Consider the following 56,296-nt stretch of genomic DNA (forward strand, 5'->3'; position numbering starts at 1 on the left):
TGTGCGTCCGGCCGTCGAAGCCGGTGTAGCGGCCGTCCACGTCGCCGGCCAGGTTCGGGTGCAGCTGGGCGTGGTAGAGCGCGGTGTAGAAGGCGCTCTGCCGGTCCCGGGTGCCACCGCCGATCCGCACCGAGTCCAGCTGCCGCTCCCAGGTGTCGCGCAGCTTCGCCCGCGTGGCGTCGAAGTCGTAACTGTCGCCGGTCTCCGCCGCCAGGTTCTTCCGGGCGCCGTCCAGGCCGGTGTACGACAGGCCGACCTTGACCACGACGTCCCGGTCGGCGGTCGCGTCGAAGGTGGCCCAGGCGCCGTTGCCGCCCTCCCCGGCCGCCTCCCGGGAACCGGTGGTGGCGGTGGTGCCGCGCCAGGTGCCGTACGAGGCGAAGGGCCGGTCGAAGGTGGCGGTGAAGTAGACGGTGTGCTCGTCCTTGCCCGCGCAGAAGTTCCCCGCGCGCACCCGTCCCTCGACGGTGCGGTCGCCGACCACGCGCACCTCGGAGTCGAACACCTTCTGGTTGGCCTTGCCGGTGTTGAACAGGATGTTGGCCGCGCCGGTGGCGGGGAAGGTGTAGCGCTGCCAGCCGGTGCGCTCGGTGGCGGTCAGCTCGGCGTCGACGCCGTAGCTGGTGAGCCCCACCCGGTAGTAGCCCGGCGTGGCCTCCTCGTCGTCGTGGGAGTAGCCGGAGCGGTAGTGCTCGGGGTTCACGTCGGTGACCGGGCCGGTGGTGGGCATCAGTGGCAGCTCTCCCGCCACGCCGCAGCCGACGCCGGACAGATGGGTCTGGCTGAAGCCGTAGATGGTGTTCTGCGCGTAGTCGTAGCCGCCCTGACCGCCGGTGTCCGGGCTGACCTGGACCATGCCGAAGGGCGCGCTCGCGCCGGGGAAGGTGTTGCCGAAGTTCTGCGTGCCCACGAACGGGTTCACGAGTGAGGCGGGCTCGGCCGCCGGGGCCGCGGCCGCGCCCGGCGGGCCGAGCAGCCCGCCGAGGAGCAGCACGGCCGCCGCCACCGAGGTGACCGCTCTCGCCGCGCGGGTACGCATCCGACCGACCAGTGGTCTCAAGGGGGACCTCCGTTGACAACGTTGTCCGGCCAGGGTCGCCAGGACCCTAGCACGGGCGCCGCGCCCAGGGGAGTACGGCGAAGTCCCTTGCCAGGAAAGCGCGTTGCCGCGAAGGAGGTGACCGGCGGACCTTGACGCCTGCGGGCAGGGGAAGGATCGGCCGGACACCACCCGGGTCCGCGGTTCAGCGGTTGTGCCGTTGGCCCTCCGACAGCTGACGTGCCGTCCGGTCGGCCCCCGCCCCGCGCTGCGCCACCGCCGCCAGGCTCGGGAAGAGCCCGCCGAGTGCGCTGCCCAGGCGCAGTTCGAGCGGGGCGATGTTCACCTCGGCGCGGTCCCGCTCGACGGCGCGCAGGGTGGCCACCGCCACCTGGCGGGCCGAGACCGTACGGACGCCGGGCGGCGTGGTGGCGCCGGAGTCCGCGAACATCCCGGTGTCGCGCACGAATCCCGGCTGCACCACGGAGACCCCCACCCCGGTGCCGTGCAGATCCTGGCGCAGCCCGAGCGCGAAGCCGCGCAGCCCGAACTTGGTGGCGTTGTAGAGCGCCGCCCCGGGGGAGGCGGTACGGCCCGACAGCGAGCCGATCATCACGATATGACCGGAACCCGCCGCCACCATCCGCGGGGCCAGCGCCCTGGCCAGCTGGAGCGGGGCGTGCAGATTGACCTCCAGGGCCCGGTCGAGCTGCTCGGGGGCGTATCCGAGCACCTTGCCGCTGGACTGGAGGGCCGCGTTGGCGATGAGGATGTCGGTCTCCGCGGCCTCGTCGATGAGCCGCTCCAGCTGGTCCCGTTCGGCCAGGTCGGCGACGACGGCACGGGCGCCCAGCCGGTCGGCCAGTGGCCGCAGCACGTCCTCGCGGCGGCCGGTGAGCAGCAGCTTTGCGCCCCTGGCAGCGAAGGCTCGGGCCAGTGACTGCCCGAGGCCTCCGGTCGCTCCGGTGAGCAGGACGGTCGCGCCGGCGATCCGCATGCGTTTCTCCTCCGCGTAGTGGCTGGTCCAGGTGGTGGCCGTACGGCCGGTCCGTACCGGACGAACGGTACTGCCCAGCCGCGTGCGGCTCGTGTCACGATCGCCCGGGGTCCATGCCGCTCACCCGCGCGATGGCCTCCACCTCCAGCCGGTCGCGCTCCCGCTCGGCCCCGAAGTCCACGACCAGCCGCAGGCCGTGCGGCCCGAGCAGGCTGGTCAGCTCGGCGAGCTCCTGTCCGAAGGCGGGGGTGAACCGGTCCTGGTCCCGAGGGGAGAACGGCACCTCTATGCCGTCGGTGCGGTGCAGGATGGCGTCGTTGATGCCCCGGAGGATGCGCAGGAGGAGGTCGTACGAGTCGGGGTCCAGACGGTTCCGGAGCTCGGCCAGCCGGTAGGCGAACTGCTTGGCGCGCTCCAGGAAGTGCTCTTCGTCCATGGCTCCATCGTGGCGAAAAGCGGCGCCGGGCGCGCTGGTGACAGATGATTTTCCGGCCGACTCTAGGTATCGCCGGTGATCGTGTTGTTCAGGCAGTAGACTCGGCGGGCGTTGTCCGCGGCCACCAGGGCCGCCACCCGCTCCGCGTCCGCGGCGCCCCAGGCGCCGTCGCGGACCCAGCGGGCGAGCAGTCCGTCCAGGGCTTCCTGAAAGAGCCGCGCCCCGACCACATACAGCTCGGGCAGCCCGTAGGCGTCGGTGGAGAAGAGCACCTTGCCGAAGGGCGCCACCTCGAGCACCTCGGCCAGCACGGCCCCGGCCCGCGCCCCGGTGTGCGTCAGGGCCAGCCCCACATCGGCGTAGACATGCGGGAAGACCGCGGCCAGATAGGCGGCGCCCCGGTGGTACGGATAGCCGTGCAGCAGGATCAGCGCACATCCGGTGGGGCGCACGGCGCGGATGAAGTCGGTGAGCAGCAGCGGGTCGCAGCGGTCCAGCCGCAGATCGGGGTCGCCGAACCCGGTGTGCAGCTGTAGCGGCAGCGCGGTGTGCGCCGCCGACCACAGCAGATGCCGCAGCAGCACCGGGTCCGCGACCCGCGCGGCGGCCGGGTCGCCCGAGGCGCGGGCGGCCAGCCAGCGGTCCGCCGCCGCGCGCAGCGGGGCGGGGGCGGGCGGCGTGGGGTCGAGGTCCAGCCCGTAGCGGTAGCCGGCCACCGACTTGAACCCGGCGGCGGTGCGCGCGGCCGCGCGCACCGCGTCGCCGAGCGCGGCGAGGAAGGAGTCGGCGGTCCGTGAGGTGTCCGCGACCCGCTCGGCCAGGTGTTCCAGCCGTACGATCTCGCGGGCCGCGCCCCCGGCGGCCTCGGCCAGCTCCTGAGGGCTCGTCAGATCGCCGGGCAGCCCGGTGTCCACCAGGAACTCGGTGACACCGGCGGCGCGCAGCAGCCGCCGGGTGGCCTCCGCCGCGCCGAGCTCCCGCCGCCGGGCGAGATAGCGCTCGGGCGGGCAGTGGGGCGCGAGGCCCAGCAGCGGCGGGCACCAGCGGCGCACCGCGAACCCCAGCTGGGTGTCGAAGTAGCTGGTGCCGGGCGCGGCGGGCGCGTCCGACTCGGTGAGATACGCCTCGAACGCCGCGCTGTCCAGTTCGCCGCGCACCACACCGTGGCAGTGGTGGTCCACCAGCGGCGGCCGGGGCCGCGCCGCGCGGTCGGCGGCCATGGCTCAGTACCTCCGGCGGGTGGCCGCGGTGATGTCCTGCGCGCTCGCCCCCTGGAACAGCTCGCTCTCGGCGCGGCGCACGGCGGCGACGGACTCGAAGAGCGGGTCGCCCAGCGCCTCCCGGAGCGTGTCCGAGGCGTCGAAGTGTTCCAGGGCGGCGGACAGCGAGGTCGGCAGCCGCCGCTCGTGGCCCTGGCGCGCCGGGTCGCCGGCCACCGGCGGGGGCAGGCTCAGCCCGGCGTCGAGCCCGGCGAGCCCGGCGGCGATGACCGCGCCCGTCACCAGATACGGATTGGCTGCCTGGTCGAAACACTTGACCTCGGCGTTGGCCCCGCCGGGGTCCCCCGGTGCGCCGGTGACGAAGCGCAGCGCGGCTTCGCGGTTCTCCGGCCCCCAGCACTGGTACGCCCCGGCCCAGCGGGAGGGCTCCAGCCGCAGATAGCTCGCCGGTGACGGGGCGCCGACGGCCAGCAGGGCGGGCAGCGCGCGCAACACCCCGGCCAGGAAGGCCTCGCTCGTCGCCGTCATGCCGCACGGCCCGTCCCCGCCCCGGCACAGATCGCGGTCGCCCTGCCACAGGCTGAGATGCAGATGGCCGCCGTTGCCCACGGCGCCGGGGGTGACCGCGGGGGCGAAGGACGGCTCCAGGCCGTGCTGTGCGCTGACCCCACGGATGGTCTGGCGCACCAGCACGGCCAGGTCGGCCGCGCCGACCGGGTCGGCGGGCGCCACGGACACCTCGAACTGCCCCGCCGCGTACTCGGGGTGCAGCTGGCGGACCTCAAGCCCCTGGGCCTGGAGCGCGTCGAGCAGGTCGGCGAGGTAGTCGGAGAGGTCCACCAGACGGGTCATCCCGTAGGCGGGGCCCGCGGTGGGGTAGCGCAACGCCGACTCCGGCGCGTCAGCGGTGGTGACGACCCACTCGGTCTCGAAGCCCATCAGCACATCGAAGCCGCGCTCCCGGGCGCGCTCGGTCATGCGGTGGGCGAACCGGCGCTGGCACACGGGGTGTTCCCGCCCGCTCACGTCGTACCGGTCGACCGGGGCCCAGGCCCAGCGGGGCTGGGCGGCCAGCGGGGTGAGCCGGTCGAGGTCGGGGAACAGCCGCAGATCGCCGTCGGGTCCGCCGACGTGCCGGCTGGTGGTCATGGAGTCGTCGACGAGGTAGACGTCGAACACGGGGGACATGCCGACGCCCCACTCGGCGGCGTGTTCGAGCCGCGCGGTGGGCACGGCCTTGACGCGGGTGAGGCCCGCGTTGTCCACCCAGGTCAGGGCCGCGCCGACGATCCCCTGGGCGGCCAGCCGCCCGGCCTCCTCGCGCGCCCGCGCCCGGGCCTGTGCGCGGTGTTCGGTGTCCACGGGCGGCTCCTGTCGCAGGGTGCGCTCATCCGGTGTGCGTGCGGGTCTCCGATGCCTAACGCGGGTGGGTCCACGAGCGTTACTGGGGTGGCTGAGGTCCGATCTCTCGATGAGAATCGTGCCCTCAGATCTGTCTCATTTCCTGGCAATTGACCCATTGCTGCATCCAAATATCAGATCTATTCTTGGCGTGCTCAGAACAATCACCTGGCGCGAACACGGATACCGGACACCGAACACCGGACACTCGGGAGAAGACCAGTGATCAGACGCAGGACCGTACTCGCGAGCACCCTGGGCATCACCGGCGGCCTCCTCCTCGGGGCGACCGCGGAGGCGGCCCCGGCCGACTGGTCCCGGGCCGTGGTGGACTCCACCATCGCCCGCAACCCGGACCCGAAGTCGCTGGGCGGCTGGGGCTACACGCGCGGGCTGTTCCTCTACGGCACCTACGGGGTGTACCAGCGGGTCAAGGAGCCGTCCTACCTCGCGTACATCAAGCGGTGGGTGGACTATTACGTGGACGCGGACGGCCACATCAACCACAGCTTCGACAACCTGGACGCCATGCAGTCCGGCAACCTGCTGCTGATCCTCCACAAGGAGACCGGCGATCCGCGGTACCGCACCGCCGCCGACCAGATCCGCACCCGCATCACGACCTATCCGCGCACCACCGACGGCGGCATGTGGCACGCCACCGGCAAGACCAACGAGCTGTGGGCGGACGGCGTCTTCATGGCCCAGCCGTTCCTGCTGCGCTACGGGCTCGCGTACGGGGACGAGACCTACGCCTACGACGAGGTCACCCGCAACCTGGCCGTGTACTTCAGCCACCTCAAGGCGTCGAACGGGCTGCTCTACCACGCGTACGACGCCGACGGCGATGCCCCCTGGTCGCCCGACCCCGCCACCGGCACCTCCGCCTACCACTGGGCCCGGGCCATCGGCTGGACCGCGATGACCCATATCGAGGTGCTGGAGCTGCTGCCCGCGAACCACCCCCGGCGGGCCCAGCTCATCGCCAACGTCAGACACCTGGCGAAGGGGTTCGTCCGCTATCAGGACCCGGGCACCGGCCGCTGGTTCCAGGTCGTGGACAAGGGGAGCGAGGCGGGCAACTGGACCGAGACCTCCGCCTCCAGCATGTACACCCTGATGCTGCACGCGGCCCTGCGGCGCGGATACATCGCCGGCGGCGCGTATGTGTCCGCCGCGCGCCGCGGCTACCAGGGCGTCCTGGAGAAGGTGAGCGTCAACGCGGACGGGCTGACCGACATCGCCGACATCAGCGAGGGCACCAACGTCGGCGATCTGGCCTACTACTTCGGCCGCAAGCGCAACACCAACGACCTCCACGGCCTGGGCGCCTTCCTCCTCATGAACGAGCGCCTCGCACACTGACCACCCGCACGGTCGCGCTCCGCGGCGGACCGCGGAGCGCGACCGGGACGGCGCCCCAGCACCGGTGGCGGAGGCTACTTCAGCTCCACCTGGAACACCTTGTCCGCGCCGTCCGGCTCGCCGCCGTTGTTGTCGGCGTTGGTCGTGGACAGCCACAGGGTGTTCTTGCCCGGGACCGTCTCGACCGTGCGCTGCCGTCCGTACTCACTGACGTAGTACGCCTGCGGGGTGCCCGCGGACGTGCCGTCGACCGGTATCCGCCACAGCCGCTCGCCCCTCAGCGCCGCCATGTAGAGCGCGCCGTCGGCGTAGGTGACACCGCTGGGCGAGGCCTCACCGGTCGACCACTGGCGCTTGGGGTTGGTCATCCCGGAGGTGGAGCAGGTGCCCTCGCAGGTGGGCCAGCCGTAGTTCTTGCCCGGCTCGATCAGATTGAGCTCGTCGTACGTGCTGTTGCCGAGCTCGGCCTCCCACAGCCGCCCTTGCGCGTCCCAGGTGAGGCCCTGCGGGTTGCGGTGGCCGTAGGAGTAGACGAGGGTGCCGAACGGGTTGCCGGGGGCCGGCTTGCCGTCCGTGGTCATCCGAAGGATCTTGCCGTTGAGCGAGTTCTTGTCCTGGGCGAGGTCGGACGTCTGCGCGTCCCCGGCCGTGGCGTACAGATAGCCGTCCGGGCCGAACTTGAGCCGTCCGCCGTTGTGGTACTTGTTCTTCTTGATGCCGCTGACCAGCGTGGTGTATCCGCTCAGCGAGGAGCCGTCGAAGGTCATCCGGGCGATCCGGTTGCCCTCGGAGGCGGTGTGCATGAGGTAGACGTAGTGGTCCGTGTTCCAGTTGGGGGACACCGCGATCCCCAGTAACCCGCCCTCGCCGCTGGTGGTCACGACGTTGGGCACCGAGCCGACCTGGGTCCTGGTGCCCGACTGGGTGAGTTTGAAGACCTTGAACGAGTCGCGCTCGGTGATCAGCGCCGACCCGTCGGGCAGCCAGCTGAGCCCCCAGGGGATCGACCAGCCGGACGAGACGGTCTTGATGCTCGACGGCACCGAGTCGGCTCTGTCGGACGAGGCGTTGCCCGTCCCGGCCGTTCCGACCAGCAGCCCGGCGGCGAGTGCGGCGGCGGTGGCCGCCACCACGAGTTTCCGATGGCTCTTCATCGAGCGTCTCCTCCTACTGGAGCTTGTACGCCTTGAAGTTGCGGGTGAGCAGGTAAGTCGTCTGGAGGCCACCGCTGTTGAGGCTGCGATAGATGCCCCACTTGGGCCGCAGATAGTTCTTACCGCGCCACATGTCAAGACCGGTGCGCTTGTGCTTCGCGACCGTCTTCCCGTCGGTGACGACCGACCAGTCGACGTATGCCCCGGAGTCCGACGCCTTCACCTCGACCGACACATCGCTCCACGCGCCCTGGATCGGCGACATGCCGGCGGCTCCGGCCTCCGTCAGGTTCTCGGCGTCGTCCGAGGTGCGCATCTCGACCTTCGGGCCGTCGTCGTGCTGGTGGAGTGACATGGTGAACAGCGGCGCGGCCACGTCGCCCACCTTGATCTGCATGATGTGGGTGAAGCCGGTGGTCGCGTCCAGCGTGTCCGGCACATACATCTGGTACTGGATCCGCCAGGTCTCGTCCTTGAGGATCTTCACTGCGGCGCCGTTCTGCCGCATGCCCCGGACCTCGTTGCGCTGGCGGTCGGTGCTGGTGTCCACGTCCTTGGGGTAGTGCATGTCGGTGCGGAACCCGCCGCCGTTCGGGTAGATGTGGGTGACCCCGGGGTGGGAGTCGGCGCGGTCGTCCTCGGAGCCCTCGAAGGAGTCGGCGACACTGGCCCCCGAGGCGGGGCTCCACTTGAGGCTCCAGGCGGCGGGTGCGTTCGGCGATCGTTCCGCGCCGTGGGCGGCGACCGCGGGGAGGAGCAGCGCGCCTGCTGCCGCCAGGGCCACCGCGGCGCGGCGGCCTCCGAGCGGATTGCGCTCCATCAGTGATTCTCCTGTCTGACCTTTGGTCATATCCATGAACTTGCCGGACATGGAAAGGCCGCGGTGGGGGAGTGGCGCATGAGGTGAATCGCTGTTGAGGGGGACTGTAAAGAAAGGTTCCTATTCCGTCAACAGCTCTGCCATGGTTGGAGCGGGGGGTGTTGGCGTATCGCGGAAGGTAGGAGGTGTGTCCTGTTGAGTCAAGCATTGGTGCAGACTTAAGGGGCGTGGGAGATGTTCGAGACCCCGAATTGCCGCAACTGCCTGCGGGTTTGGGTTACTTGATGTGTGATGCATCGTCAGGTGGAGCGGTAGAGATCGGAGGACTTTTTGCGTACGCCCCATTGACCAGGCCCTGACACCTCGCAACTCTGCAACAGAACACCATGCTCACCCCACGCCCCTCATCGCCCGGCATCGACAGCTCGGGGAAGGAACCCCATGGGCCGCAGACCGCGCGGACGTCTTCGCGCCTGGCTGACCGCCTTACTGCTCGCCGTCGGCACCCTCGTCATGGCCGGTCCCGCGCCCGCGCGGGCCGAGGTCACGCACGCGCGCCAGCAGTGGCTGCGCGACTCCCAGGCAGGGCTCTTCCTGCACTGGGGCATGCGCACCTCGCCGGGCTACACCAGCTGCTCCGCCTGGGAGAAGGCGGTGACCGACGGCGGCTGGAGCGCCGGATACTGGGTCGGCGAGGCCAAGAAGCTGCACGCCAAATACCTGGTGCTGGCCTCGTTCCACAGCCGCCTGGGGTACGCGCGCGCCTGGCCGTCCGACATCCCCGGCAGCTGCTCCACCAAGCGGGACTTCCTGGGCGAGCTGATCAGCGCCGCCGACGCCCAGGGGCTGAAGGTCCTGCTCTATATGACCGACGACCCGCAGTGGCACGACGAGGGCGGCCATGAATGGCTGGATTCGGCCGGCTACTCCGCCTACAAGGGCCGCGATGTCGACCTGACCACCCGCGACGGGTTCGGCGAGTACAGCTATGACAACTTCGTCGAGGTCATGCGGAAGTACCCCAAGCTGTCCGGCTTCTGGATCGACAACGACAACGACTACTGGATCGACCACGGCCTCTACGAGAAGGTCCGCGCGGACCGCCCGGGCTGGCTGCTGAGCAACAACAACGAAGACACGCCGATCATGGACACGGTCAGCAACGAGCAGAAGACCGGCATGACCCCGGCCTACGACTACCCGCAGGCGATCTGGAGCCCCCAGCCCCGGCTGACCGAGGCCTGCTTCAAGCTCCCGAGCAGCGGCGCCTGGTGGTACAGCGGCACCGACTCCTCGGTGGACCAGGGGCTCACCCTCGGCCGGCTGATCGCCAACTCCGGGTCCTCCGTCAAATCGCTCATGGCCGAGACCGCGCAGGTGAACGGCAGATTCCCGAGTAAACAGGAAGCCTTCAACAACTTCGCCAAGACCTATCTGGACGCCATCTGGGGCTCTCTGAACGGCACCGAGGGCGGCGGCTACAGCTACGGCGGCCTCGCCCCCGGGGCCTGGAACGACGGGGCCCGCGGGGTGACCACGGTCTCCAAGGCGGACCCGGACCAGCACTTCGTACACGTCCTGACCAAGCCCTCCGGCTCCACGCTGACCCTGCGGGACAACGGCTACCGGGCCCAGCAGGTCACCGACTTCCGCACCGGCAAGCAGCTGAATTTCAGCCAGGGCGGCGGCAAGATCACCATCACCGGCATCGCCGACTGGGACCCCTACGACACGGTCCTCAAGGTCGAGACCGACGGCAGGCAGGGGCTGATCGCCGCCGACTCCATGACCGCGAGCGCGAGCGCCGCGGCGAGCGGACACCCGGCCTCCGCCGTCCTCGACGCCAACCCCCAGACCTACTGGGACAACAACACCAAGCTCCCGGTCTCGCTCACCCTCGATCTGCGCTCCGCCAAGAGCATGCGGTATCTGGCCGTCAACCAGCGGGAATGGTCGGTGAGTTACGCCCGCTCGGACACCGAGCAGTCCGCCCGCATCCGCGACTACCAGGTCCAGGTGTCCAGCGACGGCACCGACTGGGGGAGCGCCGTCAAGACCGGCACCCTCCCCAGCGCCCGCGGTGTGCAGTTCATCGACCTCCCCGCCACCACCAAGCGGTACGTCCGGCTCACCGTGAACAGCACCTGGGCCGCCGCCACCGACACCAAGCGCTACCAGAAGCTGCTCATCGACGAGGTGCGGGTCGGCTCCGGCTATGCGGGAAAGAGCTCCTGAGGCCCGTGAACACCTCGTCCATCACCCTCCGTGCGGATCCACGGGAATCCGTCCCGTGGATCACCCCCCAACACACAGGAAGGCAGGTACGGACATGAACGAAACCGTGCAGCGGACCGAACCCCAGTCGAGGCGGACGGCGGAGCAGACCCGCCCCCGCCCCGAGGAAACGGCCTGGCAGACCCCCGACTACGCGGTCGTGGACACCGCGTTGGAGGTCACCGCCTACTCGCTGACCAACCGCTGACGGCGCCGCCATGCTGCTGCGCGTGCTCGGCACCGCGGCGGGCGGCGGACTGCCCCAGTGGAACTGCGCGTGCCCCGGTTGCTCCGGGGCACGCGCCCACCCCGGCCGGCGCCGCCGCCACGCCTCCCTCGCCGTACGGGCCGCCGAGGGCCGCTGGTACCTCGTCAACGCCACCCCCGACCTCGGCGACCAGATCGAGGACTGCCCCGACCTGCACCCCGGGCCGCGGCGCCGCCACACCCCGCTGGCCGGAGTGGTCCTCACCGACGCGGAACTCGACCACACCCTCGGCATCGCCCGGCTCCGCGAGGCGGCCGACGGCGTGGATGTGCTCGCCACCGCCCCCGTGCGCCGGGCGCTGCTCGACGGCCTCCACCTCGGCGACGTCCTGGGCCCGTACACCACCCTGCGGTGGCGCCGGCTCGACACCGCTCCGGTGCCCCTCGCCGAGGGCTCGACCCTGACCGTCGGCGCCGTGCCGGTCTCCGCCAAACGCCCGCGCTACGCGGCCGGTATGGCGGCCGACGCGGCGGGGGACGACGCGTGGGTGGTGGCGCTGCGCCTGGCCGACCGGGACACCGGCCGGTCCCTCCTCTACGCCCCCGCCCTCGCCGTCTGGTCCGACACCTTCCAGCGGGCGGCCGCCGAGGCCGACTGCGTGATCGTCGACGGCACGTTCTGGGACGACGAGGAGCCCCGGCGCGCCGGGTTCTCCACCCGCACCGCCACCGGCATGGGACATCTGCCCATCGACGGCCCCGGCGGCACCGCCAAGCGGCTCGCCGAACTCCCGGCCCGCTGCCTCTACACCCATCTGAACAACACGAACCCCCTCGCCGACCCGGCGGCACCCCAGCACCAGGAGCTGGCCGCCATGGGCCTCGAGGTGGCAGCCGACGGGATGGTGATCGAGCTGTGAGCGACACACCTGCGTTCGAGGAGCGGCTGCGGACCGTGGCGCGCGAGCGCTACCACGACCGCCACCCCTTCAACATCCGTATGCACCAAGGGGAGTTGACCCCCGACGAGCTCCGCCGGTGGATCGCCAACCGCTTCCACTACCAGCGCCACATCCCCGTCAAGGACGCCCTGATCACCGCCAAGCTGGACACCCCGGCGCTGCGCCGGATGTGGCTGCGGCGCATCCAGGACCACGACGGCACGGTCGAGGGCGAGGGCGGGATCGAGCGGTGGCTCAGGCTCGGCGAGGCCGCGGGCCTGGACCGCTCCCGGCTGCTGGCGGGCCATGACGTGCTGCCGGGGGTGCGGCTCGCCGTCGACGGCTACGTCAACTTCTGCCGGCTGCGCCCCCCGCTGGAGGCGGTCGCCGCCTCGCTCACCGAGCTGTCGGCCCCGGACATCATGCGCACCCGCGTCGGCGCCTTCGAGCGCCACTACCGGTGGATCGACGGCGACGGGCTCGCCTACTTCCGCACCCGCGAGACCCAGGGGCGCCGGGACAGCCGGGAGGCCCTGGAGCTGGTGCTGTCGTGGGCGCGCACCGAGGAGGACCGGGAGCGGGCCGTGGCGGCGCTGTCCTTCAAATGCGAGGTGCTGTGGTCGCTGCTGGACGCGGTGGACCACGCCGACCCCAAGGAGGGGCCGTGACCGCCGACACGGCCAGGGAAGCCGGTACCACGACGGCCGCCACGCCCCCGTGGCGGCCCGCGCTCGCGCCGGTGGCCCACCTCCGCCACGACCGGGTGCGCGGGGTGGACCTGCTGGTGGTGCCCGAGCGGGTGGTCGTGCTGCACGGCACCGCGGGCGAGATCCTGCGGCTGTGCGACGGCGCTCGCGACCTCGACGCGATCGTCGCGGAACTGGCCGGGCGCTTCCCCGGCGCCCCCGTGGCCACCGAGGTCCCCGCCTTCCTCGACCGCCTCCGGCGGGAGGGCTGGCTGCGATGACCGACGCGCCGCCCCCCTGGGCCCTGCTGGCCGAGCTCACCCACGGCTGCCCGCTGCACTGCCCGTACTGCTCCAACCCGCTGGAGCTGGTCCGCCGCTCCCGGGAGCTGACCGGCGCGGAGTGGGCGGAGGTGATGCGCCAGGCCGGGGAGCTGGGCGTGGTGCACACCCATCTGTCGGGCGGCGAGCCGCTGCTGCGCGCCGACCTGGAGACGATCACCGCCGCCGCCGAGTCCGCCGGGATCTACACCCAGCTGGTCACCAGCGGCGTCGGGCTGACCGCGGCCCGGCTGGCGGCGCTGGTGGACGCCGGGCTGCGCGGCGTCCAGCTGTCCGTCCAGCACGCCGACCCGGGCGCCTCGGACCGCATCGCCGGGCGCCGGTCCTTCGCCGACAAGGAGCGGGCCGCCGCTCTGGTCCGTGAGACGGGGCTGCCGCTGGGCCTCAACATCGTGCTGCACCGCGACAACCTCGACGCGCTCGACGACCTGGTGGAGCTCGGGGTGTCCTGGGGCGCCCAGCGGATCGAGCTGGCCAACACCCAGTTCTACGGCTGGGCGCTGCGCAACCGCTCCGCGCTGCTGCCCACCCGGGAACAGCTGGAGCGGGCCCGTGAGGCCGTCGAGCGGTGGCGGGAGCGCCTGGGCGGCGGGACGGACCTGGTGTGGGTGGTCCCCGACTACTTCGACGGGGTCGCCAAGCCCTGCATGGGCGGCTGGGGAGCGGTCTCGCTCACCGTGGCGCCCGACGGCACCGCGCTGCCCTGCCCGGCGGCGGCCGCGCTCCCCGGTCTTGACCCGCCGAACGTACGCGACCACCCGCTGGACTGGATCTGGAACCACTCCGGCGCGTTCGCCCGCTACCGCGGCGAGAGCTGGATGAAGGAGCCGTGCCGGGGCTGCGCCCACCGCGCCGAGGACTTCGGCGGCTGCCGCTGCCAGGCGTACGCGCTGACCGGCGACGCGGCCGCCACGGACCCGGCCTGCGCGCTCTCCCCGGACCACGGCCTGATCCGCGCGCTCACCGGAGCCGCCCCGGCGGGTGCCGCCCGCTACGTCTACCGCAAGCCCGAGCGGGGGTGAGCCCGCTCCGGGTTTGGCGACGCCGCCCCCGCTTCCGTAAAGTTTCGCCGTTACCCACCCCACCACCACCTAGGGCTCCGCCCTGGAACGGGCGAAGCAGAAAGTGGCAGCGGCGAATGACGGTGACTGAAGACGGCCTGGCCGAGCAGGCGGGCATCGACCCGGAGCGCCTGGCGACCTGCCTGAGCGTGCTCGAGGAGCTCGACGAGCTGCCGGTGGACCACCCCGACGCCATCGCGGTGCGCCGCGCCACCTCCGGTATCTACCGGACGGTCAAGCAGCGCAGGCGCCAGGAGCGCCGGGCCGCGAAGACGGCCCACGACAAGGCGGTCACCGAGGCCACGGCCACCGGCGCCGCCGACCGCATCGACGACGAGACGCTGGGCCTGGCCCTGACCAGCTCGGTGACCACCCCGATCGCGGGCATCCTCCAGCGGCCCCGGTCCTGCTACACCTGCAAGACCCGCTATGTCGAGGTCGACGCCTTCTACCACCAGCTCTGCCAGGACTGCGCCACGAAGAACCGGGACCGGCGCGACGCGCGCACCGATCTCAGCGGGCGCCGGGCGCTGCTCACCGGCGGCCGGGCGAAGATCGGCATGTATATCGCGCTGCGGCTGCTGCGCGACGGCGCGCACACCACCATCACCACGCGCTTCCCGAACGACGCGATCCGGCGCTTCAAGGCCATGCCGGACAGCGGGGAGTGGCTGCACCGGCTGAAGGTCGTCGGCATCGATCTGCGGGACCCGGCCCAGGTGATCGCGCTGACCGACTCGGTGAGCGCGGCGGGTCCGCTGGACATCCTGATCAACAACGCGGCGCAGACCGTGCGCCGCACGCCCGCCGCGTACGCGGAGCTCATAGCGGGCGAATCGGCCGCGCTGCCCGCCGGGGAGCTGCCCGAGTCCGTCGTCCTGGGCGCGTTCGGCAGCGGCGCCCAGGCGGCTCTGCCGGGGCCGGCGGCCTCGCGCGAGGGCGCGCTGAGCGCGCAGGACCTCACCGCCCTCGCCCTGACCAGCGGCTCCGCCTCGCCCGCGCGGATCGAGGCGGGCACCGCGATCGACGCGGGCGGGCTGGTCCCCGACCTGGACTCCTCCAACACCTGGATCCAGCGGGTGGACGAGGTCGACCCGGTCGAGCTGCTCGAAGTGCAGCTGTGCAATGAGACGGCGCCGTTCATCCTGGTCAGCCGGTTGCGCCCGACGATGGCGGCCTCGCCCGCGCGGCGGAAGTACGTGGTGAACGTGTCCGCCATGGAGGGCAAGTTCAGCCGCGGCTACAAGGGCGCGGGCCATCCGCACACCAACATGGCCAAGGCCGCCCTCAACATGCTGACCCGCACCAGCGCCCGCGAGATGTTCGAGTCCGACGCCATCCTGATGACCAGCGTCGACACCGGATGGATCACCGACGAGCGCCCGCACCCCGACAAGATGCGGCTGGCGGCCGAGGGCTTCCACGCCCCGCTCGACCTCGTCGACGGCGCGGCCCGCGTCTATGACCCGATCGTGCGGGGCGAGGGCGGCGAGGACGTCTTCGGCTGCTTCCTGAAGGACTACGCCCCCACGGACTGGTAGGCGGTCAGTCGGCGCCCTCGACGATGCGGAAGTCCCGGTCCGCGCCGTCGCCCAGCACGGTCAGCGCCTTCTGGTAGTCCTCGCTGTCATGCGTGGCGACGGCCAGCTCGAAGCTGTCGAACTCGATGACGACCGTTCGCTCCGCCACCCCGGCCTCGTGGGCGACGACCTGTCCTCCGAGGGTGAGAAACCGCCCCTTGGCCTTCTCGACGACCGGGACGGCCAGCTTCACGTAGGCGGCCGACTTCGCGGGATCGGAGATCGAGCGGTAGGCGACGACCCAGTAGCCCTTGGACATGAGCGGACTCCTTCGGCTCGGCGGGAGGGGACGGCCGAGAGGCAACACAGGAGCAGCGGAACGGGAGTGGTCACGCGGGCTGGAGGGCGCCCCGGACCTTCACAATTTACCGCTGCCCCGGCCGCTCGGCGCGTCCGGAGACCGCGGAGACGTACACGCTCAGGCCGCCCGTGCCGGGCAGGGTGTGCCGCGTCCAGCCGCGGTCGCGCAGCGACGGCAGGCCGTGCCCGGGGGCGTGGCCGAACACCGCGGTCGGCTCGTGGGCGGCCCGGCGCAGCAGCGCGGACGCCGTGGTCGAGGTGTTGTTGCCGCGCACCTCGGCGGAGGCGCAGCCCGCCGCGTAGCCGATCGGCAGCGCGCGCGGTCCGGCCACCAGACACGGCGGCCGCAGCCCCAGCGCCCGCAGCCCGGCCGCCGCCCGCTGGTATCGCTCGGCGGTGGCGGCGGCCTGGTGCGTGGTGTCCGCGAGGACGGCGTACTGGCTCCCCAGCTGGAGCGCCAGCACGACCCCGAGGGCGGCCGCGACCGGCACCGGCGAGCGCCCGGCCCGCACCGCGCGCGCCGCGAGGGCGGCCAGGGGCAGGGCGAGCAGCGCGTAGGCGGGCAGCAGGAAGCGGGGCGCCGAGTAGTCGATGAGCAGCAGATACGGCACGGCCATCGAGGCGGCGCACACCACCGGCAGCACGGTCGCGGGCAGCGCCCGGCCGTGCCCGGCGCGATGGTCACGTACGGCCACGGCGAGCGCGGCGGCCGCCAGCAGCGGCAGGGCGAGCCACCACAGCGTCAGCTCCGGGTGGCGCAGCGGCACCTGGCACGGGCGGCACAGCAGCGGGCCGTCGAGGCTGCGCAGCGCGGTGCCCACGTTGAGCTGCGGCACCATCCCGCCCTCCGTGGCGCTGGAGGCCCGCAGCCGCGCCCCGACGCCGCCGAACCGCGCGTACGCCTCGGCGACCCAGGGCGCCGCGCCCAGCGCGAGCCCGCCCAGCAGCGCGGGCAGCGCGGGCCGCCACCGGCGTACGCACACCGCGGCCGCCAGCAGCGGCAGCCCGAGCCAGCCGCCGTCCGGCATCCGCAGCAGCGTGACCCCGGCCACGGCGGCGGCCAGCCACCAGCGGGCGCGCGGCTCGGCCGGGGCCCGCAGAAACCAGCCGACGGCGGCCACCGCGCCCAGCGCCACCCACAGGTTCGGCATCACCTGCGACCCGCAGATCTGGGTGATCCACAGCCCGGAGAACAACAGCGCGGCCAGTGCGGCGGTGCCCCGCCCCACCAGCGGCCCCCACACGCGGAAGACGGCGTACAGCGCGGCCGCCGACAGCAGGGCCAGCACCACCCGCAGCGCCACGACCGAGGAGGTCGCGGCGACCACGGGCGCGACGAGATAGCTGATGCCACGGGACCGCGGGGCGCTGAAGAAGGCCGCGGGACGGTGCGGATCCACCTGGGAGGCGTAGACGCTCTCGTCCCACAGCAGCCCACCGCCCATATGCGGCACGACCATGGCCAGCTGCACCACGGCGTACACCGCCGCGACGACCGCGAGCCACGGCACCTCCCGGCGCGCCCGCGCCGGGCTCTGCGCGGCGACGGGCCGCCCCACCACCGTCGCGGTCACGGCTCGCCCCGCCCGTCGGCTTCCCGCCGGGGTGCGGCGGCGTAAGCGGCCGCCGCCGACGCGCCGCGTCGCGCACGGGCCACCATCGGGACGCGGCCGCCGTCCGCCGCCGGGCGAGCGGCGCTCCGCCCGCGCCCGGGCATGGGCGGGGTGGTCCGGCCGCCGGAACCGCCGCTCACGGGCGCCTGGCGGGGACCGCTCATGGGCGCTTCGCGCCCGTCGCGGGGGCCGCGGGGAGCGGGCGGTCGGGGCGGGTCGCGCGGCGGACGGCGGTGAGCCAGCGGCGCGCCACGCCGCCCGCGCGCCGACGCGCCCGGGCCCGGCCGCGCTGCCAGCCGCGGGAGAGGCGGCTCGCCGCCAGGTCCTCGAAGAGGCGCTCGTAGCGCAGGGCGATCGGCGCGGGGTCGTAGGCCCACGCGCTCTCCAGCGCCGCCGCGCCCATCGCCCGCCGGGCCGGGGCGTCGTCGATGAGGTCCAGCAGCGCGCCGGCCAGGGCGTCCTTGTCGCCGGTCGGGACGAGCCGGCCGGTCACCCCGTCCTGGATGATCTCCGCCGGGCCGAGCGGGCAGTCCGTGCTGACCACGGGGACCCCGCAGCGCATCGCCTCGACGATCGTCATGCCGAAGGACTCGGCGTCCGAGGCGACCGCCACCAGCGACGCCTTGGCGAACTCCGCCTCGATCGGCGAGTGCGGCCCCATCAGCCGAGCGCTCTCCGCCAGGCCGAGCCGCTCGATGAGGGCCTGGAGCCGCTCCTCCTCGGCGCCCCCGCCGTAGATCCGCAGCCGCCACTCGGGGTGCTTGTCCGCGACCGCCGAGAACGCCTCGATCAGCAGGTCGAAGCGCTTGCCGCGGACCAGCCGCCCGGCCGCGGCGATGACCGGGGCGGTGCCGTCCGAGGGGCTGACCGGGGGCGCCGGCACGCTGTTGGGCACGGCGAGGGTCCGTACGCCCGGCAGGGGCATCTTCGCCCGGTAGACCGCCGCGTCCGCCTCCGTCGTGGTGACGACGGCGTCGAGGGTCCGGTAGTGGCGGGCGAGCTCGGCCCGCAGCGCCTTGCTGTGCGCGTCGTGCCGCAGATGCTCCTGGCCGATGCGCAGCGCGTGGCGCGGGGCGAACCGGGCTATGTAGACATTGGCGCCGGGGCGGGTGCCGATGATCACATCGGCGTCGCTGGCGCGCAGATACTCCGCGACCCGCTCGTCGTGCAGCCGGGTGTACTGGCGATGCCGCTTCTCGGCGGCGGGAAAGTCCCGGGCGGGCTCGCCGAACCGCGGGTCTTGCGCGTCGAGGCCGCTCGGACGCGTGTCAACCAGCGGGACGAGCCGCACCCGGGGGTCCACGGTGAAACGGGGCGTCTCACGGTGCCGCTGCATCGAGGCGATCTCCACATCGTGCCGCTCCGCCAGGGCCGCCGCCAGGTTCAGCGTGGTCCTGATCGTCCCGCCGATCGCGTAGACGTTGTGGAGCAGGAAGGCGATCTTCATATGGTGTCTCTCCGACGGTGACGGCACCGGGGACCGAAACCCCCGGATCGTTGTGAACACCATGGCCGGGCACGGTAAGCCGGCCGCCAGAACGAGGTGAGAGCAGGGTAAGAAGCCAGGCCACCGGGGTGCCCGGCGGCGCCCGCACCCCGCCGGGCTTGGCAGACTCGGGGTGTGACGACGTACAACACCGTGCTGCTCGCCGAGGACGACCGGGCCATCCGGCAGGCGCTCGAGCGCGCCCTGGCGCTGGAGGGCTACCAGGTCACCGCCGTCCCCGACGGCATCGAGGCGCTGGCCGCCGTCCACCGCGAGCGCCCGGACGTGATCGTGCTGGATGTGATGATGCCGGGCCTGGACGGGCTCCAGGTGTGCCGGGTGCTGCGCGCGGAAGGCGACCGCACCCCGATCCTCATGCTGACCGCCCGGGTGGAGACCGCCGACCGGATCGAGGGGCTCGACGCGGGCGCCGACGACTATGTGGCCAAGCCCTTCGACGTGGACGAGGTCTTCGCCCGGCTGCGCGCCCTGCTGCGCCGCGCCGCCCCGGTCGCCCCGGCGGCGGCCGAGGAGGAGAGCGGGCCGGAGGACGGCACGGCGGAGGTGGCGGATCTGCGCCTGGACCCCTCGGCCCGGCGGGTCTGGCGGGGCGGGGAGGAGCTGGAGCTCACCCGCACCGAGTTCGACCTGCTGGAGCTGCTGGTGCGCAACAGCGGCATCGTGCTGGACCACGCCACGATCTACGACCGCATATGGGGCTATGACTTCGGCCCCGGATCGAAGAACCTCGCCGTCTACATCGGCTATCTGCGGCGCAAGGTGGACCACCCCGGGCTGGTCCCGCTCATCCACACCGTACGGGGCGTCGGCTACACCCTCCGGGAGGCGTGACCGTGCCGCTCCCGCGCCCGCGCCGCCCCAGATCCAGCCTGCGCATCACCTTCGCGATCTCCTTCGCCGCGGTGGCCGCCGCCGTCACCCTCCTGGTCGGCTTCCTCAGCTACGACGCGGCGGCCGGGCTGGTGCGGGTCGACCAGCAGAGCGTCTTCGGCGAGGTCATCCACGATCTGCGGAGCCAGGTCCGGCAGCAGCCGCTCGGCTACGAGGACTTCGTCCAGACCGACCCCGACCACGACGGCCCGCGCGACGACCTCCGCCGCCCCACCCGTACCGACGTCCAGATCATCCGCCCCACGGGCACCGTCGCCGACCGGGGGAGCCCCGCCCTGCCGGTGGGCGCCGCCGAGCGCCGGATGGCGGCGTCCCGCACGGCGGGCCTGGTGGAGCGGCGGGACGTCGAGATCGGCGATGAGCGGTTCCGGATGGCCACCGTCTCGCTCGGCGCCGGCCGGGGCGCGGTGCAGGTGGCGCAGCAGTTCAGCGACAGCGAGGACCTGCTGCGGGAGCTTCAGAAGCGCACGGCGCTGTTCGTGGGCGCGGCCATCGTGGCGGCCGGGGTGGCCGGATGGTGGCTGGCGGGGCGCATCACCCGGCGCCTGGTGCGGCTGACCGGGGTCGCCGAGAGCGTGACGGCCACCGGGCGGATGGATGTGGCGGTGCCGGTCGCCGGGGAGGACGAGGTGGGTCGGCTGGGGCGGGCCTTCGACGGCATGCTCGGCCAGCTCGCGCGCTCCAAGGACGACCAGCGGCGGCTGGTCCAGGACGCCGGGCACGAGCTGCGCACCCCGCTCACCTCGCTGCGGACCAACATCTCGCTGCTGCGCCGCTTCGAGGAGCTGCCGCCGTCGACCCGCGAGGAGTTGCTGGCCGATCTCACCGGGGAGACCCGGGAGCTGACCGACCTGGTCAACGAGCTGGTCAGCCTGGCGGCCGGGCAGCGCGACGACGAGCCGCGGGCGGCCACCTCGCTCGGCGAGGTGGCACACCGGGCCGCCGGTCTGGCCCGCCGCCGCACCGGCCGGGAGATCGTGGTGACCGCGGACGACAGTGTGGTGGACGGGCGCTCGGCGTCCCTCCAGCGCGCCATCACCAACCTGGTGGAGAACGCGGCCAAGTTCGACCAGGAGGGCACCGCGCCCATCGAGGTGGTGATCGACGGCGGCCGGGTGGCGGTGCTGGACCGGGGGCCCGGCGTGGCCGAGGAGGACCGCCACCGGGTCTTCGACCGCTTCTACCGCGCCCCCGGCGCCCGCAGCCTGCCCGGCTCCGGGCTCGGCCTGGCCATCGTCCGGGAGGTGGCCGCCGCCCATGGCGGCACGGTCTTCGCCGAGCGGCGGGCGGGCGGCGGCGCGGTCATGGGCTTCACGGTCGGCGAACCGCCCCCGGCCGCCGCCGGGAGGCCCCCCACGACGAGGCGGGACGGCCCGGGATGAGCCGGGATTCGTCGAGCGGGGGGAGCCTCAGGGCTTGCGGGCCACGCCGGCCCAGAAGGAGACCTCCTCGTCGGTGACCGTGACCGGGCCGTCGGGCCACCACCGGTGCGGAGGCACGATCCCCGGCTCGATGAGTTCCAGACCGTGGAAGAACTTCTCGATCTCGCCCTTGGTGCGCAGCTGGGCCTCGATGCCGCCCTTGCGGTAGATCGCGACCGCCGCGTCCACGCTCGCCTTGTCGAAGTCCGGCGAGCTGTGGCTGATCTCGAGAAAGCTGCCCGAGGGCAGGGCGTCCATCAGCCGCTCCACGATCTCGTACGTCCCGTACTGGTCCGGGATGAAGTGCAGCGTCGCGTTGATCGACAGCGCCACGGGCTCGCTCAGATCGAGCGTCTCCAGCAGCTCCGGCGAGCCCAGGATGGTCTCGGGCTCGCGGACGTCGGCCTCGATGTAGGCGGTGCGCCCCTCGGGCGTGCCGTGCAGCAGGGCCTGGGCGTACGCCAGCACGATGGGGTCGTTGTCGGCGTAGACGACCCGGGCGTCCGGGGCGATGCTCTGGGCGACCTGGTGGAGATTGGGCGCGGTCGGGATGGCGGTCCCGATGTCCAGGAACTGCCGGATCCCCGCCTCGCTCACCAGCCAGCGGGTCGCCCGATGCATGAAGGCGCGGTTGCTCCGGGCACACGGGATGATGCCCGGATAGACCTCCATGACCTTGCGGGCGGCCTCCTCGTCGACCTGGTAGTGGTCCTTGCCGCCGAGGTAGTAGTCGTACATCCGCGCCGAGTGCGGCTTCGTGGTGTCGATGTGCATCCGGTTCATGGCTTGCGCGCCACTCCCACCCAGAACGAGACATCGGCGCTGTCGAGCGCGCGCTCACCGTCCGGCCGCCACAGATGCGGCTCGGCCACACCCGGCTCGATGAGCTCCAGGCCCTCGAAAAACACCTCGACCTCGTTTCTGCTGCGCACCTGGGCGGGGATGCCGCCCTGGCGGTAGACGTCGATGACCCTCTCCCAGGTCTCCGGGGCGAAGTCCGGGGTGCAGTGGGTCAGGATCAGATAGCTGCCCGAGGGCAGGGGGTCCACCAGCTGCCGGACGACGTCGTACGGCTTGTCGTCGTCCGGGATGAAGTGGAACAGGGCGTTCATGGACAGCGCCACCGGCTTGCTCAGGTCGAGCGTCTCGTGCAGCTCGGCGGCGCCCAGGATGCGCTCGGGTTCGCGCACGTCCGCCTGGATGTAGGTGGTGCGGCCCTCGGGGGTGCCGTTCAGCAGGGCCTGCGCGTAGGCGAGGACGATGGGGTCGTTGTCGGCGTAGACGACCCGGGCGTCCGGGGCCACGGACTGGGCGACCTGGTGGAGGTTGGGCGCGGTGGGGATGCCGGTGCCGATGTCGAGGAACTGCCGGATCCCGGCCTCGCCCGCCAGCCAGCGGGTCGCCCGGTGCATGAACGAACGGTTCTCCCGCGCGCATGTCCTGACGCCCGGGAAGACCGCCATGACATGGGCCGCGGCCTCCTCGTCGACCTGGTAGTGGTCCTTGCCGCCGAGGTAGTAGTCGTACATCCGCGCCGAGTGCGGCTTCGTGGTGTCGATGTTGAGGGGGTTCATGGGGTTCGTCGGGTTCATGGCTTGCGGGCCACTCCCGCCCACATGGATATGTCGGCGCTGCGGATGTCCTCCGGGCGGTCGCCGGCCTCGGGCTTCCAGAAGTGCGGCTCCGAGACGCCGGGGTCGACGAGCTCCATGCCCTCGAAGAAGCGCGCGACCTCGGTCTTGGAGCGCGTGATGAAGGGAATCCCGCTCTCCTTGTAGACCTCGATGACCTTCCGCCAGGTGTCCGCGGAGAAGTCGTGCGTGGAGTGCGACATCATCAGGTAGCTGCCCGAGGGGAGCGCGTCCACCAGCTCGCGCACGATCTCGTACGGCTTCGCCTCCTCCGGGATGAAGTGGAAGAGCGCGTTCACGGACATGGCCACCGGCTTGTCCAGGTCCAGCGTCTCCAGCAGCTCCGGAGCCGTGATGATCTTCTGGGGCTCGCGGACGTCGGCCTCGACATAGGCGGTACGCCCTTCCGGCGTGCCGTTCAGCAGGGCCTGGGCGTACACCAGCACGATCGGGTCGTTGTCGGTGTACACGACCCGGGCGTCCGGGGCCACGGACTGGGCGACCTGGTGGAGGTTGGGCGCGGTGGGGATGCCGGTGCCGATGTCGAGGAACTGCCGGATCCCGGCCTCGCCCGCCAGCCAGCGGGTCGCCCGGTGGATGAACCCCCGGTTGACCCGGGCGTTGAGCTTGACCGTCGGGTGGACGGCCAGCACCTTGGCGGCCGCCTCCGCGTCCACCTCGTAGTGGTCCTTGCCATTGAGGTAGTAGTCGTACATCCGGGCCGAATGCGGCTTGGTCGTGTCGATCCGGCCCCGGCCGAGGTCTTGCTCGCTCATGCGGCGGCCCTCCGTTCTGCTGCGGTACCCGCCGAGGTGGTCAGGTTCGGTTCTGTACGGGTGAGAAGGAAGTCCGCGGCGCCCGCCTTGGCGCCCTGGATGAACTTCTCGATCTCAAGAGGCGTGTAGATCAGCGCGGGGCCGTCGGGGTCGGTCGACTGGCGCAGGGCCACGCGGCCGTCGCTCAGCTTCATGACCTCGACGCAGGCGCCGCCGTTGGGGCCGCTCCAGGGCTTGCGCCAGCCTTCCGCACCGAGATGCTTGGCCGGCATGCCGTTGTAAATGTGATCCACCTGATCCACGGTCAGAGCTCCTTGCGAATCTCACGGAGAAAGGCCTCCGTGCGTCGCGCCGGTGTGGCCTGGGTGCCCATTCGGTCGAGGGCCTCCAAGTAGGCGGCCACGTCCGCGCGTTCGTCGAGATAAGCTGCGCCGGTCAGTCCCTCGGTGTAGACGATGTCCGGCAGTTCCGGGATATGGAACCGGAAGAGCTGGAACGGTCCGCCCATGGCCGGGTGGGGTCCGGCGGCGAACGGCACCACCTGCAAGGTGACGTTCGGCATCTGGATGGCCTCGATGAGGCGGTCGACCTGCGCGCGCATGACGTCCGGGCCGCCGATGGGCAGGCGGAACACCGGCTCGTCCATGACGACCCACAGATGGGGTCCGTCGGGTCGGTTCAGCAGTTCCTGACGCTCCATCCGCAGGGCGACCCGTCGGTCGAGCTCCTTGGGGTCGGCCTGCGGAAATCCGATGCTCAGCAGCGCTCGTGCGTAGTCTTCGGTCTGTAGCAGCCCGGGGATGAAGTGGGGTTCGTACGCGCGGATGCGGCTCGCCGCCCCCTCCAGGCTCACATAGAGGCTGAACCAGTCCGGCAGGACATCGCGGAAGCGATGCCACCAGCCGGGTCTGTTGGCGTCCTCGGCCAGGGAGAGGAAGGCCTCGATCTCCTCCTGCTCGGCCCCGTAGGTCTGAAGCAGCTTCTCGACGTACGGAAGCTTCAGGCCGACCTCGGCCTTCTCCATCCTGCGCACCGTCGTCTGGTTGACGTGCAGCGCCTTCGCGGCCTGGTCATAGCTGACGCCGGCCTTCTCGCGAAGGTCGCGCAGGCGCATGCCGAGAACCATCTGCCCGACAGTCGGGGCAGACCGCGCTTCACCCACGCCTTACCTCCTCGGACGGTCTCGTGGGCTCAGTGTGCCATGCTCGGGATGAACCCGAACAGAGTGCTTTGGCTATTCTGCATTTTGCAGAACGCCGCTTGCCAACTGGCGCCTACAGCACGATAGTGATGGGGTGCCGGGTCTCAATGTGGCTGGCGCGTAGCCGACTTGCGGCATTCGAACCCCCCACCGGTAGACGGAAGGCGAACGGCCGTGGCACTGCCTCAACGCACGACGATGGCCCGCCCCACCATGCTCCTCGGCGGCCATGACGCCGGGTTCCGCCAGGAGAGGTTCCAACTGCCCGCGCAGGGCGCCTCCGTGGCCGCGGCCCGCCACCGGGTCCGCACCCGGGTGCCGGGATGGGGTTTCTGCGAGGACGTCTGCGACGCCGCCGAGCTGGTGATGTCCGAGCTGTTCACCAACGCCCTCGTGCACACCGGCAGCGAGCAGATCCTGTGCGTGCTGCGGGCGGAGGCCCGGCGCACGCTGTACGTCGAGGTGGCCGACCAGGGCGGCGGATCCGCCGGCCCCGCCCCGCGCCAGGCGGGCGCGGAGGACGAGGGCGGCCGGGGCCTCGCCCTGGTGCGGGCCATGGCCGCGGCGTGGGGGGACCGGCCCGGACTGAACGGCGGCCGGGTGGTGTGGGCCCAGCTGAGCGGGGTCGTCTGACCGCGCAGTCTGACCGGAGAGCCTGACCGGACAGGGCCTAGCATGGCGGGGTGTCCGCCGTACCACGCCGCCGTCTCCTGACGCTCACGGCCGGCGCCCTCGCGACAGGACCCCTCCAGGGATGTTCCGGCGACGGCCCGCCCGACCGGGTCCGGCTGGCCACGGGCCCGCGCGGCGGCCCGTACGCGACCTTCGGCAGCCGGCTGGCCGACGAGGTGCACCGGGCCCATGACCGGCTCACGGTGCGCGTGCTCACCACCGCGGCGAGCGTGGAGAATCTGCGGTTGCTGGCCGACGGAAGCGCCGATCTCGGTATGGCCCTCGCCGACAGCGCGGCCGACGCCACCGCGGGCCGCGGCAGCTTCTCCCGCCCGGCGCCGGTCGCGGCGCTCGCCCGGCTCTACCTCAACTATCTCCATCTCGTGGTGCCCGCCGACTCGCCGATCAGGGAGCCCGGACACCTGGCCGGGCGCACGGTGTCCCTCAGCGCCGCCGAGTCCGGCACCTCGGTGACCGCCGGGCGGGTGCTCGCCGTGGCGGGCGTACGCCGCGTCCGCTCCGTACAGCTGGGCCTCGACGAGTCCATCACCGCGCTGAAGGCGCGGGAGGTGGCCGCGTTCTTCTGGTCGGGCGGCGCGCCGACCCGGGCGATCGCGCAACTCGCCCGGCGGTATCGCGTGCGCCTCGTCCCCCTCGGCGGCCTCGCGCCCGCGCTGCGCCGCGAGCACGGCCCCGTCTACGAGAGCGTGTCCATCCCCGCCGGGGTCTACGGCCTGCGCGCCCCGACCTCGACCGTCGGCACCCCCAGCTACCTGGTCTGCCGCACCGCCCTCGCCGCCGACACGGCCCGCGCCGTCACCGGCGTCCTGTTCGAGGCCCGCGCCCGCCTTCCCGTCCCGGACGCCCCCGGCAGCCGGCTCGACGAGCGGTACGCGATCGGCACGGGCACGGTGCCCCTGCACCGGGGCGCGGCGGCGTACTACCGCGCGGTCTACGGCTGAGCGGCCTTGTCCCGCGCGGGGCGCGTCTCTTCACGGCCCGGCGCGGCGGGGAGGCGAACGGTCAGGAGCGGCAGGAAGCAGCCGACGAGAGGCCCCATGCACAGCGCGACGAGTACGGTCCCGGCCCCGAGGGTTCCGCCGAGCATCCAGCCGATGCCGGCGACGGCGATGTCGAGGCCGGTGCGTACCACCGCGATGGGCAGGCGGGTGAGCCGGACAAGCCCGGTCATGACGCCGTCGCGTGGACCAGGTCCGAACTGTGCGCCGAGGTAGAGCGCGTCGAAGAAGGCCAGCGCGAGGAGGCCGACGACGAGGTAACCGATCTCGGCGAGTGCCCCCTGAGGGGTGGGGAGCACGGCCGCGGTGGCGTCCGCGGCGAAGCCGACGATCGCGACATTGAGGAGTGTGCCAAGACCCGGTGGTTCGCGCAGAGGTATCCAGGCGAGAAGCACCAGGAGCGCGGTCAGGTTGGTGGCCCAGCCGAACGAGATGCCGAGCGTCCTGGCCGTGCCGTCCGTGAGCACGCTCCAGCTGGCCGTGCCGAGACCGGACCGGACGAGCACCATGACGGCGGCGCCGTACCCCACCAGGCCGACCAGGAGCTGGGGGATGCGACGAGCCGTCCGGCCCGCCCGGACCTGGGCGAAGGCGTTCATGCGCACCATCACAGGGCGGTCGTGACGGGCCGGGACGGGCGGGTGCGCGGTGGAAGCAGGAGGAGCCATGGCGTAAGCCTCCGCGCCATCTGGACTCCGATTCCATAGCCAGATTGGATACGCTGGCCCGGTGAAAATCAGTTCGCACGCGGTGGCGCGCATGGTGGGGACCTGGCAGGAGGGGCCGGGGCCGGCGCACCAGCGCCTCTCCGACAGGCTGCGGTTGCTGATCCTGGACGGACGTCTCTCCCTCGGCGCGGCGCTGCCGAGCGAACGTGACCTGGCCACCGCGCTCGGCATCAGCAGAACCACCGCCGGTGCCGCGTACCGCACTCTCGTCGAGCACGGGTACCTGGCCACGAGGGCGCGGGCCAGGGCGACCGTGCGGCTCCCCCATGACACGCCGTCCGAGCGTCCGGCCGGTACGGACCCCTCGATCATCGACCTGTCGTTCGCCGCGCCACCGGCACCCGTCGAGATCCTCCACGCCGCCTTCGCGGCCGCGCTCGAACAGCTGCCGTGCCACTTCGAGCGGCACGGATACGACCGATGCGGTACGGCGGAGCTGCGCGAAGCGGTCGCCGACTGGTACCGGCGCAGAGGGCTGTCCACCGCGCCCGATCACATCATGATCACCAATGGGGCGCAGCACGCGCTCGGCCTGCTGGCGCGAACGCTCCTGTCACCACGCGACACGGTCTTGATCGATCACCCCACCTACCCGCATGCGATCAGGGCCTTCACCGGGGCGCGCGCCCGGCTGCTGCCCGTCGCCGTCGGGACGTCCGGCTGGGACATCGCGCAACTCCACGAGGCCGGGCGCACCGCCCAACTGGCCTATCTCATACCGGACTTCCACAACCCGACCGGGATGTGCATGTCCGCGAGCGAGCGCCGCCGGCTCAGGCCCGCGTGTCCCACGGTCATCGACGAGACCATGACCGAGCTTGCTCTGGACGGCGCGACACCGGAACCCTTTGCCGTACACGTGCCGACCGCCATCAGCGTCGGCTCGGTTTCCAAGAGCGTCTGGGGCGGCCTGCGCATCGGCTGGATCCGTGCCGCGCCCGCGCTCCTGGACCGCCTCGAACAGGCCCGGCCCGCCACGGACCTCGGCACCCCCGTCGTCGAACAGCTGGCGACGGCCGTCCTCCTGAACGAGCGCCGGACCGCGGGGCCCGACACCCTCCGGCACCTGCGGTCGCAGCGTGACGCGCTGAGTCAGGCACTCACCGAGCACCTGCCCGACGTTCACGCACCGCGGCCGGCCGGAGGTGTGTCGCTCTGGGCGTCGTTCCCCGAGCCCATCAGCTCACGGCTGGCGGCGATCGCGCCGGACTACGGAGTGACCATCGCGGCCGGACCACGATTCGGGGTCGGCGGCGCATTCGAGCGTTATGTCCGACTGCCGTACACGCTCCCGTCGAGTCAGCTCACCGAGGCGATCAGCAGACTCGCCCGGGCACGACGGGCGCTCGCCCGAGGCGCCACCGGAACCCACACGCCCGCCCCCGTCGCGTGATCGCCTACGCCTCGGGAAGGCGCAGTTCGACCACCAGGCCGTGGGGCGCGGCGGGCCGCAGGGACAGCTCGCAGCCGGCGGCGCGGGCCAGCTCCGAGGCGATGGCCAGGCCGAGGCCGCTGCCGGGGACGTTGCCATGGCCGGGGGAGCGCCAGAAGCGGCCCAGGGCCGCCTCGAACTGCTCGGCCTCGAGCCCCGGGCCGTCGTCGGCGATCCGCAGCACGCGCGCCTCCAGCCGGACCGTGACCGTGCCGCCGGGCGGTACGAACTTGGCCGCGTTGTCCAGGGCGATGTCGGCGATCCGGGCGGCCGCGGCGGGCAGCGGCGCGGCGGACGGGCCGATGTCCTCGAGCTCCACGGCCAGGGTCAGCTTCCGGGCCGCGTAGACGTCGTGCCAGATGGTCAGCCGCGCCCGCAGCGCCGTGCGGGCGATCGGCTCGGGGGCCGCCGTGCCGGCCTCGACCCGGGCGAGCTCCAGCAGGTCCTCCATGAGCCGGCCCAGCCGGTCGACTTCGGCCAGCGCCTCGGCGAACTCCTCGGTGCCGTCCGGAGTCAGGTGCGGCTCCAGGTTCTCCAGCCGCAGCGACAGCACGGTCAGCGGGGTGCGCAGCTCGTGGGAGGCGTCCGCGACGAAGGCCCGCTGCCGCTCCAGGGCGGCCGAGACGGCGTCGGCCATCGCGTTGAAGCGGCGCTCCAGCAGCCGCAGCTCGGCCGGGCCGCGCCCGCCGGCGCGCACCCTCGCGTCCATCCTGCCCTCGGCGATGGCGCGGGTGGTCAGGTCCAGTTCGGTCACCGGGCGCAGGATCCACCGCGCCAGCCTGCGGGCGGCGATCAGGGCGCAGAGCACGGCGACCACCGAGCCGGCCGCCACGGCTGCCCAGACGAGCGCCACATCGCGCCTGGCCGCCGCCGTGGGCACCTTCATCACCACCACGCCGAACACCTGCGTGTCCCGCCCCACAGGCTCCGCGACCACGGCCGACGCGGGGCCGAAGGGGGTGACCAGGGGCAGGCTCGCGGTGGTGCGGCCGGACAGCGCGCGTTCGGCGGGGTCCGCGGACCAGGCCCCGCCGCCCGCGACCCGCTTGCCGTCCCGGTCGCGGATCTCCACCTCGGTGCCGTACAGCTCGTGGTAGCGGGACACCTCCTGGACGAGCCCGGAGGTGTCGCCCTCGCGCATCGCCTGGTCGGCCAGTTCGGCGAAGCGGGTGGCGTCCGCGCGCCGCTCCAGCAGCAGCTGGCCGGTGCGGTGCGAGGAGTACGCCAGCGAGAAGGGCACGGCGAGCGCGGCCACCAGGCAGGCGATGAGCACCGTGTAGACGGCCAGGATCCTCAGCTGCATCCGCCGGTTCCCAGGCGGTACCCGGTGCGGCGCAGCGTCTCCACCAGCCATGGGCAGCCGGTCTTGGAGCGGATCCCGGCGATGTGCACATCCAGCGAGCGGGACGCCGACAGCAGCAGGTCGCCCCAGACAGCGTCCAGGATCTCCTCCCGGCTGCGGACGACCCCGGGCTCGCGGGCGAGCAGGGCCAGTACGTCGAACTCCCGGCGGGTGAGGGCGACCGGCCTGCCGTCCACCTCCAGCTGCCGGGCGGCCAGGTCGATGCGGACCCCGCCCACGGCCACCACCGGGCCGGGTGCGCTGAGGGGGCGGGTGCCCCGCCGTACGACGGCCTCCATCCGGGCGACCAGCTCGGCCGTACGGAACGGCTTGACGAGGTAGTCGTCGGCGCCGCCGCGCAGCCCGCGCAGCACATCCCGCTCCTCGGACCGGGCGGTGAGCACGATGACCGGGACGGCGGAGGCGCGGCGCAGCCGGCGCAGCGCCTCCAGGCCGTCCATGTCGGGCAGCCCCAGGTCGAGCAGGACGAAGTCGGCGCCGTCCTTGAGCCGCAGGGCGTCGTCCGCGCGCGCGGCACGGACGACCTGATGCCCCAGCCGGTCGAGGGCGGCGGTCAGCGCGGCCGCCAGCCGGTCGTCGTCTTCGACCAGGAGAATCTGCATGGGCGTAAGGGTAAACAGCCTCTGCCCTGGTCAGACAGGGGTGCGTGCCGCTTGCTCCGACGCGGCCGGCTCATCGGCGCGGGCCTTGGTGAGGGAGGCGTTCCGGGTCTCCCGCATGGTCAGATAGACAACCAGCGACACGGCCGCGCACCCCGAGACGTACCAGTAGAACCCGGACTCCGCGCCCGCGTTCTTGAACCACAGCGCCACATATTCCGCGGTGCCGCCGAACAGGGCGTTCGCCAGCGCGTAGGGCAGGGCGACGCCGAGCGCCCGGACGTGCGTGGGGAACAGCTCGGCCTTCACCACCGCGTTGATGGAGGTGTAGCCGGTGACGACGACCAGCGCGGCGAGCGAGAGCAGCAGCGCCCCGCCGAAGGTGTCGGTGTGCGACAGCGCGGTCATGATGGGCACGGTGGCCAGCATCGAGCCGAACCCGAAGGTGATCAGCAGCGGACGGCGGCCGATCCGGTCGGACAGCGCCCCGGCCAGCGGCTGAAGCAGCATGAAGATGAACAGGGCACAGAAGCTGACCAGCGAGGCGTCGGACTTGCTCAGCCCCGCCGTGTTGGACAGGTACTTGGTGAGATAGGTCGTGTAGGTGTAGTAGGCCACCGTGCCGCCCATGGTCAGAGCGATGACGAGCGCGGCCTCCTTGCGGTGGCGCAGCAGCTCGGCGATGGTCCCGCGCTCGCCCGGCCGGTGGGAGCCGGCCTCCTCGTACACCTCGGTCTCCAGCAGATTCCGCCGCAGCCAGAAGACCACGGCCGCGGCCACGGCCCCGACGATGAACGGGATGCGCCAGCCGTAGGAGTGCAGCGAGTCATCGGACATGGTGCGCTGGAGCACGATCAGCAGTCCCAGGCCGATCAGCTGGCCGGCGGTCATGGACACGTACTGGAAGCTGGAGACGAAGCCGCGGCGGCCGGGCTGGGAGGCCTCGGTCAGATACGTGGCGCTGGCCGCGTACTCGCCGCCTACCGACAGGCCCTGGAGCAGCCGGGCCACCAGCAGCACCCCGGCGCCGAAGTAGCCGACCTGGTCGTAGGTGGGTGCGATGGCGATGAGCAGCGCGCTGGCCGACATCAGGGTCACGGTGAGGGTGAGCGCGGCCTTGCGGCCGCGCCGGTCGGCGTAGCGGCCCAGCAGCCAGCCGCCGACGGGGCGCATGAAGAAGCCGACGGCGAAGATGCCGGCCGTGTTGAGCAGCTGCGCCGTGTCGTTGCCCTTGGGGAAGAAGGCCGAGGCGAAGTAGGTGGCGAAGCTGGCGTAGACGAACCAGTCGAACCACTCGACCAGGTTTCCGATCGAGCCGCCGAGCACGGCGCGCCACGGCGTGCGAGCCGGTGGTGCGGGGGATTTGACGGACACAGGGGCCTCCTCGTGCATGCGGGTGGATGGCGGCCCGCCCGAGGGACGCCGCCGCGGGTCGCAGCTTCGACGCGGAACGGTGTCGGCGTACAGCCCCCGGGGGCAGAGCTAACCTCCGCTTAACAAGAGCCCTTGACGAGGTGTGGGGCCCTTGGGACTGTGGTGATTCCGATTGACTTCTGTTTGCTTGTGTTCGAAGTTTCGGACTTCGGGAGGCAGCCATGAGCGGCATGTCGGCACAGAGCGAGTCGGCACAGAGCGAGTCAGCACAGAACGGGTCGGCGCGGAGCGCGTCGTACGGGCGCAGACGATTCCTCACCACGGCCGCGGCCCTCGGCGGGGCGGCGGCCCTGACCGGGTGGCCCCGCCCGGCCGCCGCGGCCCCGGCCGCGACCTGGGAGGACGTCATCAACGGCTCCTTCGCGAGCTACAGCGCCTTCGAGGCGGAGTGGAACTATCTCTACCCCTGGGGCTCCGACCACAACGGCAGCGCCCGGATGTACGGCAGCTCGAGCGACCACAACCACATCTATCTCGGCTCCGGCGTGCTGACCCTGCAAGCGAGCCGGATCACCTGGGACGAGGGCACCAGCTCCTCCACCCCGCATCTGCCGATCCGCTACCACTCGGGCGCGGTGCACGCCAAGAACCAGATCGTGGTGACCGACCAGTTCCCCGACTACGAGGTGAAGGGCGAATTCCAGGCCCCGAACGGCGCGGGGACCTGGCCCGCCTTCTGGCTCACCGGCGTCAACAGCTGGCCGCCGGAGAGCGACATCCTGGAATTCAAGGGGAACTCCAACAACTGGTTCAATACCTTCCGCACCTCCTCGGATGTGTCGAGCACGATTGTCGGGGTGTCGTCACCGGGGAATTGGCACACCTATCGCGCCTGGATCACCAAGGTGAACAACACCGACGTCGACATTCACTACTATCTCGACGGGACCTGGAAAGCGGTCCACCGCGGCGCGGGTTTCGTCGGAAAACCCCTGTGGCTCATCATCAACCTCCAGATGGAGGGCTCCTCGGGCTCCTCGGGCCCCGGCGGGGACACGTATTACCGGGCCCGGAACGTGTATGTGGGCCGCAACCGCACGTCCTGAAAGGCCCGGGCACAAGGCGGCGGCTTCCGGGGAGGGGATCCCGGAAGCCGCCGTCTCACCTGCCCGTGAGTTGCTGACGGTCGTGCTCGGAGAGCTCGCCCAGAGCCGCCAGCCGCTGCCTTCCCCAGGCGCCCAGGGGCTTCAGCGCCGTATTGAGATCCTCGCCCAGCTCGGTGAGTGAGTACTCCACCTTCGGCGGTACCTGGTCGTAGATCTCCCGGTGGACGATCCCGTCCGCCTCCAACTCCCTCAGCTGCTGGGTCAGCACCTTTTCGCTCACCCCCGGGACCAGCCGCTTCAATTCACCGAACCGGCACCGCTGGGAATTGAGCGCCCAAATGATCAGAACTTTCCACTTGCCGCCAATGACGTCCACGGCCGCGTCCAGGCCGCAGACATATGGCCGCTTCTTCATGAACCCATCCCCACTGACCTCAAGGTAACCACGCACTTTTTTGTCGGTACTTGCCCACACTACAGCGGGCGGCAAGGCTGGGACAGGCGCGCCGAGACCGATACCAGCAGCGGTAATGAGCAACTGGAGCACCTGACATGAGTGACACCCCCGTGACCGTCCTCGGCCTGGGCGCCATGGGCACGGCACTGGCCCGCGCCCTCCTGAAGGCGGGATTCCGGACCACCGTGTGGAACCGTACGGCCGCGAAGGCCGAGGCCCTCGCCGGCGAAGGCGCCCGGCACGCGGCGACGGTCGCCGAGGCCGTCGAGGCGAGCCGGCTGGTGGTGGTGTGCCTGCTCGACCACGACTCGGTGCACGACACCCTGGCCCCGGTCGCCGGGGCGCTGTCCGGCAAGGCTGTCACCAACCTCACCAGCGGTAAGCCCCGGCAGGCCCGCGAGCTGGCCGCGTGGGCGGCGGACCAGGGAGTGGACTATCTCGACGGCGGCATCATGGCCGTGCCCCCGATGATCGCGACCCCCGCCGCGTTCATCCTCTACAGCGGACCCCGGGACGTGTTCGAGACCCACCGGGCGGCGCTGGACGCCATGGCCCGGAGCGAATACCTCGGCGAGGACGTCGGGCTTGCGTCGCTGTACGACATCGCCCTGCTCAGCGCGATGTACGGCATGTTCGCCGGGATCCTGCACGCCCACGCGCTGATCCGCAGCGAGGACATCAAGGCGGCCGACTTCGCTCCCATGCTCGGCAGCTGGCTGAACGGCATGTCGGGCGCCGCGACCGGCGTCGCCGCGCGGATCGACCAGGGCGACTACGCCCAGGGCGTGGTCTCCAACCTCGCCATGCAGGAGGCCGGCTTCCACCATCTCCTGGAGACGGCCGAGGAGCAGGGCGTCAGCCCCGAACTCCTCGCCCCGCTGGCGCCGCTGATGACCCGCCGGGTCGCCGACGGCCACGGCCACGAGGACCTCTCGGGCCTGGTGGAACTGCTCCGCACCCGGGCGTGACGCGCCCCGGCACCGCCTAACGCTGGTCCTGGAGGACGGCCTCGCCGCGGGGGGCGCGGCGCTGGTCGGGCGGGCGGCGGGAGGACAAGCGGCGGCCGGGCGGCAGCCGGTCGTCGGCGCCGCGCGCCGGGCGGGGGATCCGGGGGAGCCGGCGCGGGCCCGCGGCGCCCGCCCCGGGGCCGCGGCTCCCGTCGTCCGGCCCCCGCGTCCCGCGCCCCTCGCCCGTCCCGTCCGCCTCGTCCGTTCCATCCGTTCCGTTCCTCGAGTCCGTCGCGTCCGCCCCCTCCGTCGCGTCCGCCTCGCGCGGCCGCGGAATGCCCGCTGCCTCCGCCGCCTGGGCCGACGTCTCCACGCCGTGCACGGTCAGCATGACCAGGCCGGTGCCGGCGACCAGCGCCGCCACCAGGGCGAGCAGGGTGCCGGGGGCGCCGTGGCGGAAGTGCTCGCCCAGCGCGGCGACGCCGATGGCCGTGGCGACAACGGGGTTGACCACGGTCGCCGTCGCCAGCGGGGCGGCCAGCCCGGCGCCCCGGTAGGACGCCTGGGACAGCAGCACCCCGGAGCCGGCCAGCAGCGCGATCATCGCCGCGCTGGGCAGCCCCGAGGCCCAGGCGTCCCACTCCAGTTCCACGGTGACGTTCTTGGTGAACACCGACGAGACACCGAAGGCGGTCCCCGCGGCCATGGCCAGCAGCACGCTGCGCACACCGGGCCGCCGCGCCCAGCGCGCGGCCACGGCCAGCACGGCGATCGCGGCCGCCGTGGCCACGGCCACCGTGATCCGGCCGTCTCTCGTGAGCGCTCTCGCCCCCGACGAACCGCTCAGCGAGAGCAGCCCGGCGAGCCCCGCGGTGGCCAGCACCGCGCCCCGCCATCCGGCCGAGCCCACCGGGCGGCGCACGAACACCGCGGCCATCGGCAGGGCGAAGACGATGGTCAGCGCGCCGAGCGGCTGCACCACGCTGAGCGGCCCGTACGCCAGCGCCAGCACATGGAGGACCGCACCGGCCCCGTTGAGCGTCACCGCGGTCCACCAGCGGCCACGGCGCAGCGCTGCGTACGGGCGGGGCGGCGTCGTCGCCGCGACATGCTCCTGGAGGATGGCGCCGGCGGCGTAGCACACCGCAGAGGCCAGGGCCAGCAGCACGGAGAGAGCCAGGGAGGTCACGTCAGGGCCCCCGGGGCCGGTCGGTCGTCGTCCATGCCTTCACGATGACGTGTTTCGCCCGCCACGTCGTCGTCCCTGAGCCCCCATTGCGCGTACTACCGGCGCAGTACGGCCCGCCGGAAGTGCGCCGTAGCGGCTGCTGTACGGGCGCGCTGCGCCAGCTCGTTCCCCGGCTCGGCCGGGCGGTAGACGGTCAGAGCGCCGGGCCGTTTCTCGATCACCAGCGCCTCGGCGGGGGACGGGGCGACCTCGCCGTCGTAGGCGCGGACGTCCACCTCGTGCAGGCCCGTCAGGCTCAGCCGCCGCAGCCGTCGCGTCGCCACCACCCGGGACCGGCCCAGCGTGCCGGTCAGGGCGGCGGCCAGCAGCCGGGTGCGGGCCAGCGGCTGGTCCCCGTCGACGGCCCGGACGTCGAGCAGCCCGTCGTCGAGCCGTTCGCGGTACGCCGGGGCGAACCCCTCCGGCGCGTAGCGGCAGTTGCCGACGAACAGCACCCACAGCCGCCGCCTGTGGCCGTTCACCTCGATCTCCATGGGCGTCGCGGTGCGCAGCACGCGGGCGAGGGCGACCGCGGCGGCCGGCCATGTGCCGAGCCGGCCCTCCAGGCTCTCGCGGATCTTCACCAGCTCGGGGTACATCCCCAGGCTGAAGGTGTTGATGAAGTGGCCGCCCGGTCCGTCGCCCGGGAGCGGGCTCACCCGGGCCAGGTCCACGGCGACGGCGTCGCCCTGGGTCACGGCGTGCACCGTGTCCTCGACGGCGGGCACCCCCACGTCCAGGGCGAAGTGGTCGAAGGTGCCGCCGGGGAACACGGCCAGCGGCAGCCCGCGCTCGGCGGCCAGCGCGGCCGCCGCGTTGACGCTGCCGTCCCCGCCGCAGATCCCCAGCGCCCCGCCCCGCTCGGCGGCGCGCCGGGCGGCCCGGTCCAGCAGCTCCCCGAGGTCCGTCTCGGGGTCGCGCTCCAGGACTTCGGCGGCGGGCAGCAGCGCGCGCAGCCGCTCGGCGGGCGTCGGCGCGGCCCCCGGTACGCCCCCTGGTACGCCCACGCCCGACTGGCGGTTGACGACCACCACAAGACCGTCGCCCCCGGGCAGCGCCGGGGCCGAGACGCGCGGCCGGGCCTGGGCGGGGGTCTGCGGCCGTGGCGGCCACCAGCGGCAGGTCAGCGCGGCGGCGCCGACGCCCAGGGCGAGCCCCGCGAGGACGTCGCTGGGGTAGTGCACGCCGACGTACACCCGGGAGAAGGCCACCGCGGCGGCGAGCGGGGCGACGAGGATGCCGTATCCGGTGGACTCCAGGGCGACCCCGGTGGCGAAGGCGGCCGCGGAGGCGGAGTGCCCGGAGGGGAAGGAGCTGGTCCACGGCTGCCGGGCCAGCCGGCGGATCAGCGGCACGCCGTCGAGGACCGGACGCCGCCGGTTCACGGTCCACTTCACCACGGTGTTGGACGCGAGCGAGGCGGCGGCCAGCGCCCCGACCCCGCGCAGCGCGGCCCGCCGCGCGGTCCGCCCGCCGACCGTGGCCAGCACTCCGGCCGTGCCGAACCACAGCCGGCCGTGGTTGGCGGCGTGGGTGAGCCCCGGCAGCACGGGATGGGCGCCGCGCAGCCGGCCGTCCGCGACCCGTGCGAACAGCCGTCGGTCAAGATCGCTGATGAATCTCATGCCACATGGGTATCCCGGATCGGCCGTCGGCGCCCAATTCCGGTGCTCGCCGACGGCCGGTCCGGGCTTCCTCTCCCCTCGTACGCCGCGTCAGGAGGCGGGCAGCCCCCAGCGCGGCGCCGCCTCGTTCGGCGGGACCGGCCGCACGCTCATGTCGGGCCGGTCGCCGCGCGCCGTGATGACCGCCTCCTGGCCGCGGGCGAGCCGGATCCGGATGGTGCCCTCGCCCGCCGGCTCGTACCGCAGGGGCCGCCCGTGCCCGTCGCGCACCTCGATGTCCCCGCCGAGGGAGTGGCGTACGACGCAGGGCGCGCCCGCCTCGCTGCGCAGCCGCACCCAGCGGGTGACCCCGTCCTCGCGCGCCGCGCTCAGCAGGAACGCGCCCTGCGTACGGAAGTCGTGCACGACCAGCTCGCGCCAGGCGGCGGGCAGCGCGGGGAAGACCCGGATCACCCCGCCCCAGCTCTGGCACACCATGTCGTGCAGCGACTGCACGGCGGACAGCGGGGTCTCGATGACCGGCCCTGACTCCTTGTACATGGTGTTGGCCTGGATGAAGCGGCGCATCAGCTCGCCCAGGTACTTCAGCGCGTCCTCGCCCCGCCCCATCTGGGCGGAGATGGAGGCGGCCCCGGTGAAGGTGTAGCCCTGAAGCGCGCCTTCGAAGCCCACCCAGTGGTTCAGCGAGGTCTCGATCAGCTCGCGGTTCGCCGGGTCCTCCCAGGTCACCTCGTACAGCGGGTAGACGGCGAGCAGATGAGAGTAGTGGCGGTGGGACTTGGCGAAGGGGACCCCGGCGCCGATCATGTAGCCGTTCTCGTCGACCGGGTACGGGGTGAGCTTGGCGAGCACCTCCCGCCAGCGTGGCGCGAGATCATCGCGCACGCCCAGGGTCTTCACCGACTCCAGCAGGGTGGCGCAGCCCCAGCGCAGCAGCATCAGGTCGTAGTTGCAGTCCGGGGCGTTCACGCCGTACTCGGGCGAGAAGGTGGCGGGCAGATGGAGCTTGCCGTCGCTGCCGGGGGTGAGGAAGTGGAGGTAGTAGTTGACGGCCTTGCGCAGCAGGGGGAAGAGGACGTCGCGCAGGACCGCGGTGTCCATGGTGTGGCGGTAGCTGAGCCAGACGTTGTGCAGCGCCCAGGTGAGGTTGCCGACCTCGGGGGTGGGCGGGTCCTGGCCGGGGATGCCGACGGCGAAGCCGCCGTTCGCGACGGAGCCGCCGTTGACCAGCTGGGGGTCGGTGGTGCGCGGGATGCCCGCCGAGTCCTTGCGGTACGGGGCGTCGAGCTGGTTGGAGAGGTTGTCGCGGAACTCGCTCAGCGCCCGGGTCACCGCGTCGAGTTCCAGGTGGTTGGAGCCGTGGATCAGCCAGTACTCCAGCTGCACATTGAGGTTCCACCAGGTGTTGGGCCAGGGGGTGGACTCCAGCCACGGCCCGCAGGTGGCCATCACGGGCGCGTCGGCGCGCGCGGCCGCGGCGACCTTGTAGAGCTGGATCCAGTAGAAGCGCTGAAGCCGGGCGTCGGGGAGGGACAGGAAGCTCTTGCGGTAGTAGGCGTGCCACCAGCGGCGGTGGGTGGCCGCGAGCGTGTCGTAGGGGTGTGCGGAGGCCGACCGTACGGACTTCAGCGCGGCGCCCAGGGCGGTGGTCCGCGGGAAGGAGTGCGCCACTGTCAGATACAGGGTCCGCCGCCCCGCGGCCGTCCGCTCCCGCCAGGCCGTCACGTGCTGTCCGCCCGCCAGCAGGGACTGGACGGCGGTGTGCACGCCGTCGCGCTCCGCCACCACGGCCGGGGGGTTTCCGGTGTAGCCGTCCGGGACCGGCTTGAACGCGACCCGCGGGCTGATCGCCTCGGCCGGGTGGAAGACCCAGCGGAAGGCGGCCTCGCCGGCGCTCGGGGTGACCTCGACGGCCATCACCGAGCGGGAGTTGTGGACCAGGGCGCGCAGTGTGAGGGTGCCCTTGTCGGTGGTGACGGTGCCGGTCAGCTCGGCGTCGCGGAGCCGCAGCCGCCAGTCGACGGCGGTGATGGTGCCGACCGGCTCCAGGGTGAACCAGCCGATCGGCAGCCGGGCCAGGCCGAACAGCGAGCCGAACTCGGGGCGGTGGTCCTGGACCTCGCTGTGCTGGACGTTGAACCGGACGGCGCCCGCGCCGCCCGGCTCCGCGTAGATGCCGGAGCCGAGGAGGGCGTTGCCCAGGAAGGGGCCCTCGTACCAGGTCGTCGGCAGCTTCTGCCACACCATGTCGGCGTCGTCGAGGACCGCGGCCCAGGCGTCGCTCGCGGCCGTTGCCGCGGGCTCCGCATGCTCCGCGGCGTGTGCGGCGGGCGCCGTGACGAGCCCGGCGGCCCCGGCGGATGCGGCGAGGGCGCCGCCGAGGACCGTTCTTCTGGACGGTATGGGTGACATCGCAGCCGTGGACACGTACATGCCTCCAGTTCGTCACTCTGAACCCCTCGGCATGATGCAGTCCCCGGAAGGGAACCGGAACCCCTCGCGCACGATAAACATCGGATGGCATGCGGGTGATGACGGTGCGATACCCGCGCGAAAGGCCGTCAGGTGGGTGAGACCTCGGACCTCCGGCGCAGTGTGGCGGCGAGATAGGCGGCCGCGGTGCCAAGCCCCGTGGGCCCGTACGAGGTGCGCGACGGCAGGCCTACCGGGCGGCGCAGCTCGGACTCCGTGTAGCGGAGGGTCTGCCGGTGCCAGCGCAGGATCCCGGCCATCCAGTGCTTCAGCTCGCGGGCATAGCGGTCGAGCGTGGCGCGGGTCGTCGCGTCCAGCGCCAGATCCCCGTACATCGCGGGCAGTTCGGTGGCGACGATGCGCTGGAACTCGCGCATCCGGGAGTTGGCCAGATCGCCGACGATGTGCAGGGCCTCCGGAACCCCGCAGCCGAAGAAGTTCTGGACGACCAGCACACCGTTGTGGATCTCGCCCTCGAACTCGATCTCCTTCCGGAACGAGTGGAGGTCGTTGACCAGCGCCGCGTAGTCCCCGGCCGCGTGCTCCAGGGCCTGGAGCGGACGGGCCCGGCGCACCTCGGGAGGTATCGCCGGCCAGCGGGACAGCCGGGACAGGCTCATGGCCAGGTCCGCCCCGAAGGTCCTGCGGCGCATCTCGATGTAGTCGACCGGGTCGGGGACCCGGTGCTCCGTCTCGTTGGCCAGCTCCCACAGCCAGCTGCCGGTCATGTCCTCGACGGCGGTGCGGAAGGCGCGGCGCGCGCACACCTCCATCGGCCCCGCCGTACGCGCCCAGAGGTCGGCCAGGCCCCGCTCCAGCGCGGTCACCGGGGCGGGGGCGGCGGTGGACTCCACCGGCATGAAGGCCGACAGCCGCGCGTTGCACGCCCTGGCCCCGGCCAGGTCGTGGCCGCGCCCGAACACCACGGGGTAGTAGTCGTCCGCGTAGGTGCCCCAGGTCAGCCAGCCCGTGGTCAGATCCAGCTCCTCGAGGGTGGCGGCCGGGTGGATCCCGGCCGCGGCCAGGGCGAAGTCGCAGGCCCTCAGCTTGCGCTCGTCCCAGACCCCGGCGCCGGGCAGACCGGGCGGCACATCCAGGATGCCCATCCGCCACCCCCACTCCACGATGTTCTCCCGGGAGCGGTCCAGATGGGGGCTGAGCAGGGCGGGGTAGGGCATATGGAGCCCCGGCAGCCGCACCGGCCCGACCGCCCGGCGCGGCGGGTGCGCATGGCTCCTGAGCCGGGCCGGCAGGGTGACGGCCAGCGAGGTGACGATCCGGGCCGCCGCGCTGCCCAGGCCCGTGGGGCCGCCCGGGAGCGCCGCCCCGCCGCCGTTCATATAGCGGCTGGAGCGCAGGTGCCACTCGTGCCCGCCCGACTGCCAGTCCTGCAACCCCTTGGCGTAGGTGAGGACGTCCGCGCAGGACCGCGGGTCCAGGCCGGACTCCACGAACAGCTGCGGCAGTTCGGTGAAGACGGTGTGCTCGAACTGCTGAAGCCGCGAGGTGATCAGGTCGTTGACGGCCTCGGCGGCCGCCTGGGTGTCACAGCTGAGGAACCGCTCGAAGACCAGCACGCCGTTGGAGAGCTCCCCCTCGTCCTCGACCTCGCGCTGATAGGAGAAGAGATCGTTGCGCAGGTGCACGGCGTCGGCGAAGGCGTCCCTGAGCACCAGCAGCGGCCGGCTCGCCGCCACGGCCTCGGGCACCTCGGCGCCCGCCGCGTACTCCACGATCCCGGCCGACCAGGGGGCGCCGCCGACCTTGCGGCGCATCTCGATGTACTCCAGGGGGTTGGCGACCCGCCCCTCGCTGATGTTGGACAGCTCCCACATGCTCTCTTCGAGCAGATGCCGGGTGGCCTCGGCGAACCGCCGGCGCCAGCCCCGGGACATGACGGGTGTCGTACGGGCCCACAGATCGGCCAGCCCTCGCTCCACCGCGTTCTCCGGCGCCGCGGCGGGCTCGCCGTCGGGGCACACCGGCATGAACGCCCGCAGCCGGTCGAGATAGGCCTTGGCGCCCGCCATGTCCCGGCTGCGCTTGAAGCTCTCCAGGAAGTGGTCGTCGAAGAAGAACACCCAGACGTACCAGTCGGTCACCGTGGACAGCACCTCGGCCGACGCGTCCGGGTGGGTGTAGGCGCAGAGCAGGGCGTAGTCATGGGAGTCGAAGTCGGCCTCGTCCCAGACCCCCGACCCTTCGATCATCTCCATCGCACGGGCCCACCGCTTGGAGTGCTCCCGGGCCGCCGCCAGATGGGGATTCAGCCGGGCCGGATACGGCTCGTAGAAGTCCGGCAGCTCGAAGGGCTGTGGCATCCGCGCCTCTCACCTCTCATCGTGTACGACGTCTGCGGCGGGACCCTGCCCCCGCCCCTGTCGAGATGCGGCTCCGCCGCGCGGGGGCGGTTTTGCCCCCTGGACCCCGGGCCGGGGTCTGGGGCGGAGCCCCCCGCGCGGCGGAGCCGCACATCGGCACTGCGGGAAGGGGCGGGGTGGGGAACAGCTCCGCTGGACGGGGCCTAGTCCCGGCCGTGGGAGATCTCGACGTTCTCCAGGACGCCGAGCGCGTCCGGCACCAGGACGGCCGCGGAGTAGTACGCCGTGACGAGGTAGGAGATCAGCGCCTTCTCGTCGATGCCCATGAACCGCACGGACAGCCCGGGCTCGTACTCGTCGGGCAGCCCCAACTGGTGCAGCCCGATGACGCCCTGGTCGTCCTCGCCGGTACGCATGACGATGATGGAGCTGGTGCGCTCCTTGGTGATGGGGATCTTGTTGCAGGGCAGGATGGGCACGCCGCGCCAGGCGGGCACCTTGTTTCCGTTCAGGTCGACGTGGTCGGGGTAGAGGCCCCGGGAGTTCAGCTCGCGGCCGATGGCGGCGATGGTCCGCGGATGGGCGAAGAAGAACTTGGAGCCGCGGCGGCGGGTGAGCAGCTCGTCGAGGTCGTCCGGGGTCGGCGGGCCGGAGTGGGTCTGGATCCGCTGGGAGTAGTCGGCGTTGTGCAGCAACCCGAACTCGCGGTTGTTGATCATCTCGTGTTCCTGCCGCTCGCGCAGGGCCTCGATGGTCAGCCGCAACTGCTGTTCGGTCTGGTTCATCGGCTTGTTGTAGAGGTCCGCCACCCGGGTGTGCACCCGCAGCACGGTCTGCGCGACGCTGAGCTCGTACTCACGCGGATGGAGTTCGTAGTCGACGAAGGTGCCGGGCAGCTCGACCTCGCCCGCATGGCCGGAGGCCACCGTGATCTCGGCCTCGCCGCGCGCGTTCTGCCGCTGCTGGGGGAGCGCGGCGAACTCCGCGACATGCGCCTGAAGGGCGGGCGAGCCCTCCAGGATCGAGGTGAACTCCCGCCGCGGCAGACCGAGCAGGGTGCCCCCGGTGACGGCCTTGGCCGTGTACTCCCAGGTCGAGTCGGCGCTGAGCAGACACTGCTCGCCGAACCGGTCGCCGTCGCCCAGCACCCCGAGGCGGGTGGGTTCGCCGTACGGACCGCTGCCGGTCTTCTGGACCTTGCCGTGCGCGATCAGATAGATGTGGTCGGCGGCGGTGCCCTCCTCCGCGAGCACCTCGCCGGCCTCGAAGTCGCGCTGCACGAAGCGGTTGGCGAGGGCTGTCAGCACACCCACGTCCTCGAAGCCGCGCAACACCGCGAGCTCGCCGAGCTCACGCGGGATGACCTGGACCCGCGCACCTGTCTTCACAAACTCGATGCGGCCGTCCCCGACCGTGTAGGTGAGGCGCCGGTTGACCCGGTACACCCCGCCCTCGGTCTGCACCCAGGGCAGCACCTTGAGCAGCCAGCGGGAGGTGATCCCCTGCATCTGCGGAACGGACTTGGTGGTGGTGGCGAGGTTGCGTGCGGCGGCGGTGCCGAGGCTGAGCTGCTCCTGCCGATCCGGCTGCGCTTCGCTGGCCGCGTCTACCGACATCAGCCGTTCTCCTTTGCGTGCGGGGGGTCTGGCGGCGAACACTCAGCACGCTAGGGGGCGTTGAACGGCGGAGGCGGGGACGGCGAAGCCGACTCATCAGATCGGATGATCGTGGGAACGCCGGGGTTTAAGGATCGACGAGGTCAGTCGTCGAGATCGCCGTCCAGCAGTTCGAGGTCCGGCGGCACCAGGGTCGTCGACTCGACGAGCCCGCGCAGCAGGTTGTGCAGCAGATTGTGATCGCTCGGCCCCGCGCCGTCGTCCTCGCGCAGTACCGGGTACGGGAAGTCCCCGCCGCGCTCGATCCGGCGGCGTACCGCCCCCACCTTGCGCTCGATCCGGCGCTCGCCCCAGACGCCCTCGCCGCACAGATAGGTCAGCTCCATGGCCGCCTGCCGGTACGACAGGGGGCGCGGGCACTCCTCGTAGAGCAGGTAGTGGCGGCCGAGCACGACCAGCAGCAGCCGCTCGTCGTCGTCCAGCGGCCACCGCTTGGGCGCCAGGGTGTCGTCCTCCCGCCGCGCCCCGAGGCCCCGCTCGCCGTGGTCCGTCACAAACAGCTCGACCAGGTGCTCGCGGTAGCCCGAGCCCCTGACGAACAGCGGTGTGTAGCCGGTGTCCAGGGGGATCGGGTCCATGCTGGAGTGCATCATCCGGCCGCGCGGCAGCCGGACCAGCTGCTGCCCGGTGTTCCGCAGCCACCACCGGCCCTCGCGGTACGTCAGCTCGCCGTGCCGGCGGCTCACCCGCAGATCGCCCTCGGTGACGGGCAGATCCACCTCGGGCCGGCCGGCGCGCCCGAACCGGACGACGCGGCCGGGCGTCGGCGGAACGCTGATGCCGCCGATGATCGAGCGCGCGTGGAGCGTGCCGGGCCGGGCGGGTTCGGCGCCGCGCGCCAGGGTCTCGGGGCGGTGGCTGTCCATCGCTGGCCTCCTCGGGTCGTGCCGTCCGGGACCCACTGTGCCCCACCGGCGGCGGGACCCCTCCCGCTCGGACGTGGGTCAGACGGCCGGAAGAGCGGCGGCGGCCGACCGGGCGAGATCGGTCGCCGTCTCGCAGGGCCGGCCCTGGGCCCGTGCCCCGCTGACCACCAGGCGCAGCCGCTCGGTCGGCCCGTCGTCCTGGCCCTGGTGGGGGTGGTAGAACACATCGACGGTGCAGGTGGAGTCGCCCTCGTACTCCGGCATCACGACGGCGTCGCGTCCGGCGAGCTCGGTGAACCGGGCGTTGTCCGGGGGCGAGAGGAAGCCCTGGTCGAACACCAGCCGCACCGCCATGCGGTTGGTGGTGCTGTGCCAGCCGCAGGTCCAGCGGCCGAAACCGACGTCCAGGTCGCGGGCGTCGATGCCCGGGACGACCTCCAGCGCCCGGGCGTCGAGCAGCCCGCAGGCGTCCTGACGGGCCAGCGAGTCGGCCGGGAGCTTCGGCGAGCGGCGCGGGACCTCGCCCCGGTTGAGCACGGTGACCGCGTGCTCGACGGCGGCGTCGGCGATCTCGCACAGCGGCGCCTTGGCGTCGTCGGTCAGCTTCGCCTCGACCCTGATGACGATGTCGCGCACACCCGACAGCACCAGCGTGCGACCGCACTCCTCGCTCTCGGCGGGCTCCGTGATGACGCCGACCCTCCCCGACATCCTGGCCGTCGCGGCGCTCGGCGGATCCTCGGTGTCGAGGTCCACCGTCACATCGACGATCTCGCTCTCGTCCGAGCTCAGCACGATGTCGCAGCGGTCGTAATTGCCGTACCGCGGGTCCAGTTGGGCGTTGTCCCCGAATCGCTCGAACGGGCTGGTGCTCAGCAGCGCGCACGGATCCACCGTACGGGGGTCCCCGATGCCGAAGTCGTCGCCGGTCGCCCTGGCGGTCGGTGTGGCGGTCGGCGATTCCTCGGCGTGGGCCGAGCGGCCGCCACCGTCCCCGTCGTTCGGCCACAGCACCATGGCCACCGCGGCGGCCGCCACCACCGTGGCGGCCGCGCCCCCGGCGAGCAGGGAGCGGCGGCGCAGCAGGGACGGCAGCCGGGCCACGCCGGTCTCATCGGGCCCGGTGGGCCCATGCGCCTCAGGGGACTCTTCGGGAGGCGGGTAAGGCTTGGTCACCTCCTCGAGCGGCACCCGCGGAAGCTGGTCCACCGGCCCCGCGATCTCCCGCAGCGCCCGCAGCGCCGCCGCCGCGCCGGGCCGCCGCCCCGGGTCGCGCTGAAGCATCGCGGTGAGCACCTCGCGCAGCGGCCCCACCTCCTCGGCCAGCGCCTCGGTCCGGATCGCGCGCCCGGGGCCGCGCGGTGGCGTCTCCCCGGTGACCAGCGCGTACACCGTGGCCCCGAGCGAGAACACATCCGACGCCCGCTCCGGCGCCCCCCGGAAGGCCTCGGGGGCGGCATAGGCGGGGGTGAGGCTGATCGGGCCGCTCGGCGTGACCGTCCTGCTGCCGTCGATGCGGTACGCGGCGCCGAAGTCGGCCAGCTTGGCGACCCCGTCCTCGGAGATCACCACGTTGTGCGGTTTGACGTCGCAGTGCACGATGCCCTTGGCGTGCAGTGCGTCCAGGGCGTTCGCGACCTGGGCGCCGACATGGGCGGCGAGCTTCGCGGGCAGCCGGGCCGAGCCGTCCAGGCTGCCGCCGGTCACATGCTCCATCACCAGCCAGAAGGTGGTCTTCCGGCCCCGGCCGGAGCGTTCGGCTCCGTAGAGGGTGACCACGTTCGGATGGCTGAACTTCGCCAGCGCACGGGCCTCGGCCAGGAGTTCGTCGAAGGCGGCCCGGCTGTTGTCTTCGGCCAGGGCCCGTTTCAGTACGACCGGCCGACCCAGCTCCGTGTCGACGGCGAACCAGACCGCGCCTCTGCCTCCGTTGACGGGCCCCTTCGTGAGCCGGTACTTGCCGACCTTCCCACCCGGGCGCACTTCGGACACTCCCCTCACACCGGCTCACGTCGCGCCATGACCTGGCGCGCGCACCGAACTTACTGCGTGAGGAGGCGAGCACACAGCGTTTCGGGCGCACTTACCAAACCCCCGCATGTGTGGAGGCGAGGCGGCCCGCGGCGGCGTACGCCGGGCGGTCGCAGGAGCGCCCGCGGAGCGCTCGGGGTGGCGGGGGAGCGCATGACGGAGGCGGGGGACGCGGCCCACCCCTGCGGACCACGTCCCCCGCCCCTGCCCTCCCCAACAGGGCTGTTACGGCTCCCCGCCGGGCTCCGGGCCCTCGTAGCCCCGCCGCGACGAGGCGTCGATGCCGACCTCGTAGCGGATCCCGGCGTGGAGCGTGTTGCCGCGGACCCGGGCACCCGTGGAGTGGACGGCGAGCCCGATGGCGTGGTGGGTCGGCGCGGCGAAGGTGTTCCCGGTGATGGTCGCGTTCTGGACGTCCTCGAACATCAGGGCCTGTGAAGCGCGCAGCGTCTCACAGAAGTTGTCCTTGATGACGAAGTCCCCGGAGGCGCCCCGCCCGTCGCCCTCGCCGTCGTTCGGCCCCTCTGCCATGAGGCACATGTTGTCCACCTGCTCGCAGCGGTTGCCCTCGATGCGCACCCGGTGGCTGGGCGGGGTGTCGCTGGCGAACGTCTGCATGCAGTCGGCGTGCCTGCCGCCGCTGTTGTCCGTGTCGCGCACCGTGTTGTGCGCGATGGTGAGGTCGTCGCCGAAGAAGCGGATGCCGTCGCCGTCCCCGCCCTTCGGGCGGATCACGGTGTTGTCCCGCAGGGTGATCCGACGGCCGGTCAGCTCGATCCCCGGCGCCCGGGGGCGGACCGCCCGGAACCCCTGGACGACCACGTTGTCGGCCTCGACCGTGATCCCGTTCACGGTGTCGCCGCGGCCGGAGTAGACGATCGGCTGCCGCGGTGTCCCGCCCTTGGTGATGACCAGCCGGCGCCGGGTCAGATCGCCGTCGAAGCAGACCACGTCGCCCGGGCGAGCCGAGCGCGCCGCGTCGCCGGGGCCGGCGGCGTGGCGGGTGCAGCGCGGCGCCGCGCCGGCCTCGGCGCCGCGCGCCCCCGCCCAGGGCCCGGTCAGCGTGATCAGGAGCGCCAGGATCGAGATGGCGAGAAAGCCGACGACGAGTTTCCGGGTGATCCGCGTGATCCGCATGCCGGCCACCGTAGACAGGCGGCGCCGGGACCGGTCCCCGCTCCGGGCGAACGGCACGACGCCCCGCCCGGAACCGGTCGGAACCGGTCCGGGCGGGGCGTCGCGTGCTGCCGGGCGCTACGGGACGGAGAGGATCAGTCCTGCGGCGTGCCCTGGGGCAACTGGCGCCATGACACCTTGGTGTTGGTGTCGAACGCCCAGTCCAGCATCTTCTTGGCGTCCGGGTACCGCTTCGGGGCGTTGAGTATCACGCCCACCACCGTGCGTCCGTTTCGCTTGGCGGCGAAGACGAGACACCTGCCGGGCGCCGTGCCGGTGCCCGTCTTGATGCCGATCGCGCCGCTGTACGAACCCAGCAGCCGGTTGGTGTTGTTCCAGGAGTACGTCCTCGTCCTGCCGTTGGCCGCCGGCGCCTTCTGAACGGTGTCGACGGACTTGACGACCGTGGTGAGGGTGGAGTTGCCGAGCGCGTGCCGGGCGAGCTTGGCCATGTCGCGCGGGGTGGTGTAGTTCTGCTCCCCGAACGAGATGCCGTCGAAGGTGTCGTAGTGGGTCTTGGTCATCCCCAGCGCGGACGCCTTCTTGTTCATCTGGGAGATGAACGACTTGGTGCGCTTGGCCGTGGTGTCACCGGTGCCGAACGTGTCGGCGAGCGCCATGGCCGCGTCGCAGCCGGAGGGCAGCAGCAGACCGTACAGCAGCTGCTTGACGGTGAGCTTGTCCCCCTTCTTCAGGTCCGCCTTGCTGCCGCCGACGCGGGCGACGTAGTCGATGTACGACTGCTTGACGGTGACCTTCTTGCCGAGGTTCAACCCCCTGGTGTCGAGCACCACCATCGCGGTCATGAGCTTGGTGGTGCTCGCCATCGGGCGCTTGGCGTCGGCCCCCTTGGACCACAGCCGCGTGTTGGTGCCGTTGTCCATCAGATACGCGCCCTTGGCGCTGATACCCGACGGGCCGCCGGCGGCCTCGGCCGTCGACACGGGCAGCGCGATCGTCAACGCCGCCGTGGATGCGATGACGGCCGCTCCCCAGCGCCGCACCGCGGTTCCCCCTAATCTTCTCATATGCCCTCCATCTCCTCGTGATTATTGGGCGAGCGCATCATGTCACTGGGGGATGAATCGATGGACGTCGGGGCGTCAGTTGCCGTTCGCGGTGGTCCAGTCGTAGGCGGCCCGGGCGTCGAACTCCCGATGGCCGCCCGGGAAGAGCAGCCCGGCCGAGGCGAACGCCGCGTCGCCGCCCTGCCCGGCGCCGTCGCCCTGCCCGTCCGGCACATACGGCACGGCGATGCACCGCATCCCCGCCCGGCGCGCCGCCTCGACCCCCGGCGCCGAGTCCTCCACCACCACACAGTCGGCGGGGGCGGCGCCCAGCAGGCGCGCGGCCTCAAGGAACACATCCGGCTCCGGCTTGCTGCGACCGACGTCCTCCGACGAGACGCGGACGGTCAGCCGGGCGCCCAGCCCGGTGGCCTCCAGCGCGGCCTCGATCGCGGCGCGGGAGGAGCCGGACGCGACGGCGAGGGGGTGCCCGGCGGCGTGCGGCAGTTCCACGAACTCGCGCATCCCGGGGAAGGCCGTGGCCCGCTCGCGCGCCCACCTCGCGCGCCGGGCCCCGCGGCTGCGTTAGCGTCGGCCCTCCACGGTGATGTCGGCGGAAGGGCAGTGCGGTGAGCACCACGGGCAGGGGACAGCGGGCGTACATCGGATCGTTCACCTCGGAGGGCGGCGCCGGGATCGCGGTCGCGTCCGTGGACGCGGAGACGGGCGCGCTGAGCGTTCTGCACACGACGGACGCCGTGCCCAACCCCTCCTACCTCGCGCTCGCCCCCGGCGGCCAGGTCCTCTACGCGGTGAGCGAGACCGACGACGGCGCGGCCGCCGCCCTGAGCGTCGCCGACCCCGCCCGGCCGCCCGCTCCGCTCGGCCCGCCCGTACCGGTGCGCGGCGCCGTCCCGACGCATCTCGCGCTCGCCGCCGGGTGTCTCCTCACCGCCAACTACGGCTCCGGGAGCGTCACCGCGCTCCCGGTCCGGGACGGCGGCGCGCTCGCCGAACCGTCGGCGGTGCTGCGCCACGAGGGCGGCGGGCCGGTCACCGACCGCCAGGAGGGCCCGCACGCGCACGCCGTCGTCCCTGACCCGTCCGGCCGCTGGGTGCTCGCGGTCGACCTGGGCACGGACTCGGTGTGGGTGTACGCGCTGGGCGAGCCGGACGCACCGGGCGAGCCGGACGCACGGGGCGGGCAGGGCGTACGGCGGGCCGCGGTGCGTACCGTGGACGCGCCCCCGCGCGCGCACCGCGAGGCCCGGCTGCGCCCCGGCAGCGGCCCGCGCCACCTCGCCTTCCACCCCCGCGGCCACCGCGCTTACGTCGTCAACGAGCTGGACTCGACGGTCACGGTGTGCCGGTGGGACGCGGCGTCCGGCACCCTCGACGCGCTCGGCGAGGTACGCGTCGTGCCGGACGGCACGGACGTCCCCAACTTCCCCTCCGAGGTCGTCGTCTCGGCGGACGGCCGCTTCGTCTGGGTCGCCAACCGCGGCCACGACAGCGTCGCGACCCTCGCCCTCGGCGCCTCCGGCGACACCATGACGCTGGTCGCCACCACGCCCTGTGGTGGGCGCTGGCCCCGCGATCTGACCCTGGCCCCCTCGGGCCGCCACCTCTACGCCGCGAACCAGCGCTCCGGCGAGGTGACCTGGTTCGACATCGATCCGACCACCGGCGTGCCGACCCCGGGGGGCTCGCTCGCCGCCCCCGCGGCCTCGTGCGTGATCTTCGCCTGAGCGCGCGGCCGGGGTGCCCGCGGCCAGGTCGGGCACTCGGCGGTGCCCGACCCGGCCGCCGCGGGCGGGCTCGGCGGCCCGCACGGCGTCCGTGACGCGGCCCGGCGCGGTGTCAGCGCATCGCCGGGGCGGGCTGGAGCTTGATGCCCAGCACCGTCGCGTACTTCGACAGCACCAGCTTGCCGACGGCCGGGTACGCGCCGAGCGCCTCCGCGGCCGCGCACTCCGCCTCCTCGGCGGCGGCCGCGGGGAGGTCGGCCGCGACCTCCGGGCCGATCAGGTAGGGGGCGAGGGCGAGCCGGGCGGAGCCCGCCGAGCGGAGCTGCTCGGCGACGCGCATGACGGCCCCGTCCTCGTCCAGCGCGGCGGCCATCACCGGCACGGCCAGGCGCGCGGAGAGCAGCATGCCGGTGATGCCACCGGCCTGGGTCGCCTCGGCGCCGCCGACCGTCGCCAGGATGATCCCGTCCGCGGCGGTCGCGACGGTGAACAGGCGGGCGCGGTCGGCGCGGGCCAGGCCCGCCTCCGAGAGGCGCACGTGCAGGGCCTCGGCGAGGAGCGGGTGCGGGCCGAGGACGTCGGTGAGTTCGGCGGCGGAGCCGCTGTGCTTGACGGCCTGGCGTATCCGGCGCAGCAGCGCGTTGTCCGGCCCGGCGAGCAGCGGCACCACGACGGCGGACGCCGCCTCGTCCGCGGCGGCGGGCTCGGCGGCCACCACCGGGGCCTCCTCGCCGAGCGCCTCGGCCTCGGCCCGGACCGCCTCCGCCTCGGCCCGGGCAGCCGCGGCGGCCAGGCGCGCGCGCTCGCCGCGCTCCTGGGCGGCGCGGGTGAGCACGGACTCCAGGGCCGGGAAGTCCGCCGTGTCCCCGTCGCCGTCCACGTAACCGATCCGGGCGTCCAGGCCGGGCAGCTCGGAACGGGCGATGCTCACGATCTCCTCGGCCAGGCTCCGGGTGGCGCCGTCGGGCGAGCCCGGGACGGCGAGTACCAGCGGAGGTGCGCCGACGGGGGCGGCCACGGGCTCCGGTCGGCGGTGCCGTCCGGGCTGGCGGGGACGCGGCATTCGTACAGGCAGGCCGGACGCGGGCCCAGTGGGGGAGCTCATGGCGCCGCATGTTAGTCGCTTGTTGTGATCGACTGTTCGGGAGGGTGCGAGGCGGGGGTATCTGTCCCCATTTGCCGAGGCGAACTGCGCGACGGCGTACAAAGCCCTGCGGTGCCGTGCCGGGTCGTGTATCGGCGGGCTCAGGGCGTCAGAGCATCAGGGAATCAGAGCATCAGGGCTTGGCCGCTGCCGGGCCGACGTCCACGACACGCAGCAGCGCGGCGTCCATCGGAAGGCGCAGCGAGTCACCGGCGAGCGCCGCGGCGATCCGCACCGCGCCGGTCAGCGGGTCTCCCGCCGCCTCGGTCACGCGGGCGTGCGGCAGCCGCGCCGCCAACTGGGCGCGCAGGGGCACGAGCAGCGGGTCGCCCATCCGGAACAGGCCGCCGGTGAGCCCCACCGCGCATCCCTCGGTATCGGGGCAGACCGCTGCCGCGGCCTCGGCGATGTGCCGTGCGGCGTCCCGCAGGATCGCGTCCGCGACCGGGTCCCGCTCCGCCGCGCACCGCCCGACCTCGGGCGCGAACGAGGCCAGTACGGCGGGCCGGTCCGGGCGCGGGTACAGCTTGCCCGGCAGCTCGCAGGCCGGGCCGAACACCGCCTCCAGACGGGCCAGGAGCGGACGGGAGCCGCCGTCGCGCCCGTCGTACGCGCGCATCGCCGCCTCCAGGCCGGCCCGGCCGATCCAGGCGCCGCCGCCGCAGTCGCCGAGGAGATGGCCCCAGCCGTCGGCGCGCCGCCAGCCGCCGCCCGCGCGTGCATCGCCCGCCGCGTCGCCTGCCAAGTCGTCCGCCGCGCCGTCCGCGGTGTCGTCACTGGTGTCGCCCGGCAGGGCGACCAGGGCGCCCAGGGCGATCAGGCCGGTGCCGGCCGCGACCACGGCGCCGGACCGCTGGCCGAGGGCCCCGGCGTAGGCGGTCACCCCGTCGGCCGCCAGGGCCAGTCGCCGGGCGCCGAACGAACGCGCCAGCGCGTCGGGCAGCTTGGCGCGCAGATCGTCGCCGAGCGTGGCCATGCCCGCGGCGCCGACGCACACCGCCGCCACACGGTCCGCTCCCGCCTCGCGCAGCAGCGCGTGGGCGGCGGGCTCCACCCGGGCCAGCAGGCTCTCCGCGTCGATGCCCCGGTCGCCGACCACGGCGGGCGTGGGCGAGGACCAGGTCGGGCCGTTCCCCGGACCGTCGCCATGGGACAGCGCGACCCGGACGCCGGAGCCGCCCGAGTCGATCCCGAGGACGAATTCCCGCTGTGTTTCCCGCTTTGTGCGGTCGCCCACCGGCTCAGCCGAACCCGCGCGCATCCTGCTTGAGCGCCGTGTCCACGGTGAGTGCGGTGGCCACGACGAGGCTCAGCAGCGGATCGGGCAGCTGGCGGTGGATCTGGAGGACGTAGTTGTCCGCGGTGGTGAACATCGTCTTCGCCAGACCTTCCCAGGTCTTGGTGATCCGGGCGACCTCGACGTCGGTGTGGTCGACGATGGCGAAGTTCCAGGCGCGCCAGTTCTCCGCCTTGATGGCGCCGATCTGCTGGCCATTGACCTGAATCGCGAAGTTGATCTTGCCGATGGCGTTCTGCTGCACGATCTCGCCGACCGGCTGGCCGTCCGGGCGTGTCACCAGCACCTTGGACTTGATGAACTTCGCCGGGCGGGTGAGCACCAGATGCGGCTGCCCGTGGGCGTCGCGGATCTCCAGCTTGTGGGTCATGAACTGGTCGAGGCTCGTCATGAACCGAGCCACCTTCTTGAGCGTGCTCTGGCCGACCTGGACCACCGACCCTATGGTCCGCCCGTGCTGGTCGAAGACGCTGTACTCGTTGGTGAGCTCGATCAGCTTGGCCTTCTGGTTCACCACCAGCACCGGCTCGCTGAAGAGCGTGCCGCCGCCCGCGTAGACCGGGGCGACACCCGCCTGCTGCTGCACCTGATGCTGGATCTTCGCCGGGTCCGCGACCGGCTGGGCCGGCTGCTGCGGTACCTGCCCCGGCTGGCCCGGGTGGGTGTGCTCGGTCCACTGTGCGCCGTCCCACCAGCGCAGCTGGTTCGGCGTGCCCTGCGGGTCGGCGTACCAGCCCGCAGGGGTGTTCGGGTGTGTCGTCATGGCGGGCAGACTACCTGCCGCTCACCAGGAAGGAAGCGGTCAGGGAAGGCGCCAGTCCACCGGCTGGGCCCCTTGCTGTACGAGGAGGTCATTGGCGCGGCTGAACGGACGTGAGCCGAAGAAGCCGCGGTCGGCCGACATGGGGGAAGGGTGGGCGGACTCGACGGCCGGCAGGCTCCCGAGCAGCGGCCGTACGTTCCGGGCGTCGCGGCCCCACAGGATGGACACCAGGGGGCGGCCGCGCGCGGCCAGCGCCCGGATGGCCTGCTCGGTGACTTCCTCCCAGCCCTTTCCGCGGTGGGCGGCGGGCCTGCGCGGCGCGGTGGTCAGCGCCTTGTTGAGCAGCAGCACGCCCTGCTCGGACCACGGGGTCAGATCGCCGTTGGAGGGGCGGGGCAGACCGAGGTCGGTGTGCAGCTCTCGGTAGATGTTCTCCAGGCTGCCGGGCAGCGGCCGCACCTCGGGGGCCACCGAGAAGCTCAGCCCCACCGCGTGGCCGGGCGTCGGATAGGGATCCTGACCCACGATCAGGACTCGCACCTCGTCGAAGGGCTGTTGGAAGGCGCGCAGCACATTCTTCCCGGCCGGGAGGTAGGTGCGCCCCGCCGCTATCTCGGCCCGCAGGAAGTCGCCCATCGCGGCGATGCGTCCTTCGACCGGTTCAAGTGCCTTGGCCCAGCCTGCTTCTACGATTTCGTTCAAGGGTCGTGCCACGTCGCGTCACTCTAGTGGCTCGGTGCGTGGCCGTGCGCCAGCTCACCGGAGCCCGCCCCTCACCCGGGTACGCACCTCACCCGGGTACGCACCTCACCCCACCACCGCGGCCCGCACGCACAGGACGTCCGGCAGATGCTCGGCGACCAGCCGCCAGCTGTCGCCGTCGTCCGCGCTCGCGTACACCTCGCCGTTGCGATTGCCGAAGTAGACGCCCGCCGGGTCGGCGTCGTCCGTGCGCAGCGCGTCCCGCAGGACCACCCCGTAGTGGTGCTCCTCCGGCAGCCCGGCGGACAGCTCGGACCACGACGCCCCCGCGTCCTCGGTGCGGTAGATCCGGCAGCGGTAGTCGGGCGGATAGCGGTCCGAGCCGTCGTTGACCGGGAACACATAGGCGACGCCGCCGCGCCTGGGGTGGGCGGCGACCGCGAATCCGAAGTCGGCGGGGAGCCCCTTGCCGATCTCCGTCCAGGTCGCCCCGGCGTCGTCGCTGCGGTACACCCCGCCGTGGTTCTGGAGATACAGCCGGTCGGGGTCCACCGCGTCCGGCGCGATCTTGTGCACGCACTGGCCGAACTCCGGGTGGTGGTCGGGCAGGAACTCCGCCTTCAGCCCGGTGTTGGACGGCGCCCAGCTCGCCCCGCCGTCCGCCGACCGGTACACCCCGCCCGAGGACACGGCCGCCAGCACCGCGTCGGCGTCGCGGGGGTCGGTGACGACCGTGTGGACCGCCTGGCCGCCGAAGCCCGCGCCCCACTCCGGCCGCTGCGGGTGGTCCCACAGGCTCCGTACGAACTCGAAGGTCTCGCCGCCGTCGTCGGACCGGAAGAGGGCGCCCGGCTGGGTGCCCGCGTACACCACCTCGGGCGCGGCGGGCCCGGCCGGATGCAGCTGCCACACCCGCTCCAGCGAGGTGTCGGTGCCCTCGGGGAAGCGGACCGCGGGCGCGGGCGGCTCATGCCAGCTGCGCCCGAGGTCGTCGGAGCGGAAGACCGACGGGCCCCAGTGGGAGCTGTCCGCCCCGACCAGCAGCCGGGGCACGGCGCGGCGGGTGTCGATGCCGACGGAGTACACCGCCTGCATCGGGAAGTGCGGACCGGTCAGCTCCCAGCCCCCACCGCCGCGGCGCCCGAGGAACAGCCCCTTACGGGTGCCGATGGCGAGCAGGACGTCGTCCATGGGGCATCACTCCTTGCGATGTGTCCGACATCACAGAGTCTGCACCCCGCCACTGACAACGGCCTGCTCGGTCCACGCAGCCGCAGGTCAGACGGCCCGGCCGTACTGCGAGGGGGCCGTGACGGCCGCACCCAGCTCGCGCGCCGCGCGCCGCGCCCAGTACGGGTCGCGCAGCAGCTCCCGGCCGAGCAGCACGGCGTCCGCCTCGTCATTGGCGACGATCTTCTCGGCCTGCTCCGGCTCGGTGATCAGGCCGACCGCGGCGACCGGCAGCCCGGTCTCCGCCTTGACCCGCGCGGCGAACGGCACCTGGTAGCCCGGGCCGGTCGGGATCCGCACCCGCGCCGCGTTGCCGCCGGTGGAGACGTCCAGCAGATCCACGCCGTGTGCCTTGAGCTCGCGCGCGAACCGGACGGTGTCGTCGGCGGTCCAGCCCTGGCGTTCGTCGGAGTCGTCCTCGGTCAGCCAGTCGGTCGCCGAGATCCGGAAG

51 protein-coding genes and 1 pseudogene (2 of these 52 only partly in view) are annotated in these 56,296 nt (G+C 72.6%); 16 read left to right on the forward strand and 36 right to left on the reverse strand.

Features of this window, described 5'->3' with window-relative positions:
• From ACH4S9_RS38460 to ACH4S9_RS38480, 5 genes are all read right to left on the reverse strand, one after another.
• Nucleotides 1-1,039, reverse strand: the beginning of a protein-coding gene (locus ACH4S9_RS38460) for a GH92 family glycosyl hydrolase (RefSeq protein ID WP_398376474.1). Its footprint begins 1,346 nt before the window's first position; 1,039 of the gene's 2,385 nt are visible here — the first part of the coding sequence; the start codon lies at nt 1,037-1,039; its stop codon lies beyond the left edge, outside the window.
• Between the two features lie 205 nt (nt 1,040-1,244).
• Nucleotides 1,245-2,036, reverse strand: a complete 792-nt coding sequence (locus ACH4S9_RS38465; protein ID WP_311726886.1) for an SDR family NAD(P)-dependent oxidoreductase — start codon at nt 2,034-2,036, stop codon at nt 1,245-1,247.
• 94 nt (nt 2,037-2,130) lie between these two features.
• On the reverse strand, nt 2,131-2,472 hold the full coding sequence (locus ACH4S9_RS38470) for a hypothetical protein (protein ID WP_311726885.1): 342 nt from the start codon (nt 2,470-2,472) through the stop codon (nt 2,131-2,133).
• A gap of 62 nt (nt 2,473-2,534) precedes the next feature.
• Nucleotides 2,535-3,692, reverse strand: coding sequence for an amidohydrolase family protein (locus ACH4S9_RS38475; RefSeq protein WP_361185266.1), 1,158 nt, complete (start codon nt 3,690-3,692; stop codon nt 2,535-2,537).
• A 3-nt stretch (nt 3,693-3,695) separates the two neighbouring features.
• Entirely contained in the window at nt 3,696-5,054 is a 1,359-nt protein-coding gene (locus ACH4S9_RS38480; RefSeq protein WP_398376325.1) for a glutamine synthetase, read from the reverse strand.
• A 261-nt stretch (nt 5,055-5,315) separates the two neighbouring features.
• On the opposite strand from ACH4S9_RS38480, the gene ACH4S9_RS38485 reads away from it, so the two are divergent.
• A complete protein-coding gene (locus ACH4S9_RS38485; RefSeq protein ID WP_361185263.1) occupies nt 5,316-6,458 on the forward strand; it encodes a glycoside hydrolase family 88 protein in 1,143 nt (380 codons plus the stop codon).
• 74 nt (nt 6,459-6,532) lie between these two features.
• Here ACH4S9_RS38485 and ACH4S9_RS38490 read toward each other — a convergent pair whose 3' ends face one another.
• Together ACH4S9_RS38490 and ACH4S9_RS38495 are read right to left on the reverse strand one after the other, a co-directional pair.
• Nucleotides 6,533-7,612, reverse strand: a complete 1,080-nt coding sequence (locus tag ACH4S9_RS38490; RefSeq protein ID WP_311726880.1) for a PQQ-dependent sugar dehydrogenase — start codon at nt 7,610-7,612, stop codon at nt 6,533-6,535.
• Between the two features lie 13 nt (nt 7,613-7,625).
• Entirely contained in the window at nt 7,626-8,432 is an 807-nt protein-coding gene (locus ACH4S9_RS38495) for a hypothetical protein (protein ID WP_311726878.1), read from the reverse strand.
• Between the two features lie 441 nt (nt 8,433-8,873).
• Between ACH4S9_RS38495 and ACH4S9_RS38500 the strand changes: the two genes are divergently transcribed.
• From ACH4S9_RS38500 to ACH4S9_RS38530, 7 genes are all read left to right on the forward strand, one after another.
• The gene (locus ACH4S9_RS38500; RefSeq protein ID WP_398376327.1) at nt 8,874-10,667 is read left to right on the forward strand and encodes a discoidin domain-containing protein; all 1,794 of its coding nucleotides are present in this window, start codon (nt 8,874-8,876) and stop codon (nt 10,665-10,667) included.
• Between the two features lie 94 nt (nt 10,668-10,761).
• The gene (gene pqqA, locus ACH4S9_RS38505; protein ID WP_311726876.1) at nt 10,762-10,914 is read left to right on the forward strand and encodes a pyrroloquinoline quinone precursor peptide PqqA; all 153 of its coding nucleotides are present in this window, start codon (nt 10,762-10,764) and stop codon (nt 10,912-10,914) included.
• A gap of 10 nt (nt 10,915-10,924) precedes the next feature.
• Nucleotides 10,925-11,833: a pyrroloquinoline quinone biosynthesis protein PqqB gene (gene pqqB, locus ACH4S9_RS38510; RefSeq protein ID WP_398376328.1), complete on the forward strand. Its 909-nt coding sequence runs from the start codon at nt 10,925-10,927 to the stop codon at nt 11,831-11,833.
• Nucleotides 11,830-12,522, forward strand: coding sequence for a pyrroloquinoline-quinone synthase PqqC (pqqC, locus tag ACH4S9_RS38515; RefSeq protein WP_398376329.1), 693 nt, complete (start codon nt 11,830-11,832; stop codon nt 12,520-12,522). The genes pqqB and pqqC overlap by 4 nt, the downstream gene beginning before the upstream one ends.
• Entirely contained in the window at nt 12,519-12,821 is a 303-nt protein-coding gene (gene pqqD / locus ACH4S9_RS38520; protein WP_311726981.1) for a pyrroloquinoline quinone biosynthesis peptide chaperone PqqD, read from the forward strand. The genes pqqC and pqqD overlap by 4 nt, the downstream gene beginning before the upstream one ends.
• Nucleotides 12,818-13,903, forward strand: a complete 1,086-nt coding sequence (gene pqqE, locus ACH4S9_RS38525) for a pyrroloquinoline quinone biosynthesis protein PqqE (protein WP_311726873.1) — start codon at nt 12,818-12,820, stop codon at nt 13,901-13,903. Before pqqD ends, pqqE begins: the two co-directional genes overlap by 4 nt.
• Nucleotides 13,904-14,019: 116 nt before the next feature.
• A complete protein-coding gene (locus tag ACH4S9_RS38530; protein ID WP_385351374.1) occupies nt 14,020-15,483 on the forward strand; it encodes an SDR family NAD(P)-dependent oxidoreductase in 1,464 nt (487 codons plus the stop codon).
• A gap of 4 nt (nt 15,484-15,487) precedes the next feature.
• Here the strand turns inward: ACH4S9_RS38530 and ACH4S9_RS38535 are convergent, their stop codons facing one another.
• From ACH4S9_RS38535 to ACH4S9_RS38545, 3 genes are all read right to left on the reverse strand, one after another.
• Nucleotides 15,488-15,781, reverse strand: a complete 294-nt coding sequence (locus ACH4S9_RS38535; RefSeq protein WP_014174690.1) for a DUF1330 domain-containing protein — start codon at nt 15,779-15,781, stop codon at nt 15,488-15,490.
• Between the two features lie 106 nt (nt 15,782-15,887).
• Nucleotides 15,888-17,396 (reverse strand): hypothetical protein, encoded by a 1,509-nt coding sequence (locus ACH4S9_RS38540; protein WP_398376333.1) that lies wholly within the window; start codon nt 17,394-17,396, stop codon nt 15,888-15,890.
• Between the two features lie 199 nt (nt 17,397-17,595).
• A complete protein-coding gene (locus ACH4S9_RS38545; protein WP_398376335.1) occupies nt 17,596-18,882 on the reverse strand; it encodes a glycosyltransferase family 4 protein in 1,287 nt (428 codons plus the stop codon).
• Nucleotides 18,883-19,056: 174 nt separating this feature from the next.
• On the opposite strand from ACH4S9_RS38545, the gene ACH4S9_RS38550 reads away from it, so the two are divergent.
• Entirely contained in the window at nt 19,057-19,773 is a 717-nt protein-coding gene (locus ACH4S9_RS38550; protein ID WP_385351382.1) for a response regulator transcription factor, read from the forward strand.
• A 2-nt stretch (nt 19,774-19,775) separates the two neighbouring features.
• On the forward strand, nt 19,776-21,215 hold the full coding sequence (locus tag ACH4S9_RS38555; RefSeq protein ID WP_361185362.1) for a HAMP domain-containing sensor histidine kinase: 1,440 nt from the start codon (nt 19,776-19,778) through the stop codon (nt 21,213-21,215).
• A 27-nt stretch (nt 21,216-21,242) separates the two neighbouring features.
• Here ACH4S9_RS38555 and ACH4S9_RS38560 read toward each other — a convergent pair whose 3' ends face one another.
• The 5 genes from ACH4S9_RS38560 to ACH4S9_RS38580 are packed head-to-tail and all read right to left on the reverse strand — an operon-like array spanning nt 21,243 to nt 24,823.
• A complete protein-coding gene (locus ACH4S9_RS38560) occupies nt 21,243-22,037 on the reverse strand; it encodes an SAM-dependent methyltransferase (RefSeq protein WP_311726867.1) in 795 nt (264 codons plus the stop codon).
• Nucleotides 22,034-22,846 carry an SAM-dependent methyltransferase gene (locus ACH4S9_RS38565; protein WP_398376338.1) on the reverse strand — a complete coding sequence of 271 codons (813 nt, stop codon included), beginning with the start codon at nt 22,844-22,846 and terminating at the stop codon, nt 22,034-22,036. Before ACH4S9_RS38565 ends, ACH4S9_RS38560 begins: the two co-directional genes overlap by 4 nt.
• Complete coding sequence (locus ACH4S9_RS38570; RefSeq protein WP_361185249.1) at nt 22,843-23,661, reverse strand: SAM-dependent methyltransferase; 819 nt, start codon at nt 23,659-23,661, stop codon at nt 22,843-22,845. Before ACH4S9_RS38570 ends, ACH4S9_RS38565 begins: the two co-directional genes overlap by 4 nt.
• Nucleotides 23,658-23,933 (reverse strand): DUF397 domain-containing protein, encoded by a 276-nt coding sequence (locus tag ACH4S9_RS38575; RefSeq protein ID WP_385351410.1) that lies wholly within the window; start codon nt 23,931-23,933, stop codon nt 23,658-23,660. Before ACH4S9_RS38575 ends, ACH4S9_RS38570 begins: the two co-directional genes overlap by 4 nt.
• 32 nt (nt 23,934-23,965) lie before the next feature.
• Nucleotides 23,966-24,823 (reverse strand): helix-turn-helix domain-containing protein, encoded by an 858-nt coding sequence (locus tag ACH4S9_RS38580; protein WP_385351390.1) that lies wholly within the window; start codon nt 24,821-24,823, stop codon nt 23,966-23,968.
• A 213-nt stretch (nt 24,824-25,036) separates the two neighbouring features.
• Here ACH4S9_RS38580 and ACH4S9_RS38585 point away from each other — a divergent pair, with 213 nt between their 5' ends.
• Entirely contained in the window at nt 25,037-25,495 is a 459-nt protein-coding gene (locus ACH4S9_RS38585) for an ATP-binding protein (RefSeq protein ID WP_398376340.1), read from the forward strand.
• 50 nt (nt 25,496-25,545) lie between these two features.
• Nucleotides 25,546-26,496, forward strand: a complete 951-nt coding sequence (locus ACH4S9_RS38590; RefSeq protein ID WP_311726860.1) for a TAXI family TRAP transporter solute-binding subunit — start codon at nt 25,546-25,548, stop codon at nt 26,494-26,496.
• Here ACH4S9_RS38590 and ACH4S9_RS38595 read toward each other — a convergent pair.
• On the reverse strand, nt 26,487-27,221 hold the full coding sequence (locus ACH4S9_RS38595) for a YitT family protein (protein ID WP_398376342.1): 735 nt from the start codon (nt 27,219-27,221) through the stop codon (nt 26,487-26,489). The genes ACH4S9_RS38590 and ACH4S9_RS38595 overlap by 10 nt on opposite strands.
• 61 nt (nt 27,222-27,282) lie before the next feature.
• Here ACH4S9_RS38595 and ACH4S9_RS38600 point away from each other — a divergent pair, with 61 nt between their 5' ends.
• Nucleotides 27,283-28,674 carry a PLP-dependent aminotransferase family protein gene (locus ACH4S9_RS38600; RefSeq protein ID WP_398376343.1) on the forward strand — a complete coding sequence of 464 codons (1,392 nt, stop codon included), beginning with the start codon at nt 27,283-27,285 and terminating at the stop codon, nt 28,672-28,674.
• 4 nt (nt 28,675-28,678) lie between these two features.
• Here ACH4S9_RS38600 and ACH4S9_RS38605 read toward each other — a convergent pair whose 3' ends face one another.
• From ACH4S9_RS38605 to ACH4S9_RS38615, 3 genes are read right to left on the reverse strand one after another with little or no spacing between them, the layout of a single operon-like run.
• The gene (locus tag ACH4S9_RS38605) at nt 28,679-30,016 is read right to left on the reverse strand and encodes a sensor histidine kinase (protein ID WP_398376345.1); all 1,338 of its coding nucleotides are present in this window, start codon (nt 30,014-30,016) and stop codon (nt 28,679-28,681) included.
• Nucleotides 30,007-30,678, reverse strand: a complete 672-nt coding sequence (locus ACH4S9_RS38610) for a response regulator transcription factor (protein ID WP_311726856.1) — start codon at nt 30,676-30,678, stop codon at nt 30,007-30,009. The genes ACH4S9_RS38605 and ACH4S9_RS38610 overlap by 10 nt, the downstream gene beginning before the upstream one ends.
• A gap of 30 nt (nt 30,679-30,708) precedes the next feature.
• Nucleotides 30,709-32,049: an MFS transporter gene (locus tag ACH4S9_RS38615; RefSeq protein WP_398376347.1), complete on the reverse strand. Its 1,341-nt coding sequence runs from the start codon at nt 32,047-32,049 to the stop codon at nt 30,709-30,711.
• A gap of 221 nt (nt 32,050-32,270) precedes the next feature.
• Here ACH4S9_RS38615 and ACH4S9_RS38620 point away from each other — a divergent pair, with 221 nt between their 5' ends.
• The gene (locus ACH4S9_RS38620; protein WP_398376349.1) at nt 32,271-33,155 is read left to right on the forward strand and encodes a family 16 glycosylhydrolase; all 885 of its coding nucleotides are present in this window, start codon (nt 32,271-32,273) and stop codon (nt 33,153-33,155) included.
• A 55-nt stretch (nt 33,156-33,210) separates the two neighbouring features.
• Here ACH4S9_RS38620 and ACH4S9_RS38625 read toward each other — a convergent pair whose 3' ends face one another.
• Nucleotides 33,211-33,570 carry a helix-turn-helix domain-containing protein gene (locus tag ACH4S9_RS38625; protein WP_358845842.1) on the reverse strand — a complete coding sequence of 120 codons (360 nt, stop codon included), beginning with the start codon at nt 33,568-33,570 and terminating at the stop codon, nt 33,211-33,213.
• 137 nt (nt 33,571-33,707) lie between these two features.
• Between ACH4S9_RS38625 and ACH4S9_RS38630 the strand changes: the two genes are divergently transcribed.
• Complete coding sequence (locus tag ACH4S9_RS38630; protein WP_398376350.1) at nt 33,708-34,580, forward strand: NAD(P)-dependent oxidoreductase; 873 nt, start codon at nt 33,708-33,710, stop codon at nt 34,578-34,580.
• 16 nt (nt 34,581-34,596) lie between these two features.
• Here the strand turns inward: ACH4S9_RS38630 and ACH4S9_RS38635 are convergent, their stop codons facing one another.
• The 10 genes and pseudogenes from ACH4S9_RS38635 to ACH4S9_RS38680 form a co-directional block, all read right to left on the reverse strand.
• Nucleotides 34,597-35,748 carry a DMT family transporter gene (locus ACH4S9_RS38635; RefSeq protein ID WP_398376352.1) on the reverse strand — a complete coding sequence of 384 codons (1,152 nt, stop codon included), beginning with the start codon at nt 35,746-35,748 and terminating at the stop codon, nt 34,597-34,599.
• Nucleotides 35,749-35,843: 95 nt separating this feature from the next.
• The gene (locus ACH4S9_RS38640; protein ID WP_398376354.1) at nt 35,844-37,412 is read right to left on the reverse strand and encodes a bifunctional phosphatase PAP2/diacylglycerol kinase family protein; all 1,569 of its coding nucleotides are present in this window, start codon (nt 37,410-37,412) and stop codon (nt 35,844-35,846) included.
• 90 nt (nt 37,413-37,502) lie between these two features.
• On the reverse strand, nt 37,503-39,824 hold the full coding sequence (locus tag ACH4S9_RS38645) for a glycosyl hydrolase family 95 catalytic domain-containing protein (protein ID WP_398376355.1): 2,322 nt from the start codon (nt 39,822-39,824) through the stop codon (nt 37,503-37,505).
• 149 nt (nt 39,825-39,973) lie between these two features.
• Nucleotides 39,974-42,205, reverse strand: a complete 2,232-nt coding sequence (locus tag ACH4S9_RS38650; protein WP_398376357.1) for a germacradienol/geosmin synthase — start codon at nt 42,203-42,205, stop codon at nt 39,974-39,976.
• 203 nt (nt 42,206-42,408) lie between these two features.
• The gene (locus ACH4S9_RS38655) at nt 42,409-43,821 is read right to left on the reverse strand and encodes a family 2B encapsulin nanocompartment shell protein (RefSeq protein WP_311726847.1); all 1,413 of its coding nucleotides are present in this window, start codon (nt 43,819-43,821) and stop codon (nt 42,409-42,411) included.
• 143 nt (nt 43,822-43,964) lie between these two features.
• A complete protein-coding gene (locus ACH4S9_RS38660) occupies nt 43,965-44,747 on the reverse strand; it encodes an FHA domain-containing protein (RefSeq protein ID WP_311726846.1) in 783 nt (260 codons plus the stop codon).
• A 78-nt stretch (nt 44,748-44,825) separates the two neighbouring features.
• Entirely contained in the window at nt 44,826-46,730 is a 1,905-nt protein-coding gene (locus ACH4S9_RS38665) for a serine/threonine-protein kinase (protein ID WP_398376359.1), read from the reverse strand.
• Between the two features lie 273 nt (nt 46,731-47,003).
• Nucleotides 47,004-47,915, reverse strand: a complete 912-nt coding sequence (locus ACH4S9_RS38670) for a right-handed parallel beta-helix repeat-containing protein (protein WP_398376361.1) — start codon at nt 47,913-47,915, stop codon at nt 47,004-47,006.
• Between the two features lie 134 nt (nt 47,916-48,049).
• Nucleotides 48,050-48,982 (reverse strand): D-alanyl-D-alanine carboxypeptidase family protein, encoded by a 933-nt coding sequence (locus tag ACH4S9_RS38675; RefSeq protein ID WP_398376363.1) that lies wholly within the window; start codon nt 48,980-48,982, stop codon nt 48,050-48,052.
• A gap of 75 nt (nt 48,983-49,057) precedes the next feature.
• Nucleotides 49,058-49,522 (reverse strand): annotated as a pseudogene (locus ACH4S9_RS38680) (HAD family hydrolase); the annotation flags it as partial.
• A gap of 68 nt (nt 49,523-49,590) precedes the next feature.
• Here ACH4S9_RS38680 and ACH4S9_RS38685 point away from each other — a divergent pair.
• Nucleotides 49,591-50,709, forward strand: a complete 1,119-nt coding sequence (locus ACH4S9_RS38685) for a lactonase family protein (RefSeq protein ID WP_398376365.1) — start codon at nt 49,591-49,593, stop codon at nt 50,707-50,709.
• Nucleotides 50,710-50,821: 112 nt separating this feature from the next.
• On the opposite strand, the gene ACH4S9_RS38690 is transcribed toward ACH4S9_RS38685, so the two are convergent.
• The 6 genes from ACH4S9_RS38690 to ACH4S9_RS38715 all read right to left on the reverse strand — a co-directional run.
• Nucleotides 50,822-51,814 carry a hypothetical protein gene (locus ACH4S9_RS38690; RefSeq protein ID WP_311726841.1) on the reverse strand — a complete coding sequence of 331 codons (993 nt, stop codon included), beginning with the start codon at nt 51,812-51,814 and terminating at the stop codon, nt 50,822-50,824.
• A 172-nt stretch (nt 51,815-51,986) separates the two neighbouring features.
• The gene (locus ACH4S9_RS38695) at nt 51,987-53,114 is read right to left on the reverse strand and encodes an N-acetylglucosamine kinase (RefSeq protein ID WP_398376367.1); all 1,128 of its coding nucleotides are present in this window, start codon (nt 53,112-53,114) and stop codon (nt 51,987-51,989) included.
• A complete protein-coding gene (locus ACH4S9_RS38700; protein ID WP_311726839.1) occupies nt 53,095-53,913 on the reverse strand; it encodes a phospholipid scramblase-related protein in 819 nt (272 codons plus the stop codon). The genes ACH4S9_RS38695 and ACH4S9_RS38700 overlap by 20 nt, the downstream gene beginning before the upstream one ends.
• A gap of 39 nt (nt 53,914-53,952) precedes the next feature.
• Nucleotides 53,953-54,627 (reverse strand): uracil-DNA glycosylase, encoded by a 675-nt coding sequence (locus ACH4S9_RS38705; protein ID WP_311726838.1) that lies wholly within the window; start codon nt 54,625-54,627, stop codon nt 53,953-53,955.
• Nucleotides 54,628-54,720: 93 nt separating this feature from the next.
• Nucleotides 54,721-55,806: an exo-alpha-sialidase gene (locus ACH4S9_RS38710; RefSeq protein ID WP_398376370.1), complete on the reverse strand. Its 1,086-nt coding sequence runs from the start codon at nt 55,804-55,806 to the stop codon at nt 54,721-54,723.
• An 87-nt stretch (nt 55,807-55,893) separates the two neighbouring features.
• On the reverse strand, nt 55,894-56,296 hold the 3' portion of the coding sequence (locus ACH4S9_RS38715) for an NADH:flavin oxidoreductase/NADH oxidase (protein ID WP_398376372.1). Its footprint extends 695 nt past the window's final position; only the last 403 of its 1,098 coding nucleotides appear in the window; its start codon lies beyond the right edge, outside the window; it ends in the stop codon at nt 55,894-55,896.

This window comes from Streptomyces sp. NPDC021225 (genome assembly GCF_044332865.1).
Taxonomy (GTDB): domain Bacteria; phylum Actinomycetota; class Actinomycetes; order Streptomycetales; family Streptomycetaceae; genus Streptomyces.

What these genes read in the sequence shown, in the direction of transcription:
- ACH4S9_RS38570 (WP_361185249.1), bottom strand. Translation starts at nt 23,661, where the DNA reads ATGAGCGAGCAAGACCTCGGCCGGGGCCGGATCGACACGACCAAGCCG.
- ACH4S9_RS38690 (WP_311726841.1), bottom strand. Translation starts at nt 51,814, where the DNA reads ATGAGCTCCCCCACTGGGCCCGCGTCCGGCCTGCCTGTACGAATGCCG.
- ACH4S9_RS38625 (WP_358845842.1), bottom strand. Translation starts at nt 33,570, where the DNA reads ATGAAGAAGCGGCCATATGTCTGCGGCCTGGACGCGGCCGTGGACGTC.
- ACH4S9_RS38535 (WP_014174690.1), bottom strand. Translation starts at nt 15,781, where the DNA reads ATGTCCAAGGGCTACTGGGTCGTCGCCTACCGCTCGATCTCCGATCCC.
- pqqB (WP_398376328.1), top strand. Translation starts at nt 10,925, where the DNA reads ATGCTGCTGCGCGTGCTCGGCACCGCGGCGGGCGGCGGACTGCCCCAG.
- ACH4S9_RS38560 (WP_311726867.1), bottom strand. Translation starts at nt 22,037, where the DNA reads ATGAACCGGATGCACATCGACACCACGAAGCCGCACTCGGCGCGGATG.
- ACH4S9_RS38640 (WP_398376354.1), bottom strand. Translation starts at nt 37,412, where the DNA reads ATGAGATTCATCAGCGATCTTGACCGACGGCTGTTCGCACGGGTCGCG.
- ACH4S9_RS38710 (WP_398376370.1), bottom strand. Translation starts at nt 55,806, where the DNA reads ATGGACGACGTCCTGCTCGCCATCGGCACCCGTAAGGGGCTGTTCCTC.
- ACH4S9_RS38530 (WP_385351374.1), top strand. Translation starts at nt 14,020, where the DNA reads ATGACGGTGACTGAAGACGGCCTGGCCGAGCAGGCGGGCATCGACCCG.
- ACH4S9_RS38545 (WP_398376335.1), bottom strand. Translation starts at nt 18,882, where the DNA reads ATGAAGATCGCCTTCCTGCTCCACAACGTCTACGCGATCGGCGGGACG.
- ACH4S9_RS38605 (WP_398376345.1), bottom strand. Translation starts at nt 30,016, where the DNA reads ATGCAGCTGAGGATCCTGGCCGTCTACACGGTGCTCATCGCCTGCCTG.
- ACH4S9_RS38620 (WP_398376349.1), top strand. Translation starts at nt 32,271, where the DNA reads ATGAGCGGCATGTCGGCACAGAGCGAGTCGGCACAGAGCGAGTCAGCA.
- ACH4S9_RS38595 (WP_398376342.1), bottom strand. Translation starts at nt 27,221, where the DNA reads ATGGCTCCTCCTGCTTCCACCGCGCACCCGCCCGTCCCGGCCCGTCAC.
- ACH4S9_RS38465 (WP_311726886.1), bottom strand. Translation starts at nt 2,036, where the DNA reads ATGCGGATCGCCGGCGCGACCGTCCTGCTCACCGGAGCGACCGGAGGC.
- ACH4S9_RS38475 (WP_361185266.1), bottom strand. Translation starts at nt 3,692, where the DNA reads ATGGCCGCCGACCGCGCGGCGCGGCCCCGGCCGCCGCTGGTGGACCAC.
- pqqE (WP_311726873.1), top strand. Translation starts at nt 12,818, where the DNA reads ATGACCGACGCGCCGCCCCCCTGGGCCCTGCTGGCCGAGCTCACCCAC.
- ACH4S9_RS38470 (WP_311726885.1), bottom strand. Translation starts at nt 2,472, where the DNA reads ATGGACGAAGAGCACTTCCTGGAGCGCGCCAAGCAGTTCGCCTACCGG.
- ACH4S9_RS38650 (WP_398376357.1), bottom strand. Translation starts at nt 42,205, where the DNA reads ATGCCACAGCCCTTCGAGCTGCCGGACTTCTACGAGCCGTATCCGGCC.
- ACH4S9_RS38675 (WP_398376363.1), bottom strand. Translation starts at nt 48,982, where the DNA reads ATGAGAAGATTAGGGGGAACCGCGGTGCGGCGCTGGGGAGCGGCCGTC.
- ACH4S9_RS38645 (WP_398376355.1), bottom strand. Translation starts at nt 39,824, where the DNA reads ATGTCACCCATACCGTCCAGAAGAACGGTCCTCGGCGGCGCCCTCGCC.
- ACH4S9_RS38660 (WP_311726846.1), bottom strand. Translation starts at nt 44,747, where the DNA reads ATGGACAGCCACCGCCCCGAGACCCTGGCGCGCGGCGCCGAACCCGCC.
- ACH4S9_RS38610 (WP_311726856.1), bottom strand. Translation starts at nt 30,678, where the DNA reads ATGCAGATTCTCCTGGTCGAAGACGACGACCGGCTGGCGGCCGCGCTG.
- ACH4S9_RS38575 (WP_385351410.1), bottom strand. Translation starts at nt 23,933, where the DNA reads ATGCCGGCCAAGCATCTCGGTGCGGAAGGCTGGCGCAAGCCCTGGAGC.
- ACH4S9_RS38500 (WP_398376327.1), top strand. Translation starts at nt 8,874, where the DNA reads ATGGGCCGCAGACCGCGCGGACGTCTTCGCGCCTGGCTGACCGCCTTA.
- pqqA (WP_311726876.1), top strand. Translation starts at nt 10,762, where the DNA reads ATGAACGAAACCGTGCAGCGGACCGAACCCCAGTCGAGGCGGACGGCG.
- ACH4S9_RS38490 (WP_311726880.1), bottom strand. Translation starts at nt 7,612, where the DNA reads ATGAAGAGCCATCGGAAACTCGTGGTGGCGGCCACCGCCGCCGCACTC.
- ACH4S9_RS38655 (WP_311726847.1), bottom strand. Translation starts at nt 43,821, where the DNA reads ATGTCGGTAGACGCGGCCAGCGAAGCGCAGCCGGATCGGCAGGAGCAG.
- ACH4S9_RS38495 (WP_311726878.1), bottom strand. Translation starts at nt 8,432, where the DNA reads ATGGAGCGCAATCCGCTCGGAGGCCGCCGCGCCGCGGTGGCCCTGGCG.
- ACH4S9_RS38700 (WP_311726839.1), bottom strand. Translation starts at nt 53,913, where the DNA reads ATGACGACACACCCGAACACCCCTGCGGGCTGGTACGCCGACCCGCAG.
- ACH4S9_RS38670 (WP_398376361.1), bottom strand. Translation starts at nt 47,915, where the DNA reads ATGCGGATCACGCGGATCACCCGGAAACTCGTCGTCGGCTTTCTCGCC.
- ACH4S9_RS38695 (WP_398376367.1), bottom strand. Translation starts at nt 53,114, where the DNA reads ATGCGCGCGGGTTCGGCTGAGCCGGTGGGCGACCGCACAAAGCGGGAA.
- ACH4S9_RS38565 (WP_398376338.1), bottom strand. Translation starts at nt 22,846, where the DNA reads ATGAACCCGACGAACCCCATGAACCCCCTCAACATCGACACCACGAAG.
- ACH4S9_RS38630 (WP_398376350.1), top strand. Translation starts at nt 33,708, where the DNA reads ATGAGTGACACCCCCGTGACCGTCCTCGGCCTGGGCGCCATGGGCACG.